This window comes from Klebsiella sp. RHBSTW-00215 (assembly GCF_014103785.1).
Lineage (GTDB): Bacteria > Pseudomonadota > Gammaproteobacteria > Enterobacterales > Enterobacteriaceae > Klebsiella.
In genome coordinates, this window is record NZ_JABXQS010000001.1 from 2008852 (window position 1) to 2066522 (window position 57671).

The following is a 57671-nucleotide window of genomic DNA, read 5'->3' on the forward strand; positions in this document are numbered from 1 at the left end:
GCTGACATGACCGCTTAGCGGGAACTGTTCGGCGATTTTATTGAGATCCAGTTCCGGGTTGGCCTTTTGCTCTTTTAACACGGCGCTAAACAACGCCTTCAGTGCGCTGTTATCGGCATCTTTCTGCTGCTTTGGGATCACCTGGCTAACGAACGTTGGCAGCATCCACGCACCGCCGGGGGCGATTTCACGGCAGTCGCCGGTGGTGTATTTCAGGCTCTGGACAAACGTTTTGCCATCCCAGACGCGCTCTTCTCCGCTAATACAGTCGGCGATACCGCGGCCTTTGTGGAAAAAGGTGATAACGCCATCGGCATAGCTGGAGGCGTCGGTGGTTACCAGTTGAGGCTGGGTCAGCAGCGTTTTATCCACGACCCACATGGCGTAGCCGTCGTTATAGGCCGCGCGCCAGCACAGCGCCTCAATCAGCATATGATTTTTATCCAGCGGAGTTGAGGTGAGTTGTCGTTCCGACGCCGGGATATCTGCGTTTTGCCAGTCATCACAATGGCTGTTAAGCGCTGGCGTCAGCTGTGGGAGGAGTTTTTCCCGTAGCTTTGTCGTGAGTGCCGTGGAGTCTGCATTGTGAATGACCGGCGCGGCGATAATTTCCGGCGCAGGCGTTGCCGCCAGGATGCTGTCATCACCGGCATCGCCTTTACGTAGTAGCGCATCGGCGGTGCCCAGACGTTGCTGGAACTCATCCATTTTCAGAAATACTGCGCTGCTGCCTGTGCTGGAGAGCTGCTTGCGCTCGTCGTTAAGCGCCAGCTCAATTTTGCCGCTGTGCTCCAGAGCCTGAATTAGCGCGGTGGTCTGGGTATCGTCAAAGCGAAAATGGCTCTCGTCGTTGGCATCAAGCGCGCCGTTATCCTGACCGTCGATGAATAAATTCACCGTCGCATCGGGCGGAATATCGTGCTCGGTCTGGGCGAAGGTGGCGAGGGCGATGACGTGCTGTGCCTCGCCCGCGTTGCGGGTCAGCAAGACGCTGACTTCACCCATTGTCGTGCCATAGCCCGCAGCCCGACAGGTGCCGGTGTTGTCGCAGGCAAGTTCCCAGTCTTTGTGCGCGAAAGAAAAACCTTGCGGGGAAGCTGCCAGAAGCGGTGTCGAACACAGCCCCATGATGGCAACCCAAAGAAGAGAACGCATATAAAACCCTGTCAGCATATCCGTGAGGGGGAAATTATATGCGTGATGTATCGGTTAAGATATCGGAATCAGGTTAGAGCCCCGCCCATTCGACACTGAGCAAAACGCAAAATGTCTTCCGCCAGGCGACGAGCGGTATCGACATCGGCCTGACTGCGTTTGATCAACAAGCGACTCAGGCAACCTTCGATGATAAGTTCCATCTGCTTCGCGACCATCCCCGGATCGTCAACTTCGAGCTGGCTAAGCAATTCATGAGTGTAGGCTAACGAAGCCTGCTTTTGCTGCTCTGCCAGTTGATGGATCGGATGCTGGGCGTCCGGATAGAACGTGCAGGCAGCAATAAACAGGCAGCCTGGATAGCGATGATTGCTCACGCATGTGGTCAGCGCAGCGTAACGCGCCAGCAGCTTCTGCTCCGCGCTTAGCGACTCGTCCAGCAATAGCTGACGACGCCAGACGTCGACCTGATGGCTGAGATAGCGTAGCGCGTCATACAGCAGGGCTTCGCGGTCGGGCCAGAAACGTTTGAGGTCATCGAGCGGGTAAGCCACGCGCTCGGCGACCATTTCCAGCGTGGTGTTCGCGATACCCTCAATTTCGAGGATTTGGATGGCTTCACCCAGGACATCTTCACGTTGCACGGTCTTCTCCTCCATTTTTCCTCCTAAAGTGTCGCTCACGGTTGTCGATCGCGCAAATGGGCGCTGAATGCCGCAGCATCCATAAAACCCGTGACGCGCTGTGCGGGCTGTTCCTCTCCCTGTTCGTTGAAGAACAGAATCGTGGGTAGGCCGAGCACCTGCAGGTGCTTCAGCAGATCCGCGTCTTCAGCGCTGTTCTTTGTGACATCCACTTGCAACAGAACGGTATCTTTTAGGGCCTGCTGTACGTCAGGCGAACTAAAGGTGTATTTCTCGAACTCTTTACAGGCCACGCACCAGTCGGCATACAGATCGAGCATCACCGGTTTGCCTTTAGCCTGAGTCAGCGCCTGGTTGAGCTCGGCGATATTATTGATGCGGGTAAATTCCAGATGCGCCTGCTGTTGGGCGACCGCTGTGCCGAAAGCCCAGTCCTGTAAAGGACGAGCGCTGACCAGCGCGGCTCCAAGCATCACAATCTGCACAATGCGCAGCCATGAACGGGTGGCACCAAGCGAGGTAATAAACGCCCAGCTAAAGAAGGCGACACCAAGCAGAGACCAAAGCCGCAGGCCCCAGAGATCGCCGATGATACGTTCCAGTAAAAATACCGGCAGGGCGAGGATCACAAAACCAAAGGCGGTCTTGACGTGAGCCATCCACGGGCCGCTTTTGGGCAGCAGGCGGTTGCCGAATACGGTCACCAGGATCAGCGGTAGTCCCATACCGAGCGCATAGAGATACAGCGTCCCTACGCCCAGCCACAGATTACCGCTCTGGGCGATATACAGCAAAATGGCGCTCAGCGGGGCGGTCGTGCAAGGCGAGCAGATGAGTCCGGCAATCGCCCCCATCGCGAATACGCCACCCGGCGAACCGCCCTGACGTTTGTTGCTCATCAGCGTCAGACGCGTTTGCAGCGACGAAGGCAATTGCAGCGTAAACAGACCAAACATCGACAGCGCCAGCAGGATAAATACCACCGATAGACCGATTAGCACATAAGGATGTTGTAGCGCCGCCTGAAACTGTAAACCCGCAGCGGCGACCACCAGTCCCAGCGCAGTATAGGTTAACGCCATCCCCTGAACGTAAATAAACGCCAGCAGCAGGGCGCGGGCGGTGGAAAGCCGCTGCTTACCGCCCAGCACGATGCCGGAAATCAGCGGGTACATCGGCAGCACGCAGGGGGTAAACGCGATGCCAATACCAATTAACAGCGCCCATAGCGCGGTAAAAGGCAGGTCGGAGCCTTTGTTATTTGGGGCCGGGGAAGAAAGATCAGACGGCGACTCTACCGGTAGCGTCGGGCGCGTTTCCAGTGGCAGAGGCGGATTGAGCTTCGGGGCTACAGCGTCGCTGCTGGAGAGTGCGAGCGCCTTGCCGAGCGGCACAATTTTAGTTTCTGGCGGATAGCAAAAACCGGCATCTGCACAGCCCTGATAAGTCACGGTAAGGGTCGCGCCTGTTGCTGCCTGAGTCAGGGTTACCGGTACGCTCAGGCGCTGGCGGTAAATTTCACTTTTGCCGTAGAACTCATCCTCATGCCATTCTCCTGACGGCAGAGAGGGTTCGGTAAACGTCGCATCGGCGGACGTCAGTTTGATCTGCTTGCGATAAAGATAATAACCATCCTTGATTTGCCAGGTCAGATTTAAGTCGTGTTGGTTCTGCTGAAAATCAAAGGCGAAAGCCTGATCAGCAGAAACAAAATTCGAACGGCCAGGTGCGTCGAACAGTCCGGCAATGGCTGATGTGCTGCAAAGCAGCAGGATCAGCGTAATGATGCGTTGAGCCATGAGAGGTAATCGTTGTCTCCGTGAATGACGGGCAGAACCAGAAGTTCAGGGGTTTGATACGGGTGATGGGACTTCAGGCAGTCCAGCAGCGCCTGCTGGTGGGCGAGATCGGTTTTCAGCAGCATTTGCACTTCATACTCTTGCTCCAGCTTCCCTTCCCAATAGTAGAGCGAAGTCGCTCCCGGCAGGAGAGTGGCACAGGCGGCGAGTTTTTCGGCCAGCACTTTGGCCGCCAGATCCTGGGCGGTTGCTTCATCCGGCGCAGTACAGAGTACAACAACAGCATCAGGCGTAGTCATCGTGAACCTCGTATCAGCGAAAAGAGGCACTATAGCACGCAAGGTAAAGGGATTAACGAAACGGGCCAGGATCTGGCCCGAATTTGAAGAGATTTACAGCAGAATGCCGCCAAAAATAAACCCGAGGATCACGCACAGCGTAATGGCAATCACGCCGGGGATCAGGAAGGCATGGTTAAAGACGTATTTTCCAATGCGGGTCGAGCCGGTGTCATCCATTTCGACTGCTGCCAACAGCGTTGGGTAGGTTGGCAGGACGAACAGCGCGGAGACGGCGGCAAACGAGGCGATGGCGGTCAGCGGCGTCACGCCCAGCATGAGCGCAGCGGGCATCAGCGCCTTGGTGGTGGCGGCCTGGGAGTAAAGCAGCGTTGCGGCGAAGAATAACACCACCGCCAGCAGCCACGGATAGTTGTGCAGCAGGTCGCCCGCGACGGTCTGGATATCGCTAATATGCGCTTTGACGAAGGTATCCCCCAGCCAGGCGACGCCGAGCACGCAGACGCAGGCGCTCATCCCGGATTTAAACGTGCTGGCGTTGAGCACTTCACCAGTATCGATTTTGCAGGTGATGCTAATCAGCGTGGCGATGGTCAGCATAAACACCACAATCGCTTCATTACGCGGCAGGACCGGGTTTTGAATCAGGCCAACGGTGTCACTGATGGCGGTGGCGTAGAACATTACCGCCACGATACCGACCAGGAACAGCAATACGGAGCGTCTGGCGTGTGGCTTAAGCTCAAACACCTGGCTACCGCGCAGTTTGACTTCCCCTTTTGCCAGACGCTCCTGGTAGACAGGGTCATCTTTGAGCTCACAGCCGAGGAAGTTACATACGATGGCGGTGAGCATGACGGCAACCAGGGTTACCGGAATACAGATCGCCAGCAGGGTCAGGTAGCTCACACCCAGCGGTTCGAGGATCCCGGCAAAGAACACCACTGCTGCGGAAATCGGCGAGGCGGTAATCGCAATCTGCGAGGCCACCACGGCGATAGAGAGCGGGCGTGAGGGGCGAATACCCTGTTCTTTCGCCACTTCGGTGATAACCGGCAGAGTGGAGAACGCGGTATGGCCGGTTCCCGCCAGCACGGTCATAAACCAGGTGACCAGCGGGGCGAGAAAGGTGATGTATTTAGGATGACGCCGGAGCATTCGTTCGGCGAGGCTGACCAGATAGTCCATCCCCCCGGCGACCTGCATGGCAGCGATAGCGGCGATGACCGCCATAATGATTTCGATGACGTCGAAGGGGATCGCGCCGGGTTGAATTTGAAAGACGAGGGTCAGGACGAGGACGCCCAGGCCACCGGCAAAACCAATGCCGATGCCTCCGAGTCTGGCTCCCAGATAAATAGCCAGCAGGACAATAACGAGTTCTGCACTAAACATATATGCCTTCCTTGTTTTATTAACAAGTTGATATTGGATTGTTGTAATTTGGTGGAACTATAAGAACAAAAAAGGCATGTCATCGCTGACATGCCTGTGGTTAGTTTAATCTGAAAGCTTACTGTTCGCTTTCATCGGTGTATCGCTTCGCTTTATAGGCCGGATGCATCAGGTTCTGCGCAGAGAAGATGTCATCCAGCTCGGCTGCGGTCAGCAGTCCGCGCTCAAGCACTACGTCCCTGACGCTCTTACCCGTTTCGGCGCAAATTTTGCCGACGATATCGCCATTGTGGTGGCCGATATACGGGTTGAGATAGGTGACGATGCCAATCGAGTTATAGACGTAGCTTTCACATACCGCTTTGTTGGCGGTGATGCCGCTCACACATTTTTCCAGCAGGTTGTAGCAGGCGTTGGTCAGAATATGGATAGATTCAAACATCGCCTGGCCAATCACCGGTTCCATGACGTTCAGCTGTAGCTGACCGGCTTCGGAAGCCATGGTGACGGTAGTGTCGTTGCCGATAACTTTGAAACAGACCTGGTTCACAACTTCCGGCACCACCGGGTTAACCTTGGCTGGCATGATGGAAGAACCCGCCTGCAGTTCCGGCAGGTTGATTTCGTTCAGTCCAGCGCGCGGGCCAGAAGAGAGCAGGCGCAGGTCGTTACAGATTTTGGACATTTTGACCGCCAGACGCTTCAGGGAGCTGTGTACCATTACGTAGGCACCGCAGTCTGAAGTGGCTTCAATCAGATCTTCCGCCGGTACAACCGGCAGGCCGCTGACTTCTGCCAGCTTTTGTACCGCCAACTGTTGATAGCCATCCGGGGTGTTCAGGCGGGTACCGATGGCGGTCGCGCCGAGGTTCACTTCCAGTAGCAGTTCAGCAGTGCGCAGAATGCATTTGGTTTCTTCGTTCAGTAGAACGCTAAATGCATGAAATTCCTGGCCGAGGGTCATCGGTACCGCATCCTGCAGTTGGGTACGACCCATTTTCAGAATGTCCTGGAACTCGACGGCTTTATGCTGGAAACCTTCGCCAAGCTGGTTGATGGCATCGATCAGTTTGAGGATTGAGGCGTAGACCGCGATGCGGAAACCGGTCGGGTAGGCATCGTTGGTGGACTGGCATTTGTTAACATGGTCGTTAGGGTTGAGGTACTGGTATTCACCTTTCTGGTGACCCATCAGCTCAAGGCCGATGTTCGCCAGCACTTCGTTGGTGTTCATGTTAACGGAGGTACCTGCGCCGCCCTGGAATACGTCAACCGGGAACTGGTCCATGCATTTACCGTTATTCAGCACCTCGTCGCAGGCGGCGATAATCGAATTTGCTACGCTCTTGGGGATAGTTTGAAGTTCCTTGTTAGCCAGCGCTGCGGCCTTCTTCACCATCACCATGCCCCGGACAAATTCAGGGATGTCGCTGATTTTGCTGTTGCTGATGTAGAAGTTTTCAATCGCTCTCAGAGTATGAACGCCGTAGTAGGCGTCAGCTGGAACTTCCCTGGTACCCAACAGATCTTCTTCGATACGAATGTTGTTTAACATGTGAACCTTCTTTTCAAGCTGCTATATGAATTCACCCAATACGCAGAATTTATGAGATCTCGCGCATTTTCTAGCCGCAGATTATTTCTTTAACCGGCCCGGTGCCCACGATCATATGCTGATGATAGCGAATATCAGTCATCCTGATCACTTATTATGTAGTGAATTCTATAAGAATTATTAATTTGTGAAATGAATCACCGCTTTTCCATTCTTGAAAAAAATAAGCTTTTTTTACGATTGAAAAATGGCGCTTTGGCCCAACATCTTACTAATGCGAATAGCACATCTATGACTACGGGCGCCGATATCGGCGTCTGTTAATGAAGGAGACGCCGGTGCGTTGGATTCCGTTAATTGCCGTTTTTTTATACGTTTACATTGAGATATCGATCTTTATCCAGGTCGCCCATGTGCTTGGGGTGCTGCTGACGCTGATTCTGGTGATCTTTAGCTCGGTGGTGGGGATATCGCTGGTGAAAAACCAGGGCTTTAAAAACCTCATGCTGATGCAGCAGAAAATGGCGGCAGGGGAGAGTCCGGCTGCTGAGATGATCAAAAGCGTATCGCTGATTATCGCGGGTCTGCTGCTGCTGTTGCCGGGATTCTTTACCGACTTCCTGGGTCTGCTGTTGCTGCTGCCGCCGGTACAGAAACACCTGACGTTGAAGCTGATGCCGCACCTGCGCTTTAGCCGGATGCCGGGCGGTGGATTTAGCGCTGGAACGGGCGGCGGTGATACTTTTGAAGGTGAGTATCAGCGTAAAGACGATGAGCGCGACCGTCTGGATCATAAAGACGATCGCCGCGACTAAGATTCCTCAGGCCGGGCAGCCCCGGCCTATAGTATCCTCTCAGCTAATCTGCGCTTTGGTAAAAACAGCCACAGCACCGCCAGCATGATAAATGCGTACAGACTCTTCCAGCCAACCATCGCCAGCAGCAGCAGGCACAGCACGCTGCCAATCGCCGCCAGTACGCGATAACGCCCCTGAAGTAACCGACAGCCCGCCAGCATGCACAGCAGATAGATCATGATGAAAATGCCGTTGGCGTAGACGATCAGGGCATCAAGATTGATATTGAGTGCATAAATGCACAGAGCGCTGATCACACAACAGCCCAGCACCGCATTCAATGCATTGCGCGGAATTTGCCGTGGCGACAGCCGGGCCAGATAGCTATCTGGCTTGTATTGCGCTTGCGACCAGACCAGGCGGGCAAAGCTCTGAATATAAATGTTGAGGCTGGCGAAGCAGGCGAGGTAGCCAATAACACAGGCAATCCACAGCGCCTGAACGCCGAACAGACGCACGACGATATTGGGCAATGACGCAGCGGCGGCCATCTCTTCGCCAAAGGCATGAAAATGCAGAACCAATACGGTACAGGCCCAGTAGACGGAACCTGCGAGCAATAAGCCAATCATCAGCGCGCGGGGAAAATCACGCTCCGGTTGCTTAAATTCAGACGCCAGATGAGCGAAAGCCTCAAGGCCGACAAAACACCAGAACATCACCGAGAGCGCAGAGAAAAGCTGTGAACTGTCGATATCAGCAGCGGCAGGAAAGGGGATCTGCGTTGGGTTGATTCCACCACGCCACCAGATAGCGACGATTAACGCGACAATAAGGACCGCAACCAACGTTTGCAGATTGGCGCTGGAGCTGGCACCGCGTGAGCCGACCCACCAGATAATCGCCAGCGTTCCCAGCTCGGCCAGCAGCAACTGGCTATCATGCCAGCCAAAAAGCGCCTGACCAAAGCCGGTGGCAATATGCAGCGCGGCAGGCAATCCTACCGGGATCACCGATAAAAATAGCCAGCCGGTAACGCGAGCCAGGCGCGGGCCAAAGGCCATATCAACAAAATGCGCGACGCCGCCTGCGCTGGGAAAATGGCGACCAAGGATGGCAAAGACGATAGCTATCGGGAACACCAGCAGGATCAACGCCGGCCAGGCCCACAGGCTATTGTCGCCGGCGACCAGTGCAGCCAGTGCCGGAACGGCAAAGACACCGGTTCCCAGTAATGACGTGGAAAGTAACCCTACTCCTTGAGCAAGTCCCAACTCCTGTTTCAAACCACTCATGATTCAACCTTGCACCCGGCAAAAAATGAATGGTATCACAATCGCTTTTGCTTATGACGGCTGGCTGCAGCCGCATTTTTGTGTGCGTAAGAGCACGACGACAAATTTTTTTTTAGTTTTCCCCTTGAAGCGGTAAACCCCCATCCCCATCTCTCAGGGCACTAGCCGGAAAACAGTGTGCGGACCGGCGTCATCCATAACTGATAATGACTTTCTCAAAGGAGAGCTATCAAATGAGTATTCGTCCGTTACATGATCGTGTGATCGTCAAACGTAAAGAAGTTGAAACCAAATCTGCTGGCGGCATCGTTCTGACCGGTTCTGCGGCAGCCAAATCAACTCGTGGCGAAATCATCGCTGTCGGTAAGGGCCGCATCCTGGAAAACGGAACCGTGCAGCCGCTGGACGTTAAAGTTGGCGATATCGTGATTTTCAACGATGGCTACGGCGTGAAATCTGAGAAGATCGACAATGAAGAAGTGTTGATCATGTCCGAAAGCGACATCCTGGCAATTGTTGAAGCGTAATCCGCGAACGACACTGAACATACGAATTTAAGGGAAAGATTAAAATGGCAGCTAAAGACGTAAAATTCGGTAACGACGCTCGTGTGAAAATGCTGCGCGGCGTAAACGTACTGGCAGACGCAGTTAAAGTAACCCTGGGCCCGAAAGGCCGTAACGTGGTTCTGGACAAATCCTTCGGTGCACCGACCATCACTAAAGATGGTGTTTCTGTAGCACGTGAAATCGAGCTGGAAGACAAGTTCGAAAACATGGGCGCGCAGATGGTGAAAGAAGTTGCCTCTAAAGCGAACGACGCTGCTGGCGACGGTACCACCACCGCAACCGTACTGGCGCAGGCTATCATCGCTGAAGGCCTGAAAGCCGTTGCTGCGGGCATGAACCCGATGGACCTGAAACGTGGTATCGACAAAGCTGTCGTTGCTGCTGTTGAAGAGCTGAAAACCCTGTCCGTACCGTGCTCCGACTCTAAAGCTATTGCTCAGGTTGGTACCATCTCCGCTAACTCCGACGAAACCGTAGGTAAACTGATCGCGGAAGCGATGGATAAAGTCGGTAAAGAAGGCGTGATCACCGTTGAAGACGGTACCGGTCTGGAAGACGAACTGGACGTAGTTGAAGGTATGCAGTTTGACCGTGGCTACCTGTCCCCGTACTTCATCAACAAGCCGGAAACTGGCGCTGTTGAGCTGGAAAGCCCGTTCATCCTGCTGGCTGACAAGAAAATCTCCAACATCCGCGAAATGCTGCCGGTTCTGGAAGCAGTAGCAAAAGCTGGCAAACCGCTGGTTATCATTGCTGAAGACGTTGAAGGCGAAGCGCTGGCGACTCTGGTGGTTAACACCATGCGCGGCATCGTGAAAGTGGCAGCGGTTAAAGCACCGGGCTTCGGCGACCGTCGTAAAGCTATGCTGCAGGACATCGCCACTCTGACCGGCGGTACCGTTATCTCTGAAGAGATTGGTATGGAGCTGGAAAAAGCGACTCTGGAAGACCTGGGTCAGGCGAAACGTGTTCTGATCAACAAAGACACCACCACCATCATTGATGGCGTGGGTGAGGAAGCTGCAATTCAGGGCCGCGTGACTCAGATCCGTAAGCAGATCGAAGAAGCGACTTCTGACTACGACCGTGAAAAACTGCAGGAACGCGTTGCTAAACTGGCAGGCGGCGTTGCGGTAATCAAAGTCGGTGCGGCTACCGAAGTTGAAATGAAAGAGAAAAAAGCACGCGTTGACGATGCTCTGCACGCGACCCGTGCTGCAGTAGAAGAAGGCGTGGTTGCCGGTGGTGGTGTTGCGCTGATTCGCGTGGCAAGCAAACTGAGCGACCTGCGCGGTCAGAACGAAGATCAGAACGTGGGTATCAAAGTTGCGCTGCGCGCAATGGAAGCTCCGCTGCGTCAGATCGTTCTGAACTGTGGCGAAGAGCCGTCTGTAGTGGCTAACACCGTGAAAGCGGGCGATGGTAACTACGGCTACAACGCTGCAACTGAAGAATACGGCAACATGATCGACATGGGTATCCTGGACCCAACTAAAGTGACCCGTTCTGCTCTGCAGTACGCGGCCTCTGTTGCTGGTCTGATGATCACCACCGAGTGCATGGTCACCGACCTGCCGAAAAGCGACGCACCTGATTTAGGTGGCGCTGGCGGTATGGGTGGCATGGGCGGTATGGGCGGCATGATGTAATCGTGCGCTATACCCCTTAGAAACAAAGAAACCCTCGGGCAGAAATGCTCGGGGGTTTTTCTTTTTGTCGTCTTTTTAGTATAAGGTTGTACATCCGGGCCAGCGCGTCCAGCTCATTGATCGTGGGGAATAACATGCAGGTAAAATATTTAGCAGGGATTGTCGGCGCAGCATTATTGTTAGCAGGTTGCAGCTCCAGCAACGAACTGAGCTCTGGGGGCCAGAACGTCCGCTTCGTAGAAGATAAGCCGGGTTCGGAATGCCAGCTGTTAGGAACCGCGACGGGTACGCAAAGTAACTGGTTATCCGGGCAGAATGGCGACGAAGGCGGCTCTATGCGCGGCGCAGCAAACGCCCTGCGTAACCAGGCGGCAGAAATGGGTGGCAACGTGATTTATGGCGTCAGCAGCCCGACGCAGAACCTGCTGTCGAGCTTTGTGCCGACCGATAGTCAAATGAATGGCCAGGTTTATAAGTGCCCGAACTGATTTAACAGGTGCCTCTCTTTCGTGAAGTGAGGCACCGTTTTCTGTACTGCTTTCAGGGCTAAGCGTTGATTTGCGCTTGGGTTTCAAGGTAGAAGGCATGCAAAGGACGTAAACACTCTTCCAGCGTCATCATTTTCCCCGGCTGAGACGGAATGATTTGGCTAAATATTTGGCTGGGTTGATGTTGTGCATGAATTTCTTTTAGTTTTGGACTTCTCTCGACTAAGCGCATCACGACGCTATTTTCATGTTCTGATGGATGCGGAGCACTGGTTTTGATGACGGCACCAGAGACAATCTTCTTACCTTCATCGGTATCACAACAAAATAGTACGCCCAGATAGTGGGAAAATAGATTTAGCTTCCACTCATCCTGAAGATATTGTTGATAATCGACGCTCTGAGTATTCGCTAAATCCACGGCATACAACATCAGAAAATCCAGCGATGAGCCTAAATACTCAATTACTGCATCATCGCCGGTGTTTTTTAACGCCTGTTGAATTCCAATCAGCAATGCTTCGACCTGCATATCGTCAATGCGCAGCGAGGCGATTTGTTCGTTTTGCAGCACCAGAATCAGCGTTGACCAGCTCTCGCCGGGCTTTAAGGTAATGGACATCACGCGGCGTTCTGGATTGGGTTGCTCCAGTTCAGTCATATCCACCGTTGGTGTATTGGCGAGAAGTTGCTCATTAAACGCAACCAGCTCAGCCTGATAGTCTTCACCTTCATTCTTTAAGCGCTGCAGTACGATCATCATTCTGTTTTGCAGTACTAATAGCAGGTCAGTAAGCACCAGGGCCTGGAGATAATACGTCTGGCAGAGCTGGTTTTGCTGTTTAGTTTTAAGCATTAAAGCTAAAAAACTGTCTTCATATTTTACCCCTGCGGTATTAAAACCAATAAATGTTCCTTGCATATGGTTCTCCTTTTCCTGGTGATTACGCTGTTGCTAATGTACTGGGCTGAGATAAATCAATGATGCGATCGGCTGAGGCTATGGTGGATGGCCGATGAGCAACAATAATGCGGGTAATACTCAAACCAGATATAGATTGGTTAATGACCGATTCATTTTTAAGGTCGAGATGGCTGGTGGCTTCATCCATAAACAGAATGCTGGGTTTACGATAGAGCGCACGGGCGATTAAGATTCGCTGTTTTTGCCCACCGGATATACCTAAACCCAGTTCGCCGACAATGGTTTCGTACCCCATTGCCATTTTCATGATCTCATCATGGATATTGCAATGTTTGGCACACTCCATTACAAAATCAAGATCTGTGTTATCATCAAAACCGCTAATATTATCGATAAGCGAACCGGAAAATAGGCGATCTTCCTGTAGTACGCAGGCGATACCGAGGCGATAGTTATTTAAACCAATTTTTTGAATTTCCAGATTATCTGCCAGTATTTCACCTGAATCTGGTGAGAGTAGACCGCACATGACTTTCAAAAGGGTCGTTTTTCCAACACCTGATGGGCCAATTAACGCCACTGACTCTCCTGGGCTAACCGTGATATTCAAATTAGTAAAAATTGGTTGTGAAAAAGGATCATATTGATAACTGAGATTCCTTACCTCAAGTTTAACTCCTGTATTTTCTGTAAAAACATATCGAGAAGGCAGCTCTTTTTCTGGCTCGCTAAATGCTATTTCTGAAAGACGTTCATTATGTAGTGATAGCATTCGAAGCTGCATTACTAGATCAATTAAATTTGAGGCTCGCTGAGAAAACTGGCCGCGGTAGGCGTTAAATGCCATAAACATACCGAGCGTCATTTCGTTATCAATAACCATGATGGCGCCCAACCATAGTACAGCAACCTGATCGATTGAGGTGATAAAGGTATTAATTCCACCAAACATCATATCGAAACGGGTCTGCTTTATCCCTGCATTGCTGGCATCAATGTTAAGATTCAACCAGTGCTGTGAACGACGGTCTTTCAGGTTCAGGGCTTTTATGGTTGAGATGCCGTACAGTGATTCCATAAAATGGGAGTTGGCACGAGCTCCCTTGACGACCTGCTCTTCAGTTACCCGACGATAAAAGCTATAGGTAGCGAAGCGCATAATTGCATAGCAGATAGTAAAACCAACTACCACCCAGACTAACCAGCCGCCGTATAATGTCAACATCACCAACAAACCGATCGTCATTATTGAATCAATGATACCTGTAACGATACTATTGGTAAATATTGAACGAATAGTGTCCAAGGATGAGAAACGAGACTGAATATCCCCTAAATGCCTTTTTTCAAAAAAAGATAGAGGTAAGCTTGCTAAATGATCGAATAAGGTAGTTTTCCATTGGATATTTGTCAGTGTATTTAACGTTAAAGAGGTCCAAGCACGTAGCATGCTGATAAAGGTACGAAATAGAGTAAAAAATATCAGCCCAATGCAGATAACAGAAAGTAAGCTTTCATCGTGAGCCATAATAACGTGGTCAGTAACTAACTGTGTACCAATAGGTAACAGAAGTCCGATAGCTTCAACAACAACAGAATAAGCAAAGATTTTAATGAGGGCCGATTTTAAGCCAACAATTTTATGCATCAGGTCCAGAAGGCGTAGCCGGGATTTAGCCTCTTCTTGCTGGAAATTATGGTCGGGCCAGAGTTCAAGCGCAACTCCAGTGAAATTATTTGACATCTCTTTGATGCCAATAATTCGTTGTCCCAGCGCTGGGTCGTGAACGACAAAACCATTCTTTCTTACTTTTGTTAGCACTACATAGTGGTTCATTCCCCAGTGAATAATACAGGGAAGCTTAAGCTGTCTTATTTCATTGAGGTCAAGAGCTAATGCTCGACTTTTTAAACCAGCATGTTCTGCCGTTTTGCTTAAAGACATCAATGTGGCGCCCTGAGAGGGACTACCGAACCGCTGACGAAAATTAAACAGATCAATGTTTAATCCGTAAAAACTGCAGACCATTGCCAGGCAGGCAATGCCACACTCTGAAGACTCAGATTGTAAAATAACGGGGGTTTTATTAATTAGCGAAAAATTTAATTTTTCAACAATAGTTTTAAATAATTCGTTAGTCATTGATTGGCCCACTGATGCTTTGAGTTATCTTATACACGGGGGTAAACATCCACATATAAAGTGGGCGCTCTTCAAGGAATACAACTGCCTGTGCCTTTAGGCCATTTGATAGCGATAGTGTTTTACCGTTATATTCAAAGGATTTATTTTCAATTTTCACAATAGTTTTATAGAGCGCTAGCTCTTGTTGATTTGTACCATTACTGACATTCGTATACTCAGACATTTCCTGTCGGGATGTGGGGACAGAAGATATTGAAATTATCTCCCCAGGAAATTGACCAAATTTGTCTGAAGGGAAGGCATCGTAGCGGATATTAATGACATCCCCTGGCTTTACATAAGGAATACTATTGTTGGGTAACCATAGTATAAGATAATATTCAATATCTCCAGTGGGTTTTATTTGTGCAAGGCTGCTGCCATTATCAACCATTTGGCCTTTAGTTACAGTTAGTGATTCTATGCGACCTTCTGTAGTCGCTTTAATAATAACGTTTCCGTTCGCATTCGATTCAACTAGCTGATTCTTATAGTCATTTATCTGATTTTGTTGAGAAGATATTTGGTTGTCAAAATCAGAAATTTTAGTGATTTTGTCACTATTCAACTGTGTAATCTGCGAGTCTAGTTGCATTTTCTGACTAACCAGAGACTGATATGTACTCTGTTGCTGAAAATACAGTGAATGTTGATAGTTATACTGATCTTTAGTAATCAACCCATCTCTTAAATATTTATCGTAACTGGAAAGATTATCATGCATTTTTTTCAACCCAGTCTGAGCGTTAGCCAACATGCGATTAGTTTCTTTTAACGAGTCACTGGTCGTTTTTAGCTGTTTTCCCAAAGATAAAATTGTCTCTTCTTTATTATGGTTGAGCTTAGTAATGATATCTGTGGCGTTAGATATTTTTTCATTGGTTACTTCTATCTGCGCCGCACTAACATTCCCTGTGGTTGTATTTCTGGAAATGTCAATTTCATATAAAGGTTGCCCTTTAGCCACAATCTCGCCGACTTTAACATATTGTGAAATGACAAACCCTTGCTGAGGTGCATAAACGTTGACAGAATGAGGTAAGGTGATCACCTCCCCCTGAACATCAATACGCTGAGTAAAGGAACAAAAAACCGTTGTGGCTATTAAAATAATAATAAATATAAAGGAAAACAATACGATAATCCAGGTTGGAAGCCCTGCAAGCAACAGTGCCTTTCCTTTCCAGTGATGTTTTTTATATTCGATCGCTTCCTTGCGATATATTTTTCTCAGCATGGTATTCACTTACTAGGAATTAAAAGGCCTAATACTCTAGGCCTTATTTAGTAGTTGGCTGATTTCAACAAAGTATTGAATCAGTAATGAGCACTAAAAATTAGTTGCTCCAGAAGTTAAATGTACCGTCGAAAAGACCATCAAGGCCCTGTTGCGCATACTGGAGGGTCATATCCCAACCGACAACCCCGGCTGCAATACCAATGCAAATACCGCCAAGAATAACCCCGGCGACCATTCCCACGCCCTGCCCGATGGAGCCGATACCGAAGATACCACCGCTTACACCGCCCCAGCGGCCTGCAAAGCCTGTACCTAACAATGCGCCCAGAGAAGCTCCGAGTGCTACGGCACCAATCTCTTGAGCAACCCAAGTTGCGACGCTGGAAAGCGTGTCAGTCAGATCGCCACCAGAGATAGCTTCCATTTCAAATACAGTTAATTGTTGCATGATTAATCCTTTAATTAAAATATAAAATTATATTACTCATTCCAGACCAGAAGTTGGTCCGCGGTGAAGATAATCGTTTCAGTATTATGAATCAACTCAAGTAAACATGAATAACTTATGAAGTATGTATTTCATATACATCTGGAGATTAAAGGAAATTTGTCTTAGCATGATAATGAATAGAATTTATTTTTGCTGTGTTAATTTTCCTTTTGATGTAAATGAATCAGGCAAGGCAGTCAGCGATTTCTTTATGTTCCTTGTGTGAGAAACCAATGTTGGCCTATAAGCACCAATTTGTTTTACTAAGATAAAAAGGTGGAATAATCCACCTTTTTATGAACTTATTTATGAAGTTACTCCTCCTGAATGACTACCTCAAGGATGGCTTTGACATTTCCGGAAGTAACTTCTGCACTATTGTCGCTCATTCGATAATAGTCGGCGGTAAAGTTAAAGTTCTGTGATGCTTGTGTCTTGGCAAAACTGTATGCCTCGGCATCATAAAAAGTAATGGGTTGGTTATCTTTTTTGAAGATAATGCCAACGTTACTTGCAGCATCGCTTCCGGTTAGCATGTTATCAATGATCCCATCCCCGGCGGAGCTGGTACCATTAACAGGGTTAAACCAGTAGTAAAGTTTGTTGCCAATTGAACCTGTTGGGCATGTAACATCCATCTTGATGGTTTTCTGTGAGGGAGTTGTAGCACCTCGCGAAATTGACATTAACGTGCTTTTTTCAATTCTATTTAAGGTTATTTGACTGGGGCCAGACACTGAGATATTACAAGAGGTCTCTTTATACGAGATACTCTTGAACTTCAGGGTCGCGGTCATCAATAAACGATCGGCGGCTCTGGGGTTAGTGCTTAAGTTACCTGCTGAAAATTTAAATACCGGGTTAGTACTGATGCCGGATGTATCTATAACAGGTTTGGTTTTTATTAACCATACGTTCATAAATTTATAATCGTTTGTCGATTCTAAAATTGGCACAATCGTAGATTGAGCAACTGCCGGTACGACAGAGCCATTTTTGCTGCTCAGAATATCGGAGAACTGAAAGCCAATACCATCAATACCGGTTTCATATACCGGCTTGCCCATTATTCCCGTGACACCAGCAACTTCAGGTGCGGTTGAGGTAATAATATACTGATCTCCCATAATCTTACTGCACTCAAATGTTTTATAGGCTCCGGTGCCGATTTTTTTTGTATACAGGACTGTACCTACCGGTATTGTTGGATCTGTCAAGGCTCAATTGAAATGTCCGTTATCCAGCTCAATTAAAATGACCACTTTGATCTCTCATTCTCTTTACTGATAGACTTTCCTCCGACTGAAACAACAGGATGATTGAGCCCATGCTTCGATACGAGTTAACGCCGAACAATGCAGGTTTTATACTGTGGGGAGATTCAGAAGCCCTGAATGAATTACATGAACTCATTCATTACATCGTGGATGAAAGCCCACTGATTAAAGTTAAAGACGGATTTATGTTATCCCTTGCCTATGATATTCGTAAAGCACGGGAAGGTAATCGTCGTGTTGAGCAACATCAGTATGATCAACATGATACATATAAGCTTTATGGTGTTGAGCTTTTATGGCCTCTGGTCCTGGTACAGTCCTCAATACTCAGAAACTCAATGGGTTATATTCAGACAGACAAAAACCAGCTGTCTGTCATGTATGCCTTTGAATACCTGATAGAATCAGCATTAACAGAGTCTGAGAGAACAACGTCGAATGATATTATGCTAACAGTAAAATATGCATCAGACTCTGATTTTAATTTCATTGAGGATAATATTGACAGCAGGTGCTGCTATTTTATCAGCCTATCTCCGGAGCAAAGAAAAAAGCAGTTAATCAGTATTGTTCGTTCTTTTCATTCATTATGGGGTAAGTATGCCCGTGAAAAGCAGGACATAAAGATGCTGAACGAAATGAATAATACATCATGGGTCTGGCCGGACAATATCAACTGGTGAGCAACCACTGTCCGGCCAGTGAGTACCATCAGCGGGCTCTTTTACCAAAAATGTCCTCTGAACGTGACTGAAGCTGTTTGAGTGCTTCGAGCATGTCATCATTATCCAGTGAGCGCTGGGATTTCTTCCCTTCCTGCTTTGGCCGTCGTCGGGAAGGGCCATCTCCAGCGGGAATTGACTGAGAGCGCGTGTTATCCCGCTTGCTCTGCACCAGACTGATAAACTCCAGGGTTCGGCCAAGACGCTTGTTATCGACAATCGCGCCCTGGTCGATTTCTGACAGTCGGTCGTAGGTAGAGTAGGGAAGTAGCGTACCGTTCAGGCGCAGCTCTTTTCTGCCATCAGGATAGTGATACACATCGATATATTTACCTATTGCACGGCGACTCAGTTCGCTGTCTTCAATCAGGTACAACATTTTATCATATTGTATCGTCAACGATTTTGAGACTTTACGTTTTTCACGAACAGTGAAAATAAGCCCCAGGTCCTCATCATGTTCTACAGCACGGTGTACGTCAAAATCATGTCGCGGTACTTTGCCAAAACGGCGGTTATAGTCAGCCATATAGGCCTCAGCGAAGTCATTTGCAGCCTCCATTGAACAAATGCCCTGTAACCGCAGCTCTTTGACCAGACGATCCTGTAAAGTGAGGTGAGCTCGTTCTACACGCCCTTTGGCGGGACTGGTTTCTGCACAGATAGTCTGGATGTTCAGTTCATGCATGGCTCGCCCAAACTGAGTATGCCCGTCTCCGCCTGTGGCGTGTTTATTGTTAACACGAAAAACACCGGCTTTATCGCTGTACAGTGCCAGCGGTTTACCATGCTTATCGATATAGCGCCGCGTGGCTTCGAAGTAAGAAAACGTGGACTCCGATTTAACAAACAACAGTTCCATCAGTTTGCTGGTTGCATCATCAACATAGACCAGCGCGGTGCAGGCCGGGCCACGGCCTTCAAACCAGTCGTGATCACAGCCATCTATTTGTATCAGCTCACCAGTACACGGACGCCGGTACCGTGGTTGAGGGATCCTTGCGGCACGTTGTTTACGGGGAACCCATAAGCCAGCCCGCACCATGATGCGCCGGACAGTTTCTTTGCCAAGAAACAGTCCGTGGAGTTCTTCGAGCTTTTCACGCGCCAGAGTCGGACCGAAATCAGCATAACGCGTCTTGATCAGTTCCAGAGCCTGATCTGCGAGCCCGGGTGGCAACTGGCGGTTACCACGCATGCCACATCGTCTGCTGGCCATACCAAGCGGTCCGCCTTCACGGTAACGGGCAAGAAGTCTGCGGCATTGCCTGTCGCTGATACCGAGGTGCTCGGCCGCACGGCGCGTTGTGATGCGACGTTCAATGACGTCCTGTATAATCTTGATCCGGTTGATCTCTTTCAAAGTAAACACTCCTGAGCTTTCTGCGCTCATGATATGCCTCCCGGTAGTTTAAACGGACCAGTGAAGCTTACCATAGCGCGGACATCTGAATTGAGCCACAGGCGGACATTACTATTGAGCCATTACAGGATCCGTTGTAATTTTAGGACTTATGTTAAATGTTGCTTGTCCATCGGAACCAAAATAATCACATTTGGCAATTACCTCGCTACAACAGCATAGTAGGGATAAAAAAATAAGTATTTTTCTCATTCTTTATTGTTCCTTGGTCAATATTAGCGACAAACCGTTTCGATTTGACTGATGCCAGACGCTTTGCCTTCCCTGGCCGGTAAAGTAAACGAGGCGTTGCACTGCTGCGCTGCACTTTTGCCCCACTGAACGTTAAGGATCCCGGTCTCTTGCAGGCCAGACATATAGACCATCCCGGCGTCGCTGACGATATTTGGCTGCGCTTTGCTGTCCCCGGCCAGCAGTACCATCGCACCATAAGGCACATCCTGGCCATTGACTGTTTTCAGGTGTACGAATGCCCGCTGGCCGATATTGCCGGCATAATTGGCACGCACGATGGCACCACGTGTTGGAACGACGCTTTGCGTAGTTTCAGGAAGTTCCATATCTTCGCCAAGCGTGGTGCTGTCCAGCGTGATATCGGTGCGACGATAAGGCGTAACGTACGGCACGATGGCGTAGCCGCGATAGTCGGTGGAGATGGTGTTGTCGTTGGTCAGCTTAACGTTATCCAGACCTGGCGCTTTAATCAGGACGGCGGCGTCGGAGATATCCTGACCAAGCGTGATGCCATCAGCATGAGCGACGATGCTGCCGTTGGCACCATAGTCAATACGTTCGCTGCCTCGGTCGTAACTGTAGCCGGCATTAACGCTGCCGAGGGCACTATTATAGGTCGCTCGCATGTCGCCGCTGTAATATTCCCGGTTGCTGTACGCTTGCAGCAGGCTCCATTCCAGGCTGTCGTTATCCAGCCCGACACCACCTATGGATACCGACTGATCGGTGGATCCCGGATTGCTGTTGGTTAACTGATAGCTGGTATAGGTACCTGGCAGCCAGTTGCTCAGTGGCAGGGTCACCGTCAGGGTAATGCGCTGATCGTCCTGAGCATCTTTACCGGAGTTATCCCCGCTCCAGGTGTAGCGGTTATAGCTGTAGCCCAGATAGTAGTTCACATTGCGGAAGCCGCCGTTATATCCCACGCTGATCGATTTGTTGGTGCGCTTACTGTCCCAGTAATCTTCAATTAATCCGCTAATCGATAGGCTGCCAAGGTCTTTACCCAAGCTTTGGTTAAGCGTCAGGTTAGTGCGGTTGCGAAGAGAGCGCGAGCTATAGCTGCCGTCATTTGAATAGCTATCCAGCACTTCAGAGAGGGTATTAAACCCGCTGGTAGAGTAGCGATAGCCGGCGATGGTGACATTGGTGCCGGTTTCAACGATGTTTTTCCCGTAGCGTATGCGCCAGGACTGTCCGGAAGTTTTTTCATCGTCTTTCTTTTTCGACCAGGCTTGAGTGACGTCAGCCGAGGCTGCGCCAAGTTCGCCAAGGTTATAGCCGAGACCCGTTGACAGCGCCTGGTAGCGTGATGCCGCCTGGACACCGCCATATACCGTCAGGCTGCTGGAGACGCCGTAGGTTGCAGTGGCCTGCGTAAAAGGTGTCTCATCGACGCCGCCATCGTAAGGGCGATACTTACCGGAAGTGATTTCATACTCCAGCTGATCTTCGCGAACCATCACCGGCAGCGTAGCGAACGGCACGACAAATTCTTGTTTTGAACCATCGGATTCTTCCACCGTAACGTACAAGTCGCCGCTGCCGCCGCTCGGGTACATATCGGTGATTTCAAATGCCCCTGGCGCCACGTAGGTCTGGTATACCTGATAACCATTCTGTTTAATGATGACGCGGGCATTGGTTTTGGCGATGCCGCGAATAATTGGCGCATAGCCGCGCATACTTTCCGGGAGCATCGAAGTATCGGTAGCCAGCTGTATCCCGGTAAACGGTACGCTGTCGAAGATGCCGGAGAGCGAGGAGCTCTCACCCATAACCAGATTACTGTTAATAGGGCGTATGCTGCGTTGCATATAGAGATAAGCCGATTCCCAGTCTCCTGCATCACCGTTATTTTTGTTCCAGGTGCTCAGATTACGGATACGCCATGGACCCACGTTGAGGCCAGACTGCAGGTTCAGGCTGTAATATTCATCATTGGCCTGCATGTCATTTGAGCCGCTGAACTGATAGTTCATGAGCAGAGCGTTGATACCATCATCAAACTGATCCGGGGGAATATACCCTTGCGCGGTGGTGGATAGCGCCGCCTGCGGAATAGAGATATTTAAACGCTGGGCGGTGAAGTTAAAATCTGTTTTGGTGTCAGGGATTACCGTAAAGTTGGCACAGCCGTTTTTATCTTCGACCAGTTCAGGAAAGGCTTTAACGCGTACGCCGTACTCCGCTAACGCTTTCAGGCTCAGACAGGGAACCAGAGCTGGCTCGCGGTTATTTCCAGTCGCACGACTATTGGTGACAAATTTCATCGTCCTGGTGTCCAGATAGCGACTATTAAACATAATATCGACTCGATAATCCCCGGGTGCCTGCGCATTCTGAGTCTGGAATATGGATAAGTCCGGTGTCGTTGATGGATCACTACCATTCAATGAACTAATGAATGAGGGATCGAAAAAGTCACGTGCTTGCGCTTTATTATTCAAACCAGAAAGCAATGCCGGAAGCATTGCAAGACAGACCGTGGATAGTTTGAATAATCCATTATTCTTATTTGGCATAGACACATCCCTATAATGGTAAAATAAATTTCTTATTACAGCGATGAGGAATAGAGCGAACCTGCTCCGCCATAATCATTGACGACTTTCCAGGTAATGCTGGAGGCGCTGATATTTCCTTTTAACGTTACTTCTTTGGTCGCCATTGGGGCGACAGAGTTGACTTCCGGTTTCACTTCTTTCCCGCCAATCTGGATGCTATGGAAATAGAAGAAAAAGGGTGTCGGGTTTTTGATCGTCAGTTTAGTTCCGGCTTTACGCCATTCGAGCTTTTCTGCTTCCGTATTTGGGGATAGGTCAAAAAGCGCTTTGGGACGGTAGACCAGGCGCATGCGGTGGCGGACTGCCAGTTGAATGGTGTTGTTATTCGCTTTGGTATCATCAGCCGGAGGGATAGCCAGTACGTTAAAATAGTACATGGATTCCCGGTCAGTTGGGGCATTAACGTTTCCCGTAGAAAACAGACGCACGGTATTCTGCTGCTTTCCCTCAAGGCGGAACAGTGGCGGGGTGGCCATAAACGCAGGGGATTTCCCGGCTGGGGTCTCAACCCAGGATTTAATCAGATAGGGAATGTCATCTTTATTTTCGATTTGCGCGGTAATTTCGCGGGCGCCTTCTTTATAAAGATAGCGGGTGGATTCAATCACGATACCGGCATGGGCAATACTGCTGAGGAGTAATGCACAGGATGCGGTGAGGTTTAATAAGGTCCTGAACATGGTTTTTCTCTGAATGCGAAAAAGGGCCCACCGGGAAGCGGGCCCTTTGGGAAAAAATTAGAGGGTGTAATCGATAGTAAAGGTCGCAACACCTTTAACCGGACCTTCGGTAACCGGGGTGGCAGCGTTTGTTCTTACATAACCAGTGGTGTATTTCAGCTGAGTACCGCTGGTCGCAGAGTAGCTTTCAGTCATGGTGTCGGAACCATCGAAGGCTACACGATGCGCATCGCTGACGCGCTGGATACCGATACCGATACCGGTTGCACCGCTAGGAGCAGTGTTGTCCAGAATAGTTGCAGCGCTGCTGGAGGCGCCGGTAACATTTACAGTCACGCCAGTAACTGGCGTAGCGCTGCCCTGTGCACAGTCTTTCACGTCAAAACCGAAGTCCTGAGTTTTGAACAGAGCACCAGCCGCTTCAGCATTCGCTTCGACAGTGGTCACGGTGATCAGTTGAACGATACCGTTGTTCAGGGTACCGGTCGGGGTCACGACGCAAGAGTTAGCCGCATCAGAGACTTCACCCAGCACAGTTACCTGAGCGGTATTGGTTGCCATTGCCTGAGCACTCAGAACTGCAGAAGCAGCGACCATTACAGCTACGATTGTTTTTTTCATTTATTTAATCCATTTATAGATACTAAAGTCCTTAATAGATGCCAGGTCCGGTTGTTAATTAGCCGTATGGGTAATAATTAACACGCCGCTATCGATGCCTGGGCACTATCGTTTTCTTTCTCCTGACTCTGCTATTGCGTACATACGTATGCATCAAGCTTAATGAGCCGGAGCGCTGACAAATCTAATTTGACAACAAAAAAAATGCATGTGAATTCTTACTGAATTTAAGGATTCTTTTTTGAATGTGATGGGTTCATATGCTGATTGTTTTTTTATAATGATCGAAGGATGTAATGGATAGTGAAAAAATCAAGCTTCCATTCGATTCAAATATCATGATAATCTTCTCTTCGCCTCGGTGCTGGGACGGGTGATTAATACTTGAGTTTATCTAATTTGGTAGTTTTATAGGGATGTATCCTGATTTCTAAAGATGAATGTGAATTTTGATTCATTTTAATTTCACATGGCCAATGAGGGCGGAGAGAGAATATGATATTCAATGAGTATATTATTAATGATGAAGTTATTTTCAGTGTAAATATGAATGAGTTACAACCTCTTAAGGATAATGGGGAAGGAGTGATTTTGAATGCGCCCACGGCACGCTGCCTCCAGCTTTTATTGGAAAGTAATGGAAAAATTATATCCAGGGAGGAATTTCTGGATACGGTATGGAAAACCAGGGGAGTCGTGGTGTCTCAAAACACTTTCTATCAAAATATCTCTTTGCTAAGGAAGTCTTTACTTAAAGCAGGGCTATCACAGGATATTATTGTTACAGTCAGGCAGCGCGGGTTTGTTCTGGCTGCTGGCTCGCATATTTCATCATTTTTCAGAGCAGATGATGTCGAATCCGAAAAGCCTTTAAATGTTCAGGTAATAACGAATACGTCATCTCCTCCAGCAGAGAGGGAAATAATTAATAATGTTATCGAATTAAAAGATATGAAGGAGGGCGGAATAGATAATAATAAGGTGGTGTTTAAACTTCCAGGTTGGCTTTTAACACTTTTCGTCGTGATGGTAGCGGCCAACATTCTATCTTTGTTCTGGTAAGCAACAATTAATGAAAAGTATTACGACATTCTTTTATCTTTATATTTAACATATTGTTAGGCACTTTGGCTGTCAGAGCGTGAAAGTTATTCGACGTCTGTCTTAAGATGTAGAGCGCTACTGCCGAATGAGTAGTCTGCCAGGCCGTGCCCGGCAGACTGATTGTTAACGCTGCTTTAAGCCTAAATCTAACGGTGTTTTGCTTGGTTCCCCGCCGATTTCCCTCGCTAGCTTTGGCACCAAATAACCGGATACCAGCGTTAGCAATTCACGCATAATCGCTCGCGCTTCTTCATCTCCTACCATGAAGTGTGCTGCCCTCTGGACTCTATCCAGAACGTGCAGGTAATAAGGCATGACTCCGACATCGAACAGCGCGTTACTCAGATCTGCCAAAATCTGCGCGTTATCGTTTACACCGCGTAGCAGTACGCTTTGGTTCAACAACGTGACGCCCGCCATGCGCAGCCGCTTCATCGCTGCGTGAAATTCTGCATCTATTTCGTTGGCGTGGTTGATATGGTTCACCAACAGTACCTGTAACGATGATGTAGAAATACGTGCAACTAGCGCATCGGTAATACGCGCTGGGATGACAATGGGCAGGCGACTGTGAATACGCAGGCGCTTGATATGTGAAATAGCTTCCAACTGTGTGAATAACCAGTCAAGTTCATGATCTTTCGCCATCAGCGGGTCGCCGCCGGAAAAAATGATCTCATCAAGTTCTGGATGGGCCGCAATGTACTCCAGCGCCGTTTGCCAGTTGCGTTTATTGCCCTGGTTTTCGGCATAGGGGAAGTGGCGACGAAAGCAATAACGACAATTTACCGCACAGCCGCCTTTAACCAGCAGGAGCGCACGGTTAGTGTATTTATGCAGTAAACCGGGCACGACGCTGTGCTGCTCCTCCAGCGGGTCGGTGGAAAACCCAGGGGCGTTGATAAACTCATCTTGAGAGGTAAGTACCTGACGAAGAAGAGGATCGTTGGGGTTTCCTGTCTCCATACGAGCGATAAATGCCCGTGGAACACGTAGGGCGAACAGGCGCTTTGCATCGCGTCCTGCCAGTAGATTCGCATCAGCGTCTACATTTAAAAGATGCAGCAGTTCATCAGGACTGGTCACAACATCGGCAAGTTGCGCTAACCAATCTTCTCTGGATGGGGTATTTAGGGTTACAATATGCGCCATTTTGTGGCTTAGCTACCAATTAACAAAATTTCAGAGGGCCTTATGGCGACTTACTATAGCAACGATTTTCGTGCCGGTCTTAAAATCATGATGGACGGCGAACCTTATGCAGTTGAAGCCAGTGAATTCGTTAAACCTGGGAAAGGCCAGGCTTTTGCGCGCGTTAAGCTGCGTCGCCTGCTGACTGGTACCCGCGTTGAGAAAACCTTCAAGTCAACTGACTCTGCTGAAGGTGCAGATGTTGTCGATATGAACCTGACTTATCTGTACAACGACGGTGAGTTCTATCATTTCATGAACAACTCTACTTTCGAACAGCTGGCCGCGGACTCAAAAGCAGTTGGTGATAGCGCTAAATGGCTGCTGGATCAGGCCGAGTGCATCGTGACCCTGTGGAACGGTCAGCCTATTTCCGTTACCCCGCCGAACTTTGTTGAGCTGGAAATCGTTGAAACTGACCCAGGTCTGAAAGGCGACACCGCAGGTACCGGTGGTAAACCAGCGACCCTGACCACTGGCGCAGTCGTTAAAGTTCCGCTGTTCGTACAGATTGGCGAAGTCATCAAAGTGGATACCCGTTCCGGCGAATACGTATCCCGCGTGAAGTAACTCATGCGATGAGATGGTTGGCGCAGCGCGATGCTGCGCCCTCTACAAATCGACATAGCAGGCAGGGAAGATGAATCGCGCAATCAAATTGTTGGTGTTGTTAGTTCTCGGTAGCTTACTGCTGGCTGGATGCAATACGGCTCGTGGCGTTGGTGAAGATATCCAGAGTTTGGGACATGCGATTTCTCACGCTGCTGGTTAATTTGATTTCATCAGGCAATTCTTATTCATATCTCTGCAACCTCCTTACTTCACTTCTGTAATCTCTTTTTCTCTTAAAAAACGTTGAGCTCCCCTCATCCTGGGCCAGGTTGTCTATGCTTATAGGGCACGATAACTAAAACTGGTAAATTAAGGATAACATCATGGTAAAAAAAGCGATTGCAGCGGTCTTTACGGTTTTGGTCCTTTCCTCTGTATTGACCGCATGTAACACCACGCGCGGTGTAGGTCAGGATATTTCCGATGGCGGTGATGCGATTTCCGGTGCCGCGACCAAAGCTCAGCAATAGACCATGACGGTACGGCCTGCGGTCGTACCGTTCTTCCTCGACTCATCCTCGTTGTGTATAATCTCTGCGAGTTATCATCCACCTTACGGGACGACCCGTAAGCGTTTCACATCTGGGGACGGCCCCATCAAGGAGCCATATGTCCTGGATAGTGTTGTTTATCGCTGGTCTGCTGGAAGTTGTGTGGGCCGTCGGCCTGAAATATACCCACGGTTTTAGCCGCCTGGTACCAAGCGTGATTACCATTGTTGCGATGGTCGTCAGCATGGCCTTACTGTCATGGGCGATGAAAAGCCTGCCCGTAGGGACAGCCTATGCGGTGTGGACGGGAATTGGCGCAGTCGGTGCGGCGATAACCGGTATTCTGCTATTAGGTGAATCCGCCAGCCCGATGCGCATTGCCAGCCTGGCGTGTATTGTCATTGGCATTATTGGCCTGAAAATCAGCGCCCATTAATAATGCTGATTGACCCATAAGAGCTTACTCACATCGAATCCCTGCTGGGTAGCGATATCCAGCATTTGCTGTTTCACTTCCGGTGGGATTTTCGGCGTGCGCGCAAGTAGCCAGAGATAATCGCGGTCTGGGCCGCAAACCAGCGCGTATCGATAATCTTTATCTAGCGCAATCACGTTATAGCCGCCATAGAAGGGGCCAAAAAATGAGACCTTCAGCGCGGCGCGTGTGGGTTCACCGGTAAAGTAAGCCACGCCATCAGTTTTTTGCCATATGCTTCGATCGGGGTTGTATCCTTTATTGACCACATCCAGTCCACCGTCTTCGCGCAGGCTGTAAGTTGCGGTGACTTTCTCTAAACCACGCTCAAAATTATGGTCAAAGCGGGCAATCTCATACCAGGTCCCCAGATATCGCTGTGTGGCGAATGGGCTCACAACAGTCACGCCTTGTGGAGGCGTGGGCGTGCTACAGGCAACAAGCAGAAATGAAGCGGCAACAACCGCAATGACGGGAAGCAGACGCATAATATTTTCCTTGCCAGCTTTTAAGCTAAGTGTAGATTTCGGCAGGAAAAGTGCGGAAGAATTTTCTTGAGAAGAGAGCCCGGTAACATAATGCTACCGGGCTTGCCGGAGTCGAGGTGAACGCTGAGCCGACTCTCGGTTTTAAATGAATATGATACCGACCAGAGTCACGACGGTCAGAATCGCCGCCAGGCCGTAAAATACCCACTTACCGTTGGGAACGTGAATTTTTAAATCATGCATCGCATGATGAATACGGTGGAGTCCGCACCACAGCGGCAGAACAATCATCAAGAAAATGAATGCGCGACCAATAAAGCTGTGGGCAAAGCCCAGTACGCGTTCATAACTGAAGGCGTCACCGGGTGCGAGGCCCAACGGCAGTAAAATACCGACCAGCAGTATCATTACTGGTGCGATAATCGCACTCCACATGCCGCCTGCGCCAAACAGTCCCCAGAATACCGGTTCATCGGAACGTTTTGGATTAGGGTTAATCATGCCAGTCTCCTTACCAGAACAGGGCGATAAACAGAATCACCACGCTGACCACTGCGGTCACCACCCAAAGCCCTTTGATAACCGGCTCTGGCCCCATTTTTTCGCCCTTCAGGATAATATTGGCGGCTTTCGGCGCCAATTCAAACCAGGTTTTGGTATGCAGCAATGCGGCCGCCAGCGTAATCAAATTCAGGATGACTACTATCGGGTTTTGTAGAAAACCAATATATCCCGCCCAGCTCTCTGCGCCATGCTTCAGTGCAAATAGCCCGTAAATCAGCACAATGCTGAACCAGACCGTGGGTACTGCTGTTCCTTCACGCAGCATATAGAAGCGATAAAACGGCAGCTTTTTCCACCAGGTGGACGGCATTGGCCGCACGTAGGGTTTGCGTTTAGTCGTCATACTGCACTCCTTAGCGTGGTTTCAGGGTGGCGATAAGAAAGTCTTTTGAGCTTTCTACTTTACCCTGCTGTATCGCGGCTGCCGGGTCGACGTGTTTAGGGCAGACTTCGGAGCAGTAGCCCACGAAGGTGCATGTCCAGACGCCATTTTGGCCGTTAAGCTGCGCCATACGTTCCTTTTTACCGTGGTCGCGGCTGTCTTCGTTATAACGATGGGCGAGGGTGATCGCCGCCGGGCCGATAAACTCCGGATTCAGACCAAACTGCGGGCAGGCGGCATAGCACAGACCGCAGTTGATGCAGCCGGAGAACTGATGATACTTCGCCATTTGCGCCGGGGTTTGCTTGTTGGGCCCCTGGTCAGTTGTGCGCGGGTTACCAATGATGTACGGCTTAATCGCTTCCAGGCTTTCAATAAAGTGGGTCATATCGACCACCAGGTCGCGCTCAACCGGGAAATTGCCCAGCGCCTCAACCTTAATGCCTTTGGTGTATTCACGCAGGAAGGTTTTGCAGGCCAGCTTTGGCACTTTGTTCACCATCATGCCGCAGGAGCCGCAAATCGCCATGCGGCAGGACCAGCGGTAGCTCAGGTCAGGCGCAAGGTTATCTTTGATGTAGCCCAGAGCATCAAGTAGCGAGGTTTGCTCATCGTAGGGAACTTCATAGAAAGCGCTATGGGGTGCAATGTCCACTTCCGGGTTGTAGCGCACCACTTCGACTTTCATATTTTTCATATCAGCCATTCGTCGTCTCCTTCTTCTCGGCTGCTTCCGCTTCAGCACCGTACACACGTTTTGCTGGTGGTAGAGTGGTGATTTTTACGTCACCATACTCCAGGCGCGTGGTGCCATCGGCATCGCGAAAGGCGAGCGTGTGTTTAAGGAAATTGACATCGTCACGCTCGGTGCAGCCTTCATCCAGACGCTGATGCGCGCCGCGGGACTCTTTACGAGCGATGGCTGAGTGCGCCATGCATTCAGCGACGTTCAGGCCATGACCCAACTCAATGGTATAAAGCAGGTCGGTATTGAACACGCTGGAGGTGTCGGTGACGCGTACACGCTTGAAGCGTTCCTGCAGTTCGGCCAGCTTATCGATGGTTTTCTGCATTAGCTCTGGCGTGCGGTAGATGCCGCAGCCTTCCTCCATCGACAGACCCATTTCGTCACGGATCTTCGCCCAGTTCTCGTTACCTTCCTGATTCACAAGATCTTTCAGGCGTTTTTCGATATCGACGACCTGCGCGTCCAGCGCCGCGCTATTGGCTTCTCCGGCTTCAGCGGCGCGCTTGATGGCCTGCTCACCTGCCATACGGCCAAAGACCACCAGCTCTGCCAGCGAGTTGGAGCCCAGACGGTTCGCGCCGTGCAGGCCCACAGAAGAACACTCGCCGACGGCGAACAGTCCTTTGATTCGGGTCTCACATTGCTGATCGGTTTCGATACCGCCCATGGTGTAGTGTGCAGTTGGGCGAACTGGAATCGGCTCTTTCACCGGGTCGACGCCGACGTAGGCTTTCGACAGTTCACAAATGAACGGTAATCGTTCAAGCAGCTTTTTCTCACCCAAATGGCGCAAATCAAGATAAACCACATCGCCACGCGAAGTTGGAATGGTGTTGCCTTTACGCCATTCGTGCCAGAAAGCCTGGGAGACTTTGTCGCGTGGGCCAAGCTCCATGTATTTGTTTTTCGGTTCGCCCAACGGCGTTTCCGGTCCCATACCGTAATCCTGGAGATAGCGGTATCCGTCCTTGTTGACCAGAATGCCGCCTTCACCGCGACAGCCTTCGGTCATCAGGATGCCGGAACCCGGCAGGCCGGTCGGATGATATTGCACGAACTCCATGTCACGCAGCGGTACGCCGTGGCTTAGCGCCATACCCATACCATCGCCAGTGACGATACCACCGTTGGTATTGTAGCGATAAACGCGTCCTGCACCGCCGGTCGCCAGCACGACTGCGTTGGCGCGGATCTGCACCAGCGTGCCTTCCATCATATTCATCGCGACCAAACCACGCGCCTGACCATCATCGACCAGAATATCGAGGACGAAATGTTCATCGAAGCGTTGGATTTGGGGGAACTGAAGGGAAGTCTGGAACAAGGTGTGCAGTATATGGAAACCGGTTTTATCAGCCGCGAACCAGGTGCGTTCGATTTTCATGCCGCCGAAGCGTCGGACGTTGACGCTGCCGTCCGGGCGACGGCTCCAGGGGCATCCCCACTGTTCGAGCTGGGTCATTTCCTTCGGGCATTGATGGACGAAGTAGTCAACGACATCCTGTTCGCACAACCAGTCGCCACCGGCAACGGTGTCGTGAAAATGGTACTCAAAGCTATCATGATCCTGCGCGACGGCAGCGGAACCCCCTTCAGCGGCCACGGTGTGGCTGCGCATAGGATAGACTTTAGAAATTAGAGCGATTTTAGCATTTGGATTAGCTTGCGCGGCGGCAATTGCGGCGCGAAGACCTGCTCCGCCAGCGCCAATTATGGCAAGATCGGCTTGAAAAGTTTGCACGACATTCCTCCAGTTTTTGTTTATTTCGCCGCCGGGCTGGCGAAAATGTATCACTGCTCCTTTATGGTTAAGGAGTATAGCCGTAGGGGCACCAGGGAAAATTGACGTGTTCGATTTTTTTATCGATCTGTGCGGCGGTTTATTCATTTCTTTTATGCATTTCGGTTAACAATAAATATAACGATATGTAGTGGATTCGCGAATTCGCACAAAATTTGTTTCACCTGCCAGTTACGAGTAGACTTCGTGCCCTTGTTTCAAATCGGAGAACGTACCATGAGCGAAACGGCAACCTGGCAGCCGAGCGCGTCCATTCCAAATCTGTTAAAACGTGCAGCGGTGATGACGGCAATTCGTCGTTTCTTTACCGACCGCGGCGTGTTGGAGGTGGAGACGCCCTGCATGAGTCAGGCGACGGTGACGGATATCCATATGGTCCCGTTTGAAACGCGTTTCGTAGGACCGGGGCATTCTCAGGGACTGAACCTGTATCTGATGACCAGCCCGGAATACCATATGAAGCGCCTGCTGGCGGCCGGCTGCGGCCCGGTGTTTCAGTTATGCCGTAGCTTTCGTAATGAAGAGATGGGGCGTCACCATAACCCTGAATTCACGATGTTGGAGTGGTATCGTCCATGCTATGACATGTACCGGTTGATTAACGAAGTCGACGATCTGTTGCAGCAGGTGCTGGACTGCCAGCCGGCGGAGAGCCTTTCTTATCAACAAGCTTTCCAGCGTCACCTGGAAATCGACCCACTGTCGGCGGATAAAACGCAACTGCGCGAAGTGGCGGCGAAGCTGGATCTGAGCAATATTGCCGATACTGAAGAAGATAGGGACACGCTGCTCCAGTTGCTCTTTGTGATGGGCGTTGAGCCGCATATTGGCAAAGATCGTCCGACCTTTATCTATCACTTCCCGGCAAGCCAGGCCTCGTTGGCGCAAATTAGCACCGAAGATCACCGCGTGGCGGAGCGTTTTGAGGTCTATTACAAGGGCATAGAGCTGGCAAACGGCTTTCACGAACTGACGGACGCGCGCGAACAACAACAGCGTTTTGAGCAGGATAACCGTAAGCGTGCGGCTCGTGGCTTGCCACAGCAGCCGATCGATCGCAACCTGCTGGCTGCCCTGGAGGCAGGACTACCAGATTGCTCAGGCGTCGCGCTGGGTGTTGACCGCGTAGTGATGTTGGCGCTGGGTGCTGAAAGCATCGGCGACGTTATCTCCTTTACTGTCGACCGCGCCTGATTATCCCCTGCGCTTCCCTTTTCGCCATGAAGAGGGAAGCCGCTATTTAGCCCTTATACCCACAATAATGATTTGGTCTTTTGCTACTATCCGCGCTCAATTTTTTGTGGCCTGGCGTTCCTGGCTGTGATGCCCGCATTTGGATAGATTTATGCACCAGCAAATTAAGAAGATGAGCCTGATTGGGCTGATATTAATGATCTTCACCTCCGTATTCGGTTTCGCAAATAGTCCTTCCGCGTTCTACCTAATGGGCTATAGCGCGATGCCGTTTTACCTTTTCTCCGCATTATTTTTCTTTATTCCTTTCGCGCTGATGATGGCCGAGATGGGGTCGACTTATCGTAAGGAAGAGGGCGGGATCTATTCATGGATGAATCATAGCGTCGGGCCGCGTTTTGCGTTTATCGGCACCTTCATGTGGTTTTCCTCTTATGTGGTCTGGATGGTTAGCACGGCGGCTAAAATCTGGGTGCCGTTTTCCACTTTCTTATTCGGCGCGGATAAAACGCAGTCCTGGACCATTGCCGGACTTACTTCCACGCAAACGGTCGGTATTCTTGCCGCGTGCTGGATGCTGTTGGTGACTTTTGTCGCGGTAAAGGGAATTAATAAAATCGCTAAAATTACCGCCGTCGGCGGGATTGCGGTGATGGGCCTTAATTTGGTGCTGTTGCTGGTGAGTGCGGCTATTTTGCTGCTTAACGGCGGCCATTTTGCCCAACCGCTGGATTTTACGGCGTCGCCAAATCCGGGATATCAATCTGGACTGGCGATGTTGTCGTTCGTGGTTTTTGCCATATTCGCCTACGGCGGTATTGAGGCGGTTGGCGGTCTGGTGGATAAAACCGAGAAGCCGGAAAAGAATTTCGCCAAAGGGATTATTATTGCCGCGATTGTTATTTCTATCGGCTATTCGCTGGCGATTGTGCTGTGGGGCGTAAGCGCCAACTGGCAGCAGGTGCTGAGCAATCGCTCGACTAACCTTGGTAATATCACCTACGTGTTGATGACCAGCCTTGGCGCGACGCTGGGCAATGCGATGCATTTGCCGCCTGCCATCGCTGCGGCGACGGGCTTGTGGTTTGCCAGAGTTACCGGCCTGTCGATGTTCCTCGCCTATACCGGCGCTTTCTTTACCCTGAGCTACTCACCGCTGAAAGCGATTATTCAGGGCACGCCAAAAGCGCTTTGGCCCTCATCGATGACGCGGATTAACGCTAACGGGATGCCTGCTAATGCCATGTGGTGGCAGTGCCTGTTGGTGAGCGTGTTTATTCTTCTGGTTTCCTTCGGCGGTGATACCGCATCGGCGTTTTATAACAAACTGACGCTGATGGCGAACGTCTCAATGACCCTGCCGTACCTGTTTTTAACGCTGGCGTTTCCCTTCTTTAAAGCTAAACAGAATCTCGATCGCCCCTTTGTGATTTTCAAAAATCGGCTATCGACGCTGCTGGCGACTACCGTTGTCGTGCTGGTGGTGGCTTTTGCGAATATCTTTACCGTGATTCAACCGGTGATGGACGCAGGGGACTGGAGCAGCGCGCTGTGGATGGTCGGCGGGCCGATTTTCTTTTCGCTGCTGGCGCTGGGAATTTATGAGAATTACCGCCGACGTACGGCGGTATCGTTTGTGGTTTCCGAAGGCTAAAGCGCTGGCCTTGCCCTCTGCCGGGCAAGGCCATTCTTACAGACCGCCAGGCGCGCGGCTGGATTTCCCTGCTGATGTCAGCGCTCTGCTGCTCTTTCTGCCATCGATACTTTCCAGACGCATCTGGAACGGTGGGAACGGCATGTCGATACCATGTTCGCGGAAGCCCGCCAGAATCAGCTGGTGCATCTCGTGGCGCAACGGCATGCGGTGGCCCATTTCGGCGGCGAAAATACGCAGCTCGAAAATCTGGATCCCCTGCTGTAGGTCAACAAGGAAGGCTTCCGGTGCTGGGGTGTCGATGACTAACGAGCAGCGGTGCGCAGCGGTCAACAGGATCTGCGCGACCTCTTCAGTATTAGCGTCCACCGGCGCGGGAACGGTTAACACCACGCGCGTGACCGAATCCGACAGCGACCAGTTGATGAACTGTTCGGTAATGAACGCCTTGTTCGGCACAATAATCTCTTTGCGGTCCCAGTCGCTGATAGTGGTGGCGCGGGTATTAATGCGCGTTACGCTCCCTGTGAGATCGCGGATAGTCACCGTATCGCCAATACGTATCGGTTTTTCGAACAGGATAATCAGGCCGGAGATAAAGTTGGCGAAAATCTCTTGTAAGCCAAAACCGAGGCCGACACCGAGAGCGGCGATGAGCCACTGTAGTTTCGACCACTCAATCCCAATCATCGAGAAGCCGACCAGGCCGCCAATCAGCATCAGCAAATACTTGGTAATAGTGGTGATGGCGTAACCGGTGCCCGGCGTCAGTTCCAGGTGCTGAAGAATTGCCAGCTCCAGCAATGCAGGCAGGTTACGCACCAGCTGCGTGGTGATAATCAGCACCAGGATGGCAATAAGCACCGCACCGAGGGTAATCGGCTCCAGGCTCTCAACACCCTGCACCGTAGAGGTGACGTCCCACAGAGAGATGTTTTCCAGGAATCCGAATGCGGAGTGGATTTCCGACCACAGGACGATGACCGACACCAGTGCGATCAGCATCAGCAGGGAGCGTACCAGGCGTAAAGACTGGGTACTGATGGCGTCGAGATCGATTTCGCTGACCTCGGCTTCCATTGAGCCTTCCGGGCTGCTGGTGTGCTGCACTTCTTCTTCGCCACGGGCACGTTGGGCGAGGATCTCCGCCCGTCGATGCTTCGCGCGATCGAACGCCAGGCGGCGGCGCTGAATCAGCATCCAGCGGCGGATAATGTGATAAACCACCAACAACAGGAACCAAATGGCGACCGAAGTTTCCAGCCTGGCGAGCAGCGCCTGTGAGGTGGCGAGATAGCCAACCGCCGCTGCCAGCATTGCCACTAGCGGCGCGCCGAGCAGCATATTCCATAGCAGCCGGTTCACCATGTTGTCGCCGCTGCCTTCTTTGTCGAGATACAGCGGTATTCCAGCGCGTTTCAGGCTCAGGGTGACCATTGCCAGCGCGCCGCAAATCAGCATAAAGCAGAGGCGGCCGAGAGAGGCGGAAAACTCGCGATCGTTGAGGTTATCAAAGGTGATGAGCGCCATAATCAGCGGCACAATCAATCCGATGCTCATCAGGTAGTAGCGCATTGCTTTGCTGACGCGGCTGCGCGGCCAGCCGAAGTGGGCGATGAACAGGCCGTTTGGGCGGGCGAAGGTGGCGCAAATCATCACCACCCACAGCAACGGTACCGTAGCGGTGACGCTATCGCCAATAGCTACCGCCAGCGGGAAAGGCCAGGCCGCCTGCAGGCCGTAGCCCAGCGTCATCCACAATACCGGCAGCGGCGAGGCCACCAGTATCGACCAGAAAACAGTGCGCAGCGTGAGCCAGAAATGGTCCTGTGTGACCTTGCCGACCCGCGCGCTGGAGCGCTCAAGGAAGCTAGTGAAGTGACGGCGTGAGCTGATACTGAACCCGACCAGAATGAGCGCGCCGAACAGCGGCAGTATCGTCTCTTTGCTGGTCAGCATCATCATGCTGGCTTTGCCGAGCTGGCTCATGGTGTCGAGTGAGATCAGGCGGCGTAAATCCTGAACTATCTCCAGCGGCCATGAAAAACCAATCGGGCTGACGTCGGAGGTCCAGAACAGATAGCGATGGGTGGCTTCGTTTATCTCTTTAAGCGCATCCTCTAGCTGACCGTTAGCCACTTTCAGCTTGGTTAGTTCGAGCATGAGCGTATCGCCGCCGCGCAGCAATGAGTTAAGCAGCTCAGTTTGCGTACGCATCTGGGCTTGCAGAATGCGGTTTTGCTCGTTGGTTAGCGGTTCACCGTCCACCTGACGAATCTGCTTCAGCTGCGGCTGTTTACCGAGCTGATCTTCATAGCGTAAGCGCTGCACGCGCAGCTGCGCCATTTCCGTATCTAACTGTTGCGGGCGCGGTATTTCCGGCAGGCGTGCAACCTGGGCACGCAAAGCTTCACCGAGCAAATTAGAAGAACCCAGCCATTGAGACTGCTCGCGCAGGGTGTTCAACGCCTGGCGCACCTGCAGGGTTTGATTGGTGGCCTGACGCTGCTGCGAGGCGATCAGATCCATGCGCTGGGCCTGCTGATTCAACGCCTGCGAAAGCTCGCGGTTAACCTTGAATTGGGTCACGATATCCGGCGGCAGGTTTTCGCTGTTTTCCGCCAGCAGTTCGGTGCTTTCCAGCGCTTTTTCCGCTTCGCGCTGCCGTTGGTTGTTAAGCTGGTTGCGTAGCGCCTGTAGCCAGGCGTCGAGCTGTTCACTCTGTTTCTGCGCCAGCTCGGAGCGCATGCGCGAAAGCTCCTGGCGGTTATTTGCGGAAAGCTGCGCCAGGTCCAGTTCATCAACCAGCGCTTTCAGACGTGCAGATTCCGCTTGTAGTCCGAGATTCTGCGCCTGCGCCAGCGGCGTATTGCTGTTTTGCGCACCAACCCGACGTTCAACATCGTTTAACTGACGACGGGCGTCGGTCTGCTGCTGCGGTAACTGGTTGAGCGAATCAGCGATATCTCGGGCGCGATCCTGCTCCTGCTGCGCCTTACGACTGGCTTCCAGTAGCTGACTGCTGACCTGGAGAATCTCCTGGTTCAGGGCATCAGAGGAGAGGGTGGTTGAAACCTCGCGCGGCTCATCGCTAAGATTATTGAGCTGCGCGCGCAGGTTTTGCGACAACTTAGGGAAGTTATCGATAACGTCCTGGTACTGACGAGCGCGCTCAAGGGAGGCATTACGTTCCTCAAGCGCGTTCAGGGCAGATTGCAGAACCTCAACGGTTTCAGGCTGGGCGGGTTTTGCCGCCTTCGCCTGCTCCAGTTCCTGCGCTATCTGTTTTGCATCCGGGGCGGTTGCTGCGTACGCCCCAAAACTGAGGCTCAAGGCCAGCAGGAAAGTGTATATCAGGCGCACGGTGTAACCTTTTTCTCTCAGGAATTAACCTTCGTCTTGTTTATCGCTAACCAGCGGGCTGGCTGCGTGTTCGGCGCGGACTTCTTCTTCCGATGGCGGTGCAGGCTCAACGGGAGCGACGGCTTCAGGCGCGATCGCCAGCGGTTGGCCAATTTTGGTCACCGACAGGCTTTGCAATTGCTCAACCAGCTTCACCTGGCCTGGGGCAAACAGGTTAATCACCGTGGAGCCAAGCTTGAAGCGACCCATCTCCTGGCCTTTAAGCAGCGCGACAGATCCTTCGTTGTCACCGGCAGGCCAGGTCCAGCGTTTGATGATACCTTCGCGGGGCGGAGTCACGGTCCCGGACCAGACGGTTTCGATACTGCCGACGATAGTGGCACCCACCAGAATTTGCGCCATTGGGCCAAACTCAGTGTCAAACAGACAGATGACGCGCTCGTTGCGGGCAAAAAGATTTGGCACGTTTTGCGCGGTCAGATGGTTTACTGAGAACAGATCGCCTGGCACATAGATCATCTCGCGCAGAATACCGTTACACGGCATGTGAACGCGGTGGTAATCGCGCGGTGAAAGATAAGTGGTGACAAAGCTCCCGTTACGGAACAGGGCAGCCATATGATAGTTACCGGCCAACAGGGCTTCAAGGCTGTAGTTGTGGCCTTTGGCCTGCAGAATTTTATCTTCTTCAATGGCGCCTAACTGGCTGATTACGCCATCAGCAGGCATCACCAGCACGCTCGGGTCGGTGTTTAATGGGCGCACGTCATCGCGCAGCGGGCGAACGAAGAAGTCGTTAAAGGTGCGGTAGCTAGCGGTATCCGACTTTTGCGCCTCTTTCATATCGACCTTGTAGTATTTCACGAACAGATCGATGACCAGTTTTGTCAGCCAACCTGCTCGCTTGCGTGCACCCCAGCCTGCGAGGCGGGTGAGCCACAGTTTAGGCAGAATGTATTGCAGTGAAAGTTTAAGATCGTTTAACAAGGTAGCCTCCAGGCCATTATTTGTCGTTCCTGACCACCCGCATTAACGAGGGTCTGAAAAAAGGGGGCGATTCTAACGATGCTCAGCTTAAATGTCAGTCATCGGTTGATGAAAAGCTTTTACGCGTTTTTACCTGTACCTGCGCCATGCTTTCCAGAATGCGGTGATAGTTTTCAAACCGGCTCTCTGCAATTGCGCCGTTCTCTACCGCTTCGCGAATTGCGCAGCCAGGGTCGGTATCGTGTTTGCAGTCGCGATATTTGCAGCGGCCTAAATAGTCATGGAATTCGACAAAGCCGTGGGTGATTTGTTCCGCGTCGAGATGCCACAGGCCGAACTCGCGTACGCCCGGGGAATCAATCACATCGCCGCCGTGCGGGAAGTGATAAAGGCGCGCGGCAGTGGTGGTGTGCTGGCCCAGCCCTGAGTTGTCAGAGACGTCATTGGTGAGAATTTCTTCCTGCAGGCCCAGGAGAGCATTCAGTAAACTGGATTTACCCACCCCGGACTGCCCGGCAAAGATGCTGATTCGGTCAGTGAGCGCTTCTTCAAGCGGCTTCAGACCATCCTGAGTACGGCTGGAGACCATCAGTACGCGGTAACCTATCTTGCGGTAAACATCCATTTGCTCGTTGACGAAGGCCATGGCGTCTTCATCCAGCAGATCGGTCTTATTGAGCACAATCAGCGGCTCAACGTTCAGCGTTTCGCAGGCGACGAGATAACGGTCGATAATATTCGGTGATAGCTCAGGCAAAATTGCTGAAACAATGACTATCTGATTGATATTGGCGGCGATGGGTTTCACACCGTCGTAGAAATCCGGGCGCGTCAGCACTGAGGTTCGTTCATGCACCGCTTCAACGATACCTTTAACGTTAACCCCTGCAGCTGCGCTTTTGCCTGGACGCCAGACGACGCGATCGCCAGTGACCAGCGAACGGATGGTGCGACGAATATTGCAGCGATGGACGCTACCGTCGGCGGATTCGACATCGGCATGCATACCAAAGCGGCTAATGACGATACCTTCGGATTTCTCGCCGAACAAATTGTCATCAAAATCGGCCTTCTCCGAAGTCGTTTTCAGGCGGCGCTGGTGGTTGGCCTTCACGCGGCGCTCTTGGCCTTTGGAGAGTTTATTTTTACTCAATCGAACTGGCTCCTGGTCGCCCTGTGTGGGCAAAACCTCTATGATACACGCTATTTTAGATCAATATAGTTACGTAAGAAGGGTGGAAAATAACATGAGTGCAGATGAAAACAACCTGATTTGGATCGATCTTGAAATGACGGGACTGGATCCGGAGCGCGATCGCATCATTGAAATCGCCACCCTAGTGACCGACGCGAACCTGAACATCCTGGCGGAAGGGCCGACGATCGCAGTGCATCAGTCTGATGCGCAGCTGGCGCTGATGGATGAGTGGAACGTACGCACCCATACCGGTAGCGGGCTGGTGGGGCGTGTGAAAGCGAGCACTGAGGGCGATCGTGAAGCGGAGCTGGCGACTATCGAATTCCTCAAACAGTGGGTGCCTGCGGGTAAATCACCGATTTGCGGTAACAGCATCGGCCAGGATCGTCGCTTTTTATTTAAATATATGCCGGAACTGGAAGCTTACTTCCACTATCGTTATCTGGACGTCAGCACGCTAAAAGAGCTGGCGCGTCGCTGGAAACCGGAAATTCTTGACGGCTTTAAGAAGCAAGGGACCCATCAGGCGATGGACGATATCCGTGAGTCGGTGGCGGAACTGGCTTACTACCGCGAGCACTTCATTCAGCTCTGATATCTGTGCCGGGGCCAGAAACGCCCCGGCAATACTTTCTGCTATTTAAACCACTTCTGCTCCATTTCCAGAAATTCTGGCGACGCTTTGACGACGTCCAGTGCGGCATTGAGGTTATTCAGCAGCTCCGGGTCATCTTTGCGCACTGCAATGGCGAACTGCTTGCCGTAGTAGGCGGGATCCGTTGCGCGTTCATCCATGATGCCGTAATCAGGGTTATCCTGCTGCCATTTAGTCAGCGTTTCCTGGTCGCCGATTACTCCGCTAATAGCGCCTTCTTTCAGCGCGTTTAAGGCGCTTTCGTCGCTTTCATACGCAATGGCGTGCACCGCTTTTTGCTTATCCCGCAGATAGTGCTGGTGAATTGTACCTTTCACGACGCCGAGCTTTTTATCTTTTAGATCGGCAAAGGTGTGGGCCGCATCTTTGGCTATCACCACAACGCCAGAGAGCTCTTGTCGATAGGGATGAGTAAAAGCGACCTGTTTTTCTCGCATGGGAATCACTTCAATACCGGCGATAACGGCGTCAAATTTCTTAAAGCGTAGTGCCGGGATAAGCGTGTCGAAGCTTTGGGGGGTAAATTTGCATTCGACTTGCATCTGCTTGCAGAGCGCATTAGCCAGGTCGATATCAAAACCCGCAGGCTGATTTTTACTGTTGACGGTTTCATACGGCGCATTGGCCGTGGTTGTCCCAAAATGTAGCGTTGTTGCCGATGCTGTTCCTGCGGCAAGCGTAGTCAGCAGCAGGACGGTAAGCGCTTTTTTCATTTTATTTCCCTGGTTGTCATCGTTGTTGACCGTCAGCGGGCGATGTCTGCCCATAAACGTGAACGATTTTGCGCCTTTAGTGGGGCTGGAAAAAGCTATTTTGCCGCATGTGATGGTTATTTAGGCAATTTAAGAGTATGTCTGGTGATAAAGTGGTCACTTGAACCAAAAACAAAAAAAATTGCTCTTAGGGGGGTTGCAGGTAAATCGAATTCTCGTATAATGCGCCTCCCGTGACGAAGCAGAAATGCAAATCACGACGCTATAGAAATATGGCCAGAAGTATGCGGGAATAGCTCAGTTGGTAGAGCACGACCTTGCCAAGGTCGGGGTCGCGAGTTCGAGTCTCGTTTCCCGCTCCAAAAATTTGAAAAGTACCATCCTAATCACAGGATTTCGAGTTGCGGCAAGGCAGCAACTGAACGAATCTTTAGGAGCTTACTTAAGTAAGTGACTAAAGTGAGTGAAGGCAGCTAACGCAGAAGCAGCTTGAAAGACGAAGATTAAGCGGGAATAGCTCAGTTGGTAGAGCACGACCTTGCCAAGGTCGGGGTCGCGAGTTCGAGTCTCGTTTCCCGCTCCAAAGTTTGAAAGTCACCACACCCAAGCGGGAATAGCTCAGTTGGTAGAGCACGACCTTGCCAAGGTCGGGGTCGCGAGTTCGAGTCTCGTTTCCCGCTCCAAAATTTCTTCCGATGCTCATTTTATCCACAGCGCAAAATCGCGCCGGGGATGATTTTCGTTATACCCAGGAAAATACTGTGAACAGAGTTATCCACAGGTTAATCTTTTGCCATTAGTCGGAAAAATACTTCGTTATATAAATAGTATCTTCTTATTTTGTTGAAATATAAGAATAAAATTTCATTTCAAAGTGTTAATTCGATCTCTTGACGAACGACTGCGCGTTGAAACGCAATGTGTTTTTATTTTTATTCACACCCTGTGAATGAATCAGGCATCTCGTGGTAACCCTTTCTCAACTACCCTGACCAGCCGTAGTTTCTTCGGCAACTGCACCTCAACCACGTTGCTATTTCGCTTCTCAATTTGCTGCGCAATCGCCCATTCAATGTGCTCATCGAGAAGTGGGTGCTCACCTCGGCGACTTTCCAGAGCCTTCAGATTGGCTTCATTCCAGGGGGCATTGCCCAATGCGACGGCGATATTACGCAGCCAGCGCAGATGACCAATACGCCGAATGGCCGATCCTTCCGTCACTTTCAAAAAATAAGGTTCACTCCAGGTGAATAGTTCCAGTAACGCCGGGGCATGCAACGCTTTACGCGGGCTGAAGTCTTCTTCATCGGTTAGCTGCGCGAAGCGATTCCACGGACAAATTAGCTGGCAGTCATCGCAGCCGTAGATGCGGTTTCCAATAAGTGGACGAAACTCTTCCGGGATTGCGCCTTCCAGTTCTATGGTCAGGTAGGAGATACAGCGGCGGGCATCCACGGTATAGGGCTCAACGATCGCACCGGTTGGGCAGATAGTCATACAGGCGACGCAGCGACCGCACTCTTCTTCGACGGGTCGATCGACAGGTAAAGGGAGGTCGACGAGCAGTTCGCCGAGGAAAAAGAACGATCCGGCGTCGCGACTGAGGATAAGTGAGTGCTTACCTGTCCAGCCAAGTCCGGCTTTTTCAGCTAAAGGACGTTCAAGAATCGGCGCGGAATCGACAAACGGTCTAAAATTGAGCGAAGCACACTGTCCCTGAATCATCTCACCGAGTTTTTTCAGGCGGTTACGTAACAGCTTATGATAATCCCGCCCGAGGGCATAACGGCTAACGTAACCCAAGGAGGGATCTTTCAGGGTACGGGCGAAAGCGGCGTTAGCAGGCAGATAGTTCATCCGTACGCTAATCACGCGTAACGTACCGGGCTGGAGTTCATGAGGGCGCGCGCGCATCATGCCATGGCGCGCCATCCATTCCATTTCGCCATGGTATTGTTTATCCAGCCAGGCCTGCAGTTTAGGTTCGCTGGCGCTGAGATCGGTATCGGTGATGCCAACCTGCTGGAACCCTAATTCTTTGCCCCATTGTTTGATTTGTTGCGCTAACTGATTGAGATCGAGGGGCTGTGACATGATGGACCATCTGATGACGAAAAACACTGACAGTATACCACACATCATCTGGCCTGCGGATGCGCTACGGCGGGCGGAAAAAGAAGCAGCAGATAGTTTAGGGCTCACGCTGTTTGAACTGATGCGTCGCGCGGGTGAAGCGGCTTTCCAACTCGCTCGAGCACAATATCCTGATAGTCAGCACTGGCTGATTCTTTGCGGTCACGGTAATAACGGCGGTGATGGCTATGTGGTGGCTCGCCTGGCGCAGGCGCAAGGGATTCAGGTAACGCTGCTGGCGCTGGAGAGCGAGAAACCGTTGCCGGAAGAGGCTAGCGCCGCGCGCGAAGATTGGCTCAGTGCGGGCGGTATGATTCATGCCGCTAACATTCCCTGGCCGGAAAATATCACTTTAATTATTGATGCCCTGCTGGGTACCGGGTTGCATAGCGCTCCACGACAAGACATCGTGGAGATTATCGACCATACGAACGCATATCCGGCCCCGGTTATGGCGCTGGATATCCCATCCGGGCTAAACGCGCAGACCGGCGCGACGCCGGGAGCCGTTATCAACGCCGCGCACACCATCACCTTTATCGCACTTAAACCTGGGTTGTTGACCGGTAAGGCCCGCGATGTCGTCGGCCGCTTGCATCACCACGCGCTCGGTCTGGAGGGTTGGTTAGCTGGTCAGGCTACCGTACTGCGCCGCTTTGATGCCTCGCAACTCGCCGACTGGCTACCGCCGCGACGCCCCACATCACATAAAGGCGATCACGGTAAGCTGGTGATTATCGGCGGTGAACCGGGTACTGCGGGGGCCATCCGTATGACCGGCGAGGCATCTCTGCGTGCGGGGGCGGGGTTAGTGCGAGTGTTAACTCACCAAGACAACATCGTCCCCATTCTAACCGCCAGACCAGAGTTGATGGTCCACGAGCTGACGGCTCAGTCGCTGGAAGAGAGCTTGCAATGGGCCGATGTGGTGGCGATTGGACCAGGGCTGGGCCAGAGCGAGTGGGGCAAAAAAGCGCTGCGCCAGACGGAGAATTTTCGTAAACCGATGGTCTGGGATGCGGATGCGCTGAACCTGCTGGCAATCAATCCCGATAAACGTCACAATCGCGTGCTAACGCCGCATCCCGGCGAAGCCGCCCGTTTGCTGAACACGAGTGTGGCAGAAATTGAAAGCGATCGCTTACATTCTGCACAACGTCTGGTAAAACGTTATGGTGGTGTCGTAGTGCTGAAAGGCGCGGGTACGATAGTCGCGAACGAATCAGGCGAGATGGGCATTATCGACGTGGGTAATGCCGGCATGGCTAGCGGTGGAATGGGCGATGTGCTGACCGGTATTATTGCCGCATTGTTAGGCCAGCGCCTGACGCCGTATGATGCCGCCTGCGCTGGATGCGTTGCTCATGGCGAAGCCGCCGATCGTCTGGCCGCCAGAAATGGCACTCGCGGAATGCTGGCGACCGATCTTTTTTCCACGCTCAGGCGTGTTGTTAACCCGGATGTGATTGACGTAGACCATGATTAACCGAGTGATTTCTTTACCCGACGAGCAGGCGACTTTAAACCTTGGCGACCGCATAGCGCAGGCGTGTACTGGCGCCACGGTTATCTATTTGTATGGCGATTTAGGTGCGGGTAAAACCACCTTTAGCCGCGGCTTTCTTCATGCGCTTGGCCATCGTGGTAATGTCAAAAGCCCAACCTATACGCTGGTCGAACCCTATAGTCTCGATAATCTGATGGTCTATCACTTTGACCTGTATCGCCTTGCGGATCCTGAGGAGCTCGAATTTATGGGGATTCGCGATTATTTTACTGATGATGCCATCTGCCTGGTGGAATGGCCGCAACAAGGCACAGGTGTACTGCCTGACCCGGATGTTGAAATTCACCTTGAATACCAGGCTCAAGGGCGGGAGGCGCGCGTAACGGCGGTCTCCACATTGGGTGAGTCTCTATTGGCGCGTTTGGCTAATTAGCCTGAAGGACGACGGGATGATGTATCGCATAACCAGTTGGCTGGCCGCTGCACTGATGCTGTTTAGCATTCAGGCCACCGCGGCAAGTTTATCCGACATCCAGGTCTCAAATGGAGATCAGCAGGCCCGCATTACCATTAGTTTTATCGGCGATCCTGAATATTCGTTTAGCCCACAGGGCAAGCGAACCGTGGCGCTGGATATAAAACAGACTGGCGTGCTCCAGGGGCTACCGCTGCAGTTTAGCGGCAATAATCTGGTGAAAAGTATCCGTTCCGGGTCGCCGCAGGACGCGCAGTCGCTGCGTCTGCTGGTGGATCTGACCGCCGATGGGAAAACTCGTGCGGTGAAGCAGCAGAATGGCTCTAACTATACCGTGGTGTTTACCATCAATGCTGATGCGCCTCCACCACCTCCGCCGCCAGTGGTAGTGAAACAGGTTGAGAAACCCATTGTGCAACCTTCTCGTCCGAGTGAACCGGCGCGTAATCCGTTTAAAGCCGATAACGATCGGCTGACTGCGGTGACCAGCACAAGCACAAGTACCATCACGCGTCCCGCGACTCGCACCGTATCGACCGACGATAAAGTGATTATCGCTATAGATGCCGGTCACGGCGGTCAGGACCCGGGAGCAATTGGTCCGAATGGCACAAAAGAGAAGAATGTGACCATTGCTATCGCCCGCAAGCTTCGCACGCTGCTGAACGCCGATCCCCAGTTCAAGCCGGTACTGACGCGCGATGGCGATTATTTCATTTCCGTTATGGGACGTTCAGACGTAGCGCGTAAGCAAAATGCTAACTTCCTCGTATCGATTCACGCTGACGCTGCGCCAAACCGTGATGCAACCGGGGCCTCGGTTTGGGTGCTTTCCAACCGTCGTGCCAACAGTGAAATGGCCGGCTGGCTCGAACAGCATGAGAAACAGTCTGAGTTGCTGGGCGGCGCGGGCGATGTGCTGGCGAATAGTCAGTCGGACCCTTACCTGAGCCAGGCGGTGCTGGATTTACAGTTCGGCCATTCTCAGCGCGTCGGGTATGATGTGGCGACTAATGTGTTGAGCCAGCTACAGCGAATCGGCGACTTGCATAAACGTCGCCCTGAACATGCCAGCCTGGGCGTTCTGCGCTCGCCGGATATCCCGTCAATCCTTGTCGAAACCGGGTTTATCAGCAATACCGGCGAAGAGAGATTGCTGGGTAGCGATGCTTTTCAACAGCAGGTCGCCGAGGCGATTTATAACGGTCTGCGTAACTACTTTATGCAGCATCCGCTGCAATCAGCGCCGCGCGGGACTGCGGCGCAGACTGCCAGCGCAGGGTCATCAGACGGAACGTTGTTAAATTAAGGAGACGGCTATGCCGATTCAGGTTCTACCGCCGCAGCTCGCCAACCAGATTGCCGCTGGTGAAGTGGTGGAACGTCCGGCGTCTGTCGTCAAAGAGTTAGTTGAAAATAGCCTCGATGCAGGGGCTACGCGTATCGATATTGATATTGAGCGCGGCGGTGCGAAGTTGATCCGCATCCGTGACAACGGCTGTGGGATTAAAAAAGATGAACTGGCGTTGGCTCTGGCGCGTCATGCCACCAGTAAAATCGCCTCGCTTGATGATCTGGAAGCGATAATCAGCCTCGGATTTCGTGGTGAAGCCTTAGCCAGTATCAGTTCTGTCGCCCGCCTGACGCTAACCTCGCGTACTGAGGAGCAGCAAGAAGCCTGGCAGGCCTACGCAGAAGGGCGCGATCAGGACGTTACCGTTAAACCAGCGGCGCACCCGGTGGGAACAACGCTGGAAGTACTGGATCTGTTTTATAACACCCCCGCTCGCCGCAAATTCATGCGTACCGAAAAAACCGAGTTTAATCATATCGACGAGATCGTGCGGCGCATCGCGCTGGCGCGTTTCGACGTCACGATTAACCTCAGCCACAACGGTAAAGCGGTGCGCCAGTATCGCGCCGTGTCACAGGATGGTCAGCGTGAACGGCGGCTGGGGGCGATTTGCGGTACGCCGTTTCTTGAACATGCTCTGGCTATCGAGTGGCAGCACGGCGATCTTACCCTTAGCGGCTGGGTGGCCGATCCTCTGCATACGAATCCGGCGCTGGCAGAAATTCAGTATTGCTACGTCAACGGACGGATGATGCGCGACCGCCTGATTAATCATGCAATTCGTCAGGCTTGTGAAGATAAGCTGGGGGCCAATCAGCAGCCCGCTTTTGTGCTTTACCTGGAAATCGATCCGCACCAGGTAGATGTGAATGTTCATCCGGCCAAGCATGAAGTTCGTTTTCATCAGTCGCGGCTGGTTCATGATTTTATTTATCAAGGTGTGCTGAGCGTGCTTCAGCAGCAGCTGAGTGCGCCATTGGCAGAAGAGGGCGATGAACCGGCGCCTCGCCAGGTTCCGGAGAACCGCATTGCAGCAGGCGGCAACCATTTCGCCCAGCCGGCGGTTGCGCGTGAAACGGCTCCTCCCCGATATCATGATGAGACTGCCGTGCCGCGCTTTAATGCGGGAGGCTCGCGAGAATCCACCGCTTCGGGTTCCGCTGGTGGAGCAAGTTGGCCCCATGCGCAGCCAGGCTATCAAAAACAGCAGGGTGCGCTGTATCGCCAACTGCTGGATACTCCGGTCCCGGAGCGAAAGCCAGTATCACCCACACCAGTGACAGAAGGATTGGCTGGACACAGTCAAAGCTTTGGTCGCGTGTTGACGATTGTTGATGGCGACTGCGCGCTGCTAGAGCGCGATGGCAAGTTAGCGTTATTGGCTCTGCCGGTTGCAGAACGCTGGCTGCGTCAGGCGCAACTGACGCCCGGCGTAGAAGCGGTTTGCGCCCAGCCGCTGCTTATCCCGCTGCGGCTAAAAGTGTCTGAAGGGGAAAAAGTCGCACTGGATAACGCGCAATCAGCGCTGACTCAGGTCGGTATTGAACTGCAATCTGATACGCAGCACGTGACGATTCGGGCGGTGCCTTTACCCTTAAGACAACAAAATTTACAAATCTTGATTCCTGAACTGATAGGCTACCTGGCGCAGCAAAAAACATTCGACGTCAACAATATTGCCCAGTGGATAGCGCGCAATCTGGCGAGTGAGCACGGGCAGTGGAATATGGCGCAGGCGATTGCTGTCCTGGCGGATATAGAACGTTTGTGCCCGCAGTTGGTTAAAGCGCCGCCGGGTGGTCTGTTACAACCTGTTGATTTACATTCGGCGATGAATGCCCTGAAAGATGAGTGATGTAACCGAGGCGAGCCTGCCTAAGGCAATATTTTTAATGGGCCCGACGGCCTCCGGTAAAACCGCGTTAGCTATCGCTTTACGTAAAGTTTTGCCCGTAGAGTTGATTAGCGTTGATTCAGCCCTCATCTATCGAGGAATGGATATCGGTACGGCTAAGCCGGATGCGCAAGAGCTAAGCGCTGCGCCGCATCGACTGCTGGATATTCTTGATCCGGCTGAAGCTTATTCTGCGGCAGATTTTCGTCGCGATGCGTTGGCAGAGATGGCTGATATTGTCGCTGCCGGGCGTATTCCGCTGCTGGTCGGCGGAACAATGTTGTATTTCAAAGCGTTGTTGGAAGGATTATCGCCGTTACCTTCGGCGGATCCTGCAGTCAGAGCCAGAATTGAGCAACAAGCCGCAGAGCAAGGGTGGAACGCGTTACACCAGCAATTACAGGAGATTGATCCGGTTGCCGCGGCGCGTATTCATCCAAATGATCCGCAAAGACTTTCCCGAGCACTGGAAGTTTTTTTCATTTCGGGTAAAACTTTAACGGAACTGACGCAAACGTCAGGTGACGCTCTGCCGTATAAGGTGCATCAGTTCGCCATCGCCCCGGCGAGCCGTGAACTGCTCCATCAACGCATAGAACAGCGTTTTCATCAGATGTTGGCTTCGGGTTTTGAAGCAGAAGTACGGGCGTTATTTGCCCGGGGAGATTTGCATACGGATATGCCTTCCATTCGTTGTGTCGGATATCGCCAGATGTGGTCGTACCTTAATGGCGAGATCCCGTATGATGAGATGGTTTATCGAGGTGTTTGCGCCACGAGACAGTTAGCTAAACGTCAGGTCACCTGGTTGCGCGGTTGGGAAGGTGTCCACTGGTTAGATAGTGAACAACCTGAACAGGCGTTCAACAAAGTATTACAGGTAGTTGGTGCTAGCCTGGACTGAACGTGTACAATTGAACGGTTATCGTGCGTAATTTTTTTAAGAATCGTAAGGTTCTGAGTACAAAACAAGCATACATATAAGGAAAAGAGAGAATGGCTAAGGGGCAATCTTTACAAGATCCGTTCCTGAACGCTTTGCGTCGGGAACGCGTTCCGGTTTCTATTTATTTGGTGAATGGTATTAAGCTGCAAGGGCAAATTGAGTCTTTCGATCAGTTCGTGATCCTGTTGAAAAACACGGTCAGCCAGATGGTCTATAAGCACGCAATTTCTACAGTTGTCCCGTCTCGCCCGGTGTCTCACCACAGCAATAATGCTGGCGGCGGCACAAGTAACTATCACCACGGTGGTAGCGCGCAAGGCTCTTCTGCGTCGCAGCAAGACAGCGAAGACGCCGAATAAGGCTGATGCTGTTTTTCCACGTCGGGGAGCCAGGTTTTCTGAGTTCCCCGCTGGTATTTTATAAGGGGTTTACGCTTGTTTGACCGTTATGATGCCGGTGAGCAGGCGGTACTGGTACACATCTATTTTTCGCAAGACAAAGATATGGAAGATCTCCAGGAGTTTGAAACTCTGGCCTCTTCCGCCGGTGTCGAAGCAATGCAGGTGATTACCGGTAGCCGTAAAGCACCGCACCCGAAGTATTTTGTTGGTGAAGGTAAAGCAGTCGAAATTGCGGAAGCCGTAAAAGCGACCGGTGCATCGGTCGTGCTCTTCGATCATGCCCTGAGTCCGGCACAGGAACGAAACCTTGAACGCTTATGCGAATGTCGGGTTATCGATCGTACCGGCCTGATTTTAGATATTTTTGCCCAGCGAGCGCGCACCCACGAGGGGAAGCTGCAGGTCGAGCTGGCGCAGTTGCGGCATATGGCGACTCGCCTTGTCCGTGGCTGGACCCACCTTGAAAGGCAGAAGGGCGGGATTGGTTTACGTGGCCCGGGTGAAACCCAGCTCGAAACCGACCGCCGATTGCTGCGTAACCGTATTATGCAGATCCTGTCGCGACTGGAAAAAGTTGAAAAACAACGCGAGCAAGGACGGCGGTCACGCGCCAAAGCCGATATTCCTACCGTGTCGCTGGTAGGTTATACCAACGCCGGTAAATCAACGCTGTTTAACCAGATAACCGAAGCCGAGGTCTATGCCGCGAACCAACTGTTCGCTACCCTGGACCCGACGCTACGCCGCATTGATGTCACTGATGTTGGCGAAACCGTACTGGCGGATACCGTTGGCTTTATTCGTCATCTGCCACATGATTTGGTCGCGGCGTTTAAAGCAACTCTGCAGGAGACACGTCAGGCGACGCTGCTGCTGCACGTCATTGACGCGGCCGATGTCCGCGTGCAGGAAAATATTGATGCAGTGAATACGGTCCTCGCCGAAATCGAGGCCGATGAGATCCCGGTGCTGCTGGTTATGAACAAAATCGACATGTTGGACGATTTTGATCCGCGTATTGACCGGGATGAAGAGAATAAACCGATCCGGGTCTGGCTCTCCGCCCAGACCGGGGTTGGCGTACCACTCCTTTTTCAGGCTTTAACGGAACGGCTTTCCGGTGAAGTAGCTCAGCACACGCTGCGTCTACCACCGCAGGAAGGTCGACTAAGAAGCCGGTTTTATCAGCTTCAGGCGATAGAAAAAGAGTGGATGGAGGATGACGGTAGCGTTGGTCTGCAGGTACGCATGCCGATCGTTGACTGGCGTCGCCTTTGTAAACAAGAGCCAGCGCTGGTTGAATACGTGATTTGACCTTGCAGCTTGCCTGAAGATATTAACCCCTGTGGGGATATCAAAAACAAATATGGAGCATATACATGGCGTGGAATCAGCCCGGTAATAACGGACAGGACCGCGACCCGTGGGGAAGCAGCAATAACCAAGGCGGCAACTCTGGGGGAAATGGCAACAAAGGTGGTCGCGAGCAGGGACCTCCCGATCTGGATGATATCTTCCGTAAGCTAAGTAAAAAACTCGGCGGTCTGGGTGGCGGAAAAGGTGGACTGGGGGGCGGTAGCGGCTCTCAGGGACCTCGTGGCCCAATGGGCGGACGTGTCGTCGGCATCGTTGCCGCCGCTGCGGTGATTATCTGGGCAGCCAGCGGTTTCTATACTATTAAGGAAGCTGAACGTGGTGTGGTCACACGCTTTGGTAAATTCAGCCATCTGGTTGAGCCTGGCCTTAACTGGAAACCCACTTTCGTTGATAACGTTCAGGCGGTTAACGTTGAATCAGTACGTGAACTGGCGGCGTCTGGCGTCATGTTGACCTCTGACGAAAACGTGGTGCGCGTCGAGATGAACGTGCAGTATCGCGTGACCGATCCGGAACGTTACCTGTTTAGCGTTACCAGCGCAGATGATAGCCTGCGTCAGGCCACCGACAGCGCTCTGCGTGGTGTTATCGGTAAATACACCATGGATCGTATCCTGACTGAAGGCCGTACCGTGATCCGTAGCGATACCCAGCGCGAGCTGGAAGAGACGATTCGTCCGTACAACATGGGGATTACTCTGCTGGACGTTAACTTCCAGACAGCGCGTCCGCCGGAAGAAGTGAAAGCCGCGTTTGACGATGCGATTGCCGCGCGTGAAAACGAACAACAGTACATTCGTGAAGCTGAAGCATACACCAACGAAGTTCAGCCGCGAGCGAATGGTCAGGCACAGCGTATCCTTGAAGAAGCGCGTGCGTATAAAACTCAGACCGTTCTCGAAGCCCAGGGTGAGGTTGCTCGCTTTGCGAAGATCCTGCCTGAATATAAAGCAGCTCCGGAAATTACCCGTGAGCGTCTGTATATCGAAACCATGGAAAAAGTGCTGAGCCATACTCGCAAAGTGCTGGTTAACGATAAGGGGAGCAACCTGATGGTTCTGCCTCTGGATCAGATGCTGAAAGGTGCTGGCGCACCAGCGGCAAAGAGTGATAGCAGTGGCGCAAGCGATCTGCTGCGTCTGCCGCCTGCATCCAGCTCAAGCAGCGCCAGTAACGCTCAGACCTCTACGGGAGGCAACATTATGGACCAACGCCGCGCCAACGCGCAGCGTAACGACTACCAGCGTCAGGGGGAATAACGATGCGTAAATCTGTTATCGCGATAATTGTCATCGTGCTGGTGGTGCTCTACATGTCCGTCTTTGTTGTTAAAGAAGGCGAGCGCGGTATTAGCCTGCGCTTTGGTAAAGTTCTGCGCGACGATGAAAACAAACCACTGGTTTATGAGCCGGGCCTGCACTTCAAGATCCCGTTCATTGAATCAGTGAAAATGCTGGATGCGCGTATCCAGACCATGGATAACCAGGCCGATCGCTTTGTGACCAAAGAGAAGAAAGACCTGATCGTTGATTCGTACATCAAGTGGCGCATCAGCGACTTCAGTCGTTACTATTTGGCAACTGGCGGCGGCGACGTCTCCCAGGCCGAGGTTCTGCTGAAGCGTAAATTCTCTGACCGTCTGCGTTCTGAAATTGGGCGTCTGGATGTGAAAGACATCGTAACGGACTCCCGTGGTCGTTTGACTCTGGAAGTGCGTGATGCGCTGAACTCTGGTTCTGCAGGCACAGAAGATGAAGTCAGCACCCCGGCTGCTGATGATGCGATTGCCAAAGCGGCAGAGCGTGTTGAAGCAGAAACTAACGGTAAGGTGAAGGTGATCAACCCGAATAGTATGGCGGCACTGGGTATTGAAGTTGTCGACGTACGAATCAAACAGATCAACCTTCCTGCTGAAGTTTCTGAAGCGATCTATAACCGTATGCGCGCTGAGCGTGAAGCAGTAGCTCGTCGTCACCGTTCGCAGGGTCAGGAAGAAGCTGAAAAACTGCGTGCGACTGCGGACTATGAAGTCACCAAAACGTTGGCAGAATCTGAGCGCCAGGGACGTATCATGCGTGGTGAGGGTGATGCTGAAGCAGCGAAGCTGTTTGCTGATGCTTTCAGCCAGGATCCGGGTTTCTATGCCTTTATCCGTAGCCTGCGTGCTTACGAGAATAGCTTCCAGAGCAATCAGGATGTGATGGTTCTCAGCCCGGATAGTGATTTCTTCCGCTATATGAAATCACCTGCGGCGACCACCCACTGATAAGTGATTCTGTAAGCAAAAAGGCGCCTGTTAAGGCGCCTTTTTTTACAACTGAGCAGGATTAGTTGCCCAGCAGTTTATTCAGCAGGCCACCGATCACAGGTACGCTTGCCAGAGTGCTTTCAATCGTTCCACCGATAGTTGAACCAATCGTTTTACCGATCGTTTCGCCCAGGCCCGGCGCGATGGTTGAAAGGTTTACCGTACCCAGAATAGGTAAATCAATGCTCAGATTACTACCTAGCGACCATACCGCAGAACCTGCCTTACTGCCCAGGGATGCCAGACCATCTTGCAGCCAGCCAGCACCGCTTACGGCATCAATTTCAATTGCTGTTAATTCTCTCATAATAATCATCCTAATTATTTTATGCTCGTATCCATATTTGATACGAGGAAGATACTTGCAATTTTAAAAAGAACATTCAATACAATGAGTTATGAATTTTGTTTCATAAAATCAGTTCATAATAAAGAGGAAATACCGGACAATATGAAGTGAGAGTAAACACAACATTGATAAACCACTGGTACTCCACAGCGCAAAATTTATATAAAGGTGAATAATGAACTCAACAATCTGGTTGGCACTGGCGCTGGTTTTAGTACTTGAAGGACTCGGGCCATTACTTTACCCACGGGCATGGCGGCGAATGGTCGCCACGATGAGTCAGTTGCCGGATAATTTATTACGCCGTTTTGGTGGGGGTCTTGTGGTTGCCGGTATCGTGATCTACTACATGTTGAGGAAAACGATTGGCTGATTAACAAGTAGCCTAATTTACCGTATCTTGAGTGCAAAAAGTGCTGTAACTCTGAAAAAGCGATGGTAGAATCCATTTTTAAGCAAACGGTGATTTTGAAAAATGGGTAACAACGTCGTCGTACTGGGCACCCAATGGGGTGACGAAGGTAAAGGGAAGATCGTCGATCTCCTGACTGAACGGGCTAAATATGTTGTGCGCTACCAGGGTGGTCACAACGCAGGCCATACTCTCGTAATCAACGGTGAAAAAACCGTCCTCCATCTCATTCCATCAGGCATTCTTCGTGAAAATGTTACCAGCATTATCGGTAACGGCGTCGTGCTGTCGCCTGCTGCACTGATGAAAGAGATGAAAGGACTGGAAGACCGTGGTATCCCTGTCCGTGAGCGTCTGCTGCTGTCTGAAGCCTGCCCGCTTATCCTCGATTATCACGTTGCGCTGGATGTTGCGCGTGAGAAAGCGCGTGGCGCGAAAGCTATCGGTACTACCGGTCGCGGTATCGGCCCAGCTTATGAAGATAAAGTAGCTCGCCGCGGTCTGCGCGTTGGTGACCTGTTTGATAAAGCAACCTTCGCTGACAAACTGAAAGAAGTGATGGAATATCACAACTTCCAGTTGGTGAATTTCTACAAAGTTGAAGCGGTTGACTATCAGAAAGTCCTGGATGATGTGATGGCGATTGCCGACATCCTGACAGCCATGGTTGTTGATGTCTCCGATCTTCTGGATCAGGCGCGTCAACGTGGCGACTTTATGATGTTCGAAGGTGCGCAGGGTACGCTGCTGGATATTGACCACGGTACCTACCCGTACGTGACTTCCTCTAACACCACCGCAGGTGGCGTGGCCACCGGTTCCGGCCTGGGCCCACGTTATGTTGATTACGTTCTGGGTATCATCAAAGCCTATTCTACTCGTGTAGGCGCGGGTCCATTCCCGACTGAACTGTTTGATGACATCGGCGAGTTCCTGTGCAAGCAAGGTAACGAGTTCGGCGCTACTACCGGCCGTCGTCGTCGTACCGGTTGGCTTGACGCCGTTGCGGTGCGCCGTGCGGTGCAGATTAACTCCCTGTCTGGCTTCTGCCTGACTAAACTGGACGTCCTGGACGGCCTGAAAGAAGTTAAAATCTGCGTAGCCTACCGTATGCCGGATGGCCGTGAGGTGACCACCACTCCGCTGGCTGCTGACAACTGGGAAGGTATTGAACCGATTTATGAAACAATGCCAGGTTGGTCTGAAACCACCTTCGGCGTGAAAGAGCGCAGCGGCCTGCCGCAGGCAGCGCTGAACTATATCGCGCGCATTGAAGAACTCACCGGCGTACCGGTTGATATCATCTCTACCGGTCCTGACCGTACCGAGACGATGATTCTGCGCGACCCGTTCGACGCATAATTATCCCCAGGGGCGCCGTTCAGGCGCCTCTTGTTTTTGCTGTTCGCCCGCCCCATTTAAATAAATTAGCGGCCTGAGCGCTGGCTGGTTTATCATCAATAGTAATTACGTCTATCGACACACCCTGTTTTTCTTTTCCCTGAGGTTGATTGTGCAGTTAACGAGTTTCACTGATTACGGATTACGTGCGCTGATATATATGGCGTCGTTGCCGGATGGAAGGATGACCAGTATCTCCGAAGTCACGGAGGTTTACGGTGTCTCTCGTAATCATATGGTAAAAATAATCAATCAGTTAAGTCGTGTCGGCTACGTCACGGCAGTACGGGGAAAGAACGGCGGAATTCGCCTTGGCAAACCGGCAAACACGATTCGAGTCGGCGATGTTGTCCGCGATTTGGAGCCGTTATCGTTGGTCAATTGCAGCAGCGAATTTTGCCATATTACGCCCGCCTGCCGCCTGAAGCAGGCGCTTGCAGAAGCCACACAAAGTTTTCTTAAGGAACTAGATAACTACACGTTGGCCGATTTGGTTGAAAAGAATCAACCACTTTATAAATTATTACTGGTGGAGTGACGTAAACTTCACTGGAGATGACAACGGAGGAACCGACATGTCACAAGATCCTTTCCTGGACCGCGAAACTGAAAAGTACGCCAATCCAATCCCAAGCCGGGAATTCATCCTCGATCATTTAGCAAAACGCGAAAAACCGGCCAGCCGTGATGAGCTGGCAATAGAGCTGAATATCGAAGGCGAAGAACAACAAGAAGCATTGCGCCGTCGACTGCGCGCAATGGAACGTGATGGTCAACTGGTCTTCACTCGTCGCCAGTGCTACGCGCTGCCTGAGCGTCTCGATCTGCTGAAAGGCATCGTTATCGGTCATCGCGATGGCTATGGCTTCCTGCGCGTCGAAGGCCGTAAAGATGATCTTTATTTATCATCTGAACAGATGAAAACCTGCATTCATGGCGATCAGGTGCTGGCACAGCCTCTGGGTGCGGACCGTAAAGGCCGCCGGGAGGCTCGTATCGTTCGTGTCCTGGTACCAAAAACCGGGCAGATCGTCGGCCGCTACTTTACCGAGGCGGGTGTGGGCTTTGTCGTTCCCGATGACAGCCGCTTAAGTTTCGACATCCTGATTCCGCCGGAAGCAGTGATGGGCGCGCGCATGGGGTTTGTGGTAGTGGTTGAGCTCACCCAGCGCCCGACCCGCCGCACTAAAGCAGTGGGTAAAATCGTCGAAGTGCTGGGCGATAACATGGGAACCGGAATGGCGGTCGATATGGCCCTGCGCACCCATGAAATCCCCCATGTCTGGCCGTCAGAGGTGGAAAAACAGGTTTCAAGTCTGAAAGAACAGGTGCCGGAAGAGGCGAAGGCTGGACGTGTTGATTTACGTAATCTGCCGCTGGTCACCATTGATGGCGAAGATGCTCGCGACTTTGATGACGCCGTATACTGTGAGAAGAAACGCGGCGGCGGCTGGCGTCTGTGGGTGGCCATTGCCGATGTGAGCT

53 protein-coding genes, 3 tRNA genes and 1 pseudogene (2 of these 57 only partly in view) are annotated in these 57671 nt (G+C 51.5%); 29 read left to right on the top strand and 28 right to left on the bottom strand.

Features of this window, described 5'->3' with window-relative positions:
• The 6 genes from HV127_RS09595 to aspA form a co-directional block, all read right to left on the bottom strand.
• Positions 1-1155, bottom strand: the 5' portion of a protein-coding gene (locus HV127_RS09595) for a DUF1176 domain-containing protein (RefSeq protein ID WP_182235699.1). 933 nt of this gene lie to the left of the window's left edge; only the first 1155 of its 2088 coding nucleotides appear in the window; the start codon lies at positions 1153-1155; its stop codon lies beyond the left edge, outside the window.
• Between the two features lie 68 nt (positions 1156-1223).
• Positions 1224-1814 carry a transcriptional regulator gene (locus HV127_RS09600; RefSeq protein ID WP_182235700.1) on the bottom strand — a complete coding sequence of 197 codons (591 nt, stop codon included), beginning with the start codon at positions 1812-1814 and terminating at the stop codon, positions 1224-1226.
• Positions 1815-1834: 20 nt separating this feature from the next.
• The gene (locus HV127_RS09605; protein ID WP_182235701.1) at positions 1835-3598 is read right to left on the bottom strand and encodes a protein-disulfide reductase DsbD; all 1764 of its coding nucleotides are present in this window, start codon (positions 3596-3598) and stop codon (positions 1835-1837) included.
• The gene (cutA, locus tag HV127_RS09610; RefSeq protein WP_112216238.1) at positions 3574-3897 is read right to left on the bottom strand and encodes a divalent cation tolerance protein CutA; all 324 of its coding nucleotides are present in this window, start codon (positions 3895-3897) and stop codon (positions 3574-3576) included. The genes HV127_RS09605 and cutA overlap by 25 nt, the downstream gene beginning before the upstream one ends.
• A 93-nt stretch (positions 3898-3990) precedes the next feature.
• Positions 3991-5292, bottom strand: a complete 1302-nt coding sequence (locus HV127_RS09615; protein ID WP_110274511.1) for an anaerobic C4-dicarboxylate transporter — start codon at positions 5290-5292, stop codon at positions 3991-3993.
• 118 nt (positions 5293-5410) lie between these two features.
• Positions 5411-6847: an aspartate ammonia-lyase gene (aspA, locus tag HV127_RS09620; protein WP_110274510.1), complete on the bottom strand. Its 1437-nt coding sequence runs from the start codon at positions 6845-6847 to the stop codon at positions 5411-5413.
• A 338-nt stretch (positions 6848-7185) separates the two neighbouring features.
• On the opposite strand from aspA, the gene HV127_RS09625 reads away from it, so the two are divergent.
• Positions 7186-7662, top strand: a complete 477-nt coding sequence (locus HV127_RS09625) for an FxsA family protein (RefSeq protein ID WP_004097899.1) — start codon at positions 7186-7188, stop codon at positions 7660-7662.
• Positions 7663-7688: 26 nt separating this feature from the next.
• Here HV127_RS09625 and yjeH read toward each other — a convergent pair whose 3' ends face one another.
• Positions 7689-8939: an L-methionine/branched-chain amino acid transporter gene (gene yjeH, locus HV127_RS09630; protein ID WP_182235702.1), complete on the bottom strand. Its 1251-nt coding sequence runs from the start codon at positions 8937-8939 to the stop codon at positions 7689-7691.
• A gap of 233 nt (positions 8940-9172) precedes the next feature.
• Between yjeH and HV127_RS09635 the strand changes: the two genes are divergently transcribed.
• From HV127_RS09635 to HV127_RS09645, 3 genes are all read left to right on the top strand, one after another.
• Positions 9173-9466: a co-chaperone GroES gene (locus HV127_RS09635; RefSeq protein ID WP_003855929.1), complete on the top strand. Its 294-nt coding sequence runs from the start codon at positions 9173-9175 to the stop codon at positions 9464-9466.
• A gap of 44 nt (positions 9467-9510) precedes the next feature.
• Positions 9511-11157 carry a chaperonin GroEL gene (gene groL / locus HV127_RS09640; protein WP_182235703.1) on the top strand — a complete coding sequence of 549 codons (1647 nt, stop codon included), beginning with the start codon at positions 9511-9513 and terminating at the stop codon, positions 11155-11157.
• A 134-nt stretch (positions 11158-11291) separates the two neighbouring features.
• Positions 11292-11645, top strand: a complete 354-nt coding sequence (locus tag HV127_RS09645) for a DUF4156 domain-containing protein (protein ID WP_139529761.1) — start codon at positions 11292-11294, stop codon at positions 11643-11645.
• A gap of 58 nt (positions 11646-11703) precedes the next feature.
• Here the strand turns inward: HV127_RS09645 and yjeJ are convergent, their stop codons facing one another.
• The 5 genes and pseudogenes from yjeJ to HV127_RS09670 form a co-directional block, all read right to left on the bottom strand.
• Complete coding sequence (yjeJ, locus tag HV127_RS09650; RefSeq protein ID WP_182235704.1) at positions 11704-12567, bottom strand: YjeJ family protein; 864 nt, start codon at positions 12565-12567, stop codon at positions 11704-11706.
• Between the two features lie 22 nt (positions 12568-12589).
• A complete protein-coding gene (locus HV127_RS09655) occupies positions 12590-14713 on the bottom strand; it encodes a peptidase domain-containing ABC transporter (RefSeq protein ID WP_182235705.1) in 2124 nt (707 codons plus the stop codon).
• The gene (locus tag HV127_RS09660) at positions 14706-15992 is read right to left on the bottom strand and encodes an HlyD family secretion protein (RefSeq protein ID WP_182235706.1); all 1287 of its coding nucleotides are present in this window, start codon (positions 15990-15992) and stop codon (positions 14706-14708) included. The genes HV127_RS09655 and HV127_RS09660 overlap by 8 nt, the downstream gene beginning before the upstream one ends.
• Positions 15993-16092: 100 nt before the next feature.
• The gene (locus HV127_RS09665; RefSeq protein ID WP_182235707.1) at positions 16093-16443 is read right to left on the bottom strand and encodes a hypothetical protein; all 351 of its coding nucleotides are present in this window, start codon (positions 16441-16443) and stop codon (positions 16093-16095) included.
• A gap of 356 nt (positions 16444-16799) precedes the next feature.
• A pseudogene (locus tag HV127_RS09670) lies at positions 16800-17699 on the bottom strand (fimbrial protein); the annotation flags it as partial.
• Positions 17700-17812: 113 nt separating this feature from the next.
• Between HV127_RS09670 and HV127_RS09675 the strand changes: the two are divergent.
• On the top strand, positions 17813-18445 hold the full coding sequence (locus HV127_RS09675) for a hypothetical protein (protein WP_001567369.1): 633 nt from the start codon (positions 17813-17815) through the stop codon (positions 18443-18445).
• Positions 18446-18473: 28 nt separating this feature from the next.
• Here HV127_RS09675 and HV127_RS09680 read toward each other — a convergent pair whose 3' ends face one another.
• From HV127_RS09680 to HV127_RS09695, 4 genes are all read right to left on the bottom strand, one after another.
• Positions 18474-19877 carry an ISNCY-like element ISKpn21 family transposase gene (locus HV127_RS09680; RefSeq protein ID WP_001567368.1) on the bottom strand — a complete coding sequence of 468 codons (1404 nt, stop codon included), beginning with the start codon at positions 19875-19877 and terminating at the stop codon, positions 18474-18476.
• A 245-nt stretch (positions 19878-20122) separates the two neighbouring features.
• Positions 20123-22666 carry a fimbria/pilus outer membrane usher protein gene (locus tag HV127_RS09685; protein WP_182235708.1) on the bottom strand — a complete coding sequence of 848 codons (2544 nt, stop codon included), beginning with the start codon at positions 22664-22666 and terminating at the stop codon, positions 20123-20125.
• A 35-nt stretch (positions 22667-22701) separates the two neighbouring features.
• Positions 22702-23388: a molecular chaperone gene (locus HV127_RS09690; RefSeq protein ID WP_182235709.1), complete on the bottom strand. Its 687-nt coding sequence runs from the start codon at positions 23386-23388 to the stop codon at positions 22702-22704.
• Positions 23389-23445: 57 nt separating this feature from the next.
• Positions 23446-24009 carry a fimbrial protein gene (locus HV127_RS09695; RefSeq protein ID WP_182235710.1) on the bottom strand — a complete coding sequence of 188 codons (564 nt, stop codon included), beginning with the start codon at positions 24007-24009 and terminating at the stop codon, positions 23446-23448.
• A gap of 495 nt (positions 24010-24504) precedes the next feature.
• On the opposite strand from HV127_RS09695, the gene HV127_RS09700 reads away from it, so the two are divergent.
• On the top strand, positions 24505-25071 hold the full coding sequence (locus tag HV127_RS09700) for a winged helix-turn-helix domain-containing protein (RefSeq protein WP_182235711.1): 567 nt from the start codon (positions 24505-24507) through the stop codon (positions 25069-25071).
• 165 nt (positions 25072-25236) lie between these two features.
• Here the strand turns inward: HV127_RS09700 and epmB are convergent, their stop codons facing one another.
• A complete protein-coding gene (gene epmB, locus HV127_RS09705; protein ID WP_182235712.1) occupies positions 25237-26265 on the bottom strand; it encodes an EF-P beta-lysylation protein EpmB in 1029 nt (342 codons plus the stop codon).
• A gap of 42 nt (positions 26266-26307) precedes the next feature.
• On the opposite strand from epmB, the gene efp reads away from it, so the two are divergent.
• The 4 genes from efp to sugE all read left to right on the top strand — a co-directional run bounded on the left by efp (position 26308) and on the right by sugE (position 27843).
• Positions 26308-26874, top strand: a complete 567-nt coding sequence (gene efp / locus HV127_RS09710; protein ID WP_110274494.1) for an elongation factor P — start codon at positions 26308-26310, stop codon at positions 26872-26874.
• Between the two features lie 70 nt (positions 26875-26944).
• Positions 26945-27076, top strand: coding sequence for an entericidin A/B family lipoprotein (locus HV127_RS09715; protein ID WP_182235713.1), 132 nt, complete (start codon positions 26945-26947; stop codon positions 27074-27076).
• 163 nt (positions 27077-27239) lie between these two features.
• Positions 27240-27386 (top strand): lipoprotein toxin entericidin B, encoded by a 147-nt coding sequence (ecnB, locus tag HV127_RS09720; protein WP_182235714.1) that lies wholly within the window; start codon positions 27240-27242, stop codon positions 27384-27386.
• Between the two features lie 139 nt (positions 27387-27525).
• Entirely contained in the window at positions 27526-27843 is a 318-nt protein-coding gene (gene sugE, locus HV127_RS09725) for a quaternary ammonium compound efflux SMR transporter SugE (protein WP_110274491.1), read from the top strand.
• Here sugE and HV127_RS09730 read toward each other — a convergent pair.
• From HV127_RS09730 to frdA, 5 genes are all read right to left on the bottom strand, one after another.
• Positions 27840-28370, bottom strand: coding sequence for a lipocalin family protein (locus HV127_RS09730; protein ID WP_182235715.1), 531 nt, complete (start codon positions 28368-28370; stop codon positions 27840-27842). The genes sugE and HV127_RS09730 overlap by 4 nt on opposite strands.
• A 141-nt stretch (positions 28371-28511) precedes the next feature.
• The gene (gene frdD, locus HV127_RS09735) at positions 28512-28871 is read right to left on the bottom strand and encodes a fumarate reductase subunit FrdD (RefSeq protein ID WP_182235716.1); all 360 of its coding nucleotides are present in this window, start codon (positions 28869-28871) and stop codon (positions 28512-28514) included.
• 10 nt (positions 28872-28881) lie between these two features.
• Positions 28882-29277, bottom strand: a complete 396-nt coding sequence (gene frdC / locus HV127_RS09740; RefSeq protein ID WP_112216222.1) for a fumarate reductase subunit FrdC — start codon at positions 29275-29277, stop codon at positions 28882-28884.
• 10 nt (positions 29278-29287) lie between these two features.
• The gene (locus tag HV127_RS09745; protein WP_181483938.1) at positions 29288-30022 is read right to left on the bottom strand and encodes a succinate dehydrogenase/fumarate reductase iron-sulfur subunit; all 735 of its coding nucleotides are present in this window, start codon (positions 30020-30022) and stop codon (positions 29288-29290) included.
• On the bottom strand, positions 30015-31805 hold the full coding sequence (frdA, locus tag HV127_RS09750) for a fumarate reductase (quinol) flavoprotein subunit (protein ID WP_181483937.1): 1791 nt from the start codon (positions 31803-31805) through the stop codon (positions 30015-30017). The genes HV127_RS09745 and frdA overlap by 8 nt, the downstream gene beginning before the upstream one ends.
• 276 nt (positions 31806-32081) lie before the next feature.
• On the opposite strand from frdA, the gene epmA reads away from it, so the two are divergent.
• Together epmA and yjeM are read left to right on the top strand one after the other, a co-directional pair.
• Positions 32082-33059, top strand: a complete 978-nt coding sequence (gene epmA, locus HV127_RS09755) for an elongation factor P--(R)-beta-lysine ligase (protein ID WP_142514463.1) — start codon at positions 32082-32084, stop codon at positions 33057-33059.
• A 151-nt stretch (positions 33060-33210) separates the two neighbouring features.
• The gene (yjeM, locus tag HV127_RS09760; protein WP_182235717.1) at positions 33211-34713 is read left to right on the top strand and encodes a glutamate/gamma-aminobutyrate family transporter YjeM; all 1503 of its coding nucleotides are present in this window, start codon (positions 33211-33213) and stop codon (positions 34711-34713) included.
• 36 nt (positions 34714-34749) lie between these two features.
• On the opposite strand, the gene mscM is transcribed toward yjeM, so the two are convergent.
• The 3 genes from mscM to rsgA form a co-directional block, all read right to left on the bottom strand.
• A complete protein-coding gene (gene mscM, locus HV127_RS09765) occupies positions 34750-38076 on the bottom strand; it encodes a miniconductance mechanosensitive channel MscM (protein WP_182235718.1) in 3327 nt (1108 codons plus the stop codon).
• Positions 38077-38100: 24 nt separating this feature from the next.
• Positions 38101-39063, bottom strand: coding sequence for an archaetidylserine decarboxylase (gene asd / locus HV127_RS09770; protein ID WP_182235719.1), 963 nt, complete (start codon positions 39061-39063; stop codon positions 38101-38103).
• A gap of 94 nt (positions 39064-39157) precedes the next feature.
• Entirely contained in the window at positions 39158-40216 is a 1059-nt protein-coding gene (rsgA, locus tag HV127_RS09775; RefSeq protein WP_182235720.1) for a small ribosomal subunit biogenesis GTPase RsgA, read from the bottom strand.
• Positions 40217-40310: 94 nt separating this feature from the next.
• Here rsgA and orn point away from each other — a divergent pair, with 94 nt between their 5' ends.
• A complete protein-coding gene (orn, locus tag HV127_RS09780) occupies positions 40311-40856 on the top strand; it encodes an oligoribonuclease (protein WP_182235721.1) in 546 nt (181 codons plus the stop codon).
• 41 nt (positions 40857-40897) lie between these two features.
• Here orn and HV127_RS09785 read toward each other — a convergent pair whose 3' ends face one another.
• Positions 40898-41629 (bottom strand): transporter substrate-binding domain-containing protein, encoded by a 732-nt coding sequence (locus HV127_RS09785; RefSeq protein ID WP_182235722.1) that lies wholly within the window; start codon positions 41627-41629, stop codon positions 40898-40900.
• A 286-nt stretch (positions 41630-41915) separates the two neighbouring features.
• On the opposite strand from HV127_RS09785, the gene HV127_RS09790 reads away from it, so the two are divergent.
• The 3 genes from HV127_RS09790 (at position 41916) to HV127_RS09800 (ending at position 42312) form a co-directional block, all read left to right on the top strand.
• A tRNA-Gly gene (locus HV127_RS09790) sits at positions 41916-41991 on the top strand.
• A gap of 145 nt (positions 41992-42136) precedes the next feature.
• Positions 42137-42212: transfer RNA gene (locus HV127_RS09795), tRNA-Gly, on the top strand.
• A gap of 24 nt (positions 42213-42236) precedes the next feature.
• A tRNA-Gly gene (locus HV127_RS09800) sits at positions 42237-42312 on the top strand.
• 271 nt (positions 42313-42583) lie between these two features.
• Here HV127_RS09800 and queG read toward each other — a convergent pair.
• Positions 42584-43723: a tRNA epoxyqueuosine(34) reductase QueG gene (gene queG / locus HV127_RS09805; RefSeq protein ID WP_182235723.1), complete on the bottom strand. Its 1140-nt coding sequence runs from the start codon at positions 43721-43723 to the stop codon at positions 42584-42586.
• A gap of 13 nt (positions 43724-43736) precedes the next feature.
• On the opposite strand from queG, the gene nnr reads away from it, so the two are divergent.
• The 9 genes from nnr (at position 43737) to hflC (ending at position 53982) form a co-directional block, all read left to right on the top strand.
• Positions 43737-45248, top strand: coding sequence for a bifunctional ADP-dependent NAD(P)H-hydrate dehydratase/NAD(P)H-hydrate epimerase (gene nnr, locus HV127_RS09810; RefSeq protein WP_182235724.1), 1512 nt, complete (start codon positions 43737-43739; stop codon positions 45246-45248).
• Positions 45241-45702 (top strand): tRNA (adenosine(37)-N6)-threonylcarbamoyltransferase complex ATPase subunit type 1 TsaE, encoded by a 462-nt coding sequence (gene tsaE / locus HV127_RS09815; RefSeq protein ID WP_112216212.1) that lies wholly within the window; start codon positions 45241-45243, stop codon positions 45700-45702. Before nnr ends, tsaE begins: the two co-directional genes overlap by 8 nt.
• 16 nt (positions 45703-45718) lie before the next feature.
• Complete coding sequence (gene amiB / locus HV127_RS09820) at positions 45719-47053, top strand: N-acetylmuramoyl-L-alanine amidase AmiB (RefSeq protein WP_182235725.1); 1335 nt, start codon at positions 45719-45721, stop codon at positions 47051-47053.
• 10 nt (positions 47054-47063) lie between these two features.
• Positions 47064-48953: a DNA mismatch repair endonuclease MutL gene (mutL, locus tag HV127_RS09825; protein ID WP_182235726.1), complete on the top strand. Its 1890-nt coding sequence runs from the start codon at positions 47064-47066 to the stop codon at positions 48951-48953.
• Complete coding sequence (gene miaA, locus HV127_RS09830; protein ID WP_112216209.1) at positions 48946-49896, top strand: tRNA (adenosine(37)-N6)-dimethylallyltransferase MiaA; 951 nt, start codon at positions 48946-48948, stop codon at positions 49894-49896. The genes mutL and miaA overlap by 8 nt, the downstream gene beginning before the upstream one ends.
• Positions 49897-49988: 92 nt before the next feature.
• Positions 49989-50297 carry an RNA chaperone Hfq gene (gene hfq / locus HV127_RS09835; RefSeq protein WP_110274473.1) on the top strand — a complete coding sequence of 103 codons (309 nt, stop codon included), beginning with the start codon at positions 49989-49991 and terminating at the stop codon, positions 50295-50297.
• A 75-nt stretch (positions 50298-50372) separates the two neighbouring features.
• Positions 50373-51653 carry a ribosome rescue GTPase HflX gene (hflX, locus tag HV127_RS09840; protein WP_182235727.1) on the top strand — a complete coding sequence of 427 codons (1281 nt, stop codon included), beginning with the start codon at positions 50373-50375 and terminating at the stop codon, positions 51651-51653.
• Between the two features lie 65 nt (positions 51654-51718).
• Positions 51719-52975 carry an FtsH protease activity modulator HflK gene (gene hflK / locus HV127_RS09845; protein ID WP_182235728.1) on the top strand — a complete coding sequence of 419 codons (1257 nt, stop codon included), beginning with the start codon at positions 51719-51721 and terminating at the stop codon, positions 52973-52975.
• Positions 52976-52977: 2 nt separating this feature from the next.
• Entirely contained in the window at positions 52978-53982 is a 1005-nt protein-coding gene (gene hflC / locus HV127_RS09850) for a protease modulator HflC (RefSeq protein WP_181483922.1), read from the top strand.
• Between the two features lie 61 nt (positions 53983-54043).
• Here the strand turns inward: hflC and HV127_RS09855 are convergent, their stop codons facing one another.
• Positions 54044-54331, bottom strand: a complete 288-nt coding sequence (locus HV127_RS09855; RefSeq protein ID WP_181483921.1) for a hypothetical protein — start codon at positions 54329-54331, stop codon at positions 54044-54046.
• A gap of 217 nt (positions 54332-54548) precedes the next feature.
• Between HV127_RS09855 and HV127_RS09860 the strand changes: the two genes are divergently transcribed.
• The 4 genes from HV127_RS09860 to rnr all read left to right on the top strand — a co-directional run.
• Positions 54549-54746: a DUF2065 domain-containing protein gene (locus HV127_RS09860; protein WP_004097978.1), complete on the top strand. Its 198-nt coding sequence runs from the start codon at positions 54549-54551 to the stop codon at positions 54744-54746.
• 102 nt (positions 54747-54848) lie between these two features.
• Positions 54849-56147 carry an adenylosuccinate synthase gene (locus tag HV127_RS09865; protein ID WP_182235729.1) on the top strand — a complete coding sequence of 433 codons (1299 nt, stop codon included), beginning with the start codon at positions 54849-54851 and terminating at the stop codon, positions 56145-56147.
• 151 nt (positions 56148-56298) lie between these two features.
• Positions 56299-56724, top strand: a complete 426-nt coding sequence (nsrR, locus tag HV127_RS09870) for a nitric oxide-sensing transcriptional repressor NsrR (RefSeq protein WP_110274468.1) — start codon at positions 56299-56301, stop codon at positions 56722-56724.
• Between the two features lie 37 nt (positions 56725-56761).
• Positions 56762-57671, top strand: partial view of a ribonuclease R gene (rnr, locus tag HV127_RS09875; RefSeq protein ID WP_182235730.1) — the 5' end (the start) only. 1538 nt of this gene lie beyond the right edge of the window; 910 of the gene's 2448 nt are visible here — the first part of the coding sequence; its start codon is at positions 56762-56764; its stop codon lies off the right edge, out of view.

Coding starts and splice junctions, on each gene's coding strand:
- HV127_RS09635 (WP_003855929.1), top strand. CDS start 9,173: ATGAGTATTCGTCCGTTACATGATCGTGTGATCGTCAAACGTAAAGAA.
- HV127_RS09690 (WP_182235709.1), bottom strand. CDS start 23,388: ATGTTCAGGACCTTATTAAACCTCACCGCATCCTGTGCATTACTCCTC.
- HV127_RS09865 (WP_182235729.1), top strand. CDS start 54,849: ATGGGTAACAACGTCGTCGTACTGGGCACCCAATGGGGTGACGAAGGT.
- HV127_RS09715 (WP_182235713.1), top strand. CDS start 26,945: ATGAATCGCGCAATCAAATTGTTGGTGTTGTTAGTTCTCGGTAGCTTA.
- epmA (WP_142514463.1), top strand. CDS start 32,082: ATGAGCGAAACGGCAACCTGGCAGCCGAGCGCGTCCATTCCAAATCTG.
- HV127_RS09675 (WP_001567369.1), top strand. CDS start 17,813: ATGCTTCGATACGAGTTAACGCCGAACAATGCAGGTTTTATACTGTGG.
- frdD (WP_182235716.1), bottom strand. CDS start 28,871: ATGATTAACCCTAATCCAAAACGTTCCGATGAACCGGTATTCTGGGGA.
- HV127_RS09860 (WP_004097978.1), top strand. CDS start 54,549: ATGAACTCAACAATCTGGTTGGCACTGGCGCTGGTTTTAGTACTTGAA.
- mutL (WP_182235726.1), top strand. CDS start 47,064: ATGCCGATTCAGGTTCTACCGCCGCAGCTCGCCAACCAGATTGCCGCT.
- yjeM (WP_182235717.1), top strand. CDS start 33,211: ATGCACCAGCAAATTAAGAAGATGAGCCTGATTGGGCTGATATTAATG.
- HV127_RS09745 (WP_181483938.1), bottom strand. CDS start 30,022: ATGGCTGATATGAAAAATATGAAAGTCGAAGTGGTGCGCTACAACCCG.
- amiB (WP_182235725.1), top strand. CDS start 45,719: ATGATGTATCGCATAACCAGTTGGCTGGCCGCTGCACTGATGCTGTTT.
- HV127_RS09695 (WP_182235710.1), bottom strand. CDS start 24,009: ATGAAAAAAACAATCGTAGCTGTAATGGTCGCTGCTTCTGCAGTTCTG.
- HV127_RS09615 (WP_110274511.1), bottom strand. CDS start 5,292: ATGTTTAGTGCAGAACTCGTTATTGTCCTGCTGGCTATTTATCTGGGA.
- hflC (WP_181483922.1), top strand. CDS start 52,978: ATGCGTAAATCTGTTATCGCGATAATTGTCATCGTGCTGGTGGTGCTC.
- sugE (WP_110274491.1), top strand. CDS start 27,526: ATGTCCTGGATAGTGTTGTTTATCGCTGGTCTGCTGGAAGTTGTGTGG.
- HV127_RS09645 (WP_139529761.1), top strand. CDS start 11,292: ATGCAGGTAAAATATTTAGCAGGGATTGTCGGCGCAGCATTATTGTTA.
- HV127_RS09605 (WP_182235701.1), bottom strand. CDS start 3,598: ATGGCTCAACGCATCATTACGCTGATCCTGCTGCTTTGCAGCACATCA.
- HV127_RS09665 (WP_182235707.1), bottom strand. CDS start 16,443: ATGCAACAATTAACTGTATTTGAAATGGAAGCTATCTCTGGTGGCGAT.
- tsaE (WP_112216212.1), top strand. CDS start 45,241: ATGATTAACCGAGTGATTTCTTTACCCGACGAGCAGGCGACTTTAAAC.
- HV127_RS09655 (WP_182235705.1), bottom strand. CDS start 14,713: ATGACTAACGAATTATTTAAAACTATTGTTGAAAAATTAAATTTTTCG.
- epmB (WP_182235712.1), bottom strand. CDS start 26,265: ATGGCGCATATTGTAACCCTAAATACCCCATCCAGAGAAGATTGGTTA.
- frdC (WP_112216222.1), bottom strand. CDS start 29,277: ATGACGACTAAACGCAAACCCTACGTGCGGCCAATGCCGTCCACCTGG.
- HV127_RS09785 (WP_182235722.1), bottom strand. CDS start 41,629: ATGAAAAAAGCGCTTACCGTCCTGCTGCTGACTACGCTTGCCGCAGGA.
- miaA (WP_112216209.1), top strand. CDS start 48,946: ATGAGTGATGTAACCGAGGCGAGCCTGCCTAAGGCAATATTTTTAATG.
- HV127_RS09700 (WP_182235711.1), top strand. CDS start 24,505: ATGATATTCAATGAGTATATTATTAATGATGAAGTTATTTTCAGTGTA.
- HV127_RS09855 (WP_181483921.1), bottom strand. CDS start 54,331: ATGAGAGAATTAACAGCAATTGAAATTGATGCCGTAAGCGGTGCTGGC.
- hflK (WP_182235728.1), top strand. CDS start 51,719: ATGGCGTGGAATCAGCCCGGTAATAACGGACAGGACCGCGACCCGTGG.
- HV127_RS09600 (WP_182235700.1), bottom strand. CDS start 1,814: ATGGAGGAGAAGACCGTGCAACGTGAAGATGTCCTGGGTGAAGCCATC.
- yjeJ (WP_182235704.1), bottom strand. CDS start 12,567: ATGCAAGGAACATTTATTGGTTTTAATACCGCAGGGGTAAAATATGAA.
- hfq (WP_110274473.1), top strand. CDS start 49,989: ATGGCTAAGGGGCAATCTTTACAAGATCCGTTCCTGAACGCTTTGCGT.
- groL (WP_182235703.1), top strand. CDS start 9,511: ATGGCAGCTAAAGACGTAAAATTCGGTAACGACGCTCGTGTGAAAATG.
- HV127_RS09685 (WP_182235708.1), bottom strand. CDS start 22,666: ATGCCAAATAAGAATAATGGATTATTCAAACTATCCACGGTCTGTCTT.
- aspA (WP_110274510.1), bottom strand. CDS start 6,847: ATGTTAAACAACATTCGTATCGAAGAAGATCTGTTGGGTACCAGGGAA.
- HV127_RS09680 (WP_001567368.1), bottom strand. CDS start 19,877: ATGAGCGCAGAAAGCTCAGGAGTGTTTACTTTGAAAGAGATCAACCGG.
- cutA (WP_112216238.1), bottom strand. CDS start 3,897: ATGACTACGCCTGATGCTGTTGTTGTACTCTGTACTGCGCCGGATGAA.
- HV127_RS09660 (WP_182235706.1), bottom strand. CDS start 15,992: ATGCTGAGAAAAATATATCGCAAGGAAGCGATCGAATATAAAAAACAT.
- queG (WP_182235723.1), bottom strand. CDS start 43,723: ATGTCACAGCCCCTCGATCTCAATCAGTTAGCGCAACAAATCAAACAA.
- yjeH (WP_182235702.1), bottom strand. CDS start 8,939: ATGAGTGGTTTGAAACAGGAGTTGGGACTTGCTCAAGGAGTAGGGTTA.
- efp (WP_110274494.1), top strand. CDS start 26,308: ATGGCGACTTACTATAGCAACGATTTTCGTGCCGGTCTTAAAATCATG.
- ecnB (WP_182235714.1), top strand. CDS start 27,240: ATGGTAAAAAAAGCGATTGCAGCGGTCTTTACGGTTTTGGTCCTTTCC.
- nnr (WP_182235724.1), top strand. CDS start 43,737: ATGACGAAAAACACTGACAGTATACCACACATCATCTGGCCTGCGGAT.
- HV127_RS09730 (WP_182235715.1), bottom strand. CDS start 28,370: ATGCGTCTGCTTCCCGTCATTGCGGTTGTTGCCGCTTCATTTCTGCTT.
- orn (WP_182235721.1), top strand. CDS start 40,311: ATGAGTGCAGATGAAAACAACCTGATTTGGATCGATCTTGAAATGACG.